The 57671-nt window shown below is 50.5% G+C and carries 54 protein-coding genes, 4 tRNA genes and 1 riboswitch (1 of these 59 running past the window's edge); of the genes, 39 read left to right on the forward strand and 19 right to left on the reverse strand.

Annotated features, from left to right (window positions below):
* The first annotated feature begins 336 nt into the window (after nt 1-336).
* The 5 genes from FHP88_RS07180 (at nt 337) to FHP88_RS07200 (ending at nt 5691) form a co-directional block, all read left to right on the forward strand.
* Nucleotides 337-1221, forward strand: coding sequence for an AEC family transporter (locus FHP88_RS07180; RefSeq protein ID WP_260843194.1), 885 nt, complete (start codon nt 337-339; stop codon nt 1219-1221).
* 93 nt (nt 1222-1314) lie between these two features.
* Nucleotides 1315-1575, forward strand: a complete 261-nt coding sequence (locus FHP88_RS07185; RefSeq protein ID WP_144358359.1) for a DUF5062 family protein — start codon at nt 1315-1317, stop codon at nt 1573-1575.
* A gap of 66 nt (nt 1576-1641) precedes the next feature.
* The gene (locus FHP88_RS07190) at nt 1642-2694 is read left to right on the forward strand and encodes an aldo/keto reductase (protein WP_144358360.1); all 1053 of its coding nucleotides are present in this window, start codon (nt 1642-1644) and stop codon (nt 2692-2694) included.
* 188 nt (nt 2695-2882) lie between these two features.
* Nucleotides 2883-5042, forward strand: a complete 2160-nt coding sequence (locus FHP88_RS07195; protein ID WP_144358361.1) for a YgiQ family radical SAM protein — start codon at nt 2883-2885, stop codon at nt 5040-5042.
* 193 nt (nt 5043-5235) lie between these two features.
* Entirely contained in the window at nt 5236-5691 is a 456-nt protein-coding gene (locus tag FHP88_RS07200) for a CreA family protein (protein WP_144358362.1), read from the forward strand.
* Nucleotides 5692-5814: 123 nt separating this feature from the next.
* Here FHP88_RS07200 and FHP88_RS07205 read toward each other — a convergent pair whose 3' ends face one another.
* The 3 genes from FHP88_RS07205 to FHP88_RS07215 all read right to left on the reverse strand — a co-directional run bounded on the left by FHP88_RS07205 (nt 5815) and on the right by FHP88_RS07215 (nt 8110).
* Nucleotides 5815-6399, reverse strand: coding sequence for a hypothetical protein (locus FHP88_RS07205; protein ID WP_144358363.1), 585 nt, complete (start codon nt 6397-6399; stop codon nt 5815-5817).
* 11 nt (nt 6400-6410) lie between these two features.
* On the reverse strand, nt 6411-7022 hold the full coding sequence (locus FHP88_RS07210) for a hypothetical protein (RefSeq protein WP_260843195.1): 612 nt from the start codon (nt 7020-7022) through the stop codon (nt 6411-6413).
* Between the two features lie 191 nt (nt 7023-7213).
* A complete protein-coding gene (locus FHP88_RS07215; RefSeq protein ID WP_144358364.1) occupies nt 7214-8110 on the reverse strand; it encodes a DUF2167 domain-containing protein in 897 nt (298 codons plus the stop codon).
* Nucleotides 8111-8249: 139 nt separating this feature from the next.
* Between FHP88_RS07215 and FHP88_RS07220 the strand changes: the two genes are divergently transcribed.
* On the forward strand, nt 8250-8489 hold the full coding sequence (locus FHP88_RS07220) for a type II toxin-antitoxin system ParD family antitoxin (RefSeq protein WP_144358365.1): 240 nt from the start codon (nt 8250-8252) through the stop codon (nt 8487-8489).
* A 94-nt stretch (nt 8490-8583) separates the two neighbouring features.
* The gene (locus tag FHP88_RS19485) at nt 8584-8781 is read left to right on the forward strand and encodes a type II toxin-antitoxin system RelE/ParE family toxin (protein WP_420492995.1); all 198 of its coding nucleotides are present in this window, start codon (nt 8584-8586) and stop codon (nt 8779-8781) included.
* 256 nt (nt 8782-9037) lie between these two features.
* Here FHP88_RS19485 and FHP88_RS07230 read toward each other — a convergent pair whose 3' ends face one another.
* Nucleotides 9038-9661 (reverse strand): class I SAM-dependent methyltransferase, encoded by a 624-nt coding sequence (locus FHP88_RS07230; protein ID WP_144358366.1) that lies wholly within the window; start codon nt 9659-9661, stop codon nt 9038-9040.
* A 178-nt stretch (nt 9662-9839) separates the two neighbouring features.
* Nucleotides 9840-11285, reverse strand: a complete 1446-nt coding sequence (locus tag FHP88_RS07235; RefSeq protein WP_144358367.1) for a helix-turn-helix domain-containing protein — start codon at nt 11283-11285, stop codon at nt 9840-9842.
* A gap of 223 nt (nt 11286-11508) precedes the next feature.
* On the opposite strand from FHP88_RS07235, the gene thrC reads away from it, so the two are divergent.
* The 5 genes from thrC to FHP88_RS07260 all read left to right on the forward strand — a co-directional run bounded on the left by thrC (nt 11509) and on the right by FHP88_RS07260 (nt 17284).
* Nucleotides 11509-12891, forward strand: a complete 1383-nt coding sequence (gene thrC, locus FHP88_RS07240) for a threonine synthase (RefSeq protein WP_144358368.1) — start codon at nt 11509-11511, stop codon at nt 12889-12891.
* Between the two features lie 96 nt (nt 12892-12987).
* Nucleotides 12988-14532: an alpha-isopropylmalate synthase regulatory domain-containing protein gene (locus FHP88_RS07245; RefSeq protein WP_144358369.1), complete on the forward strand. Its 1545-nt coding sequence runs from the start codon at nt 12988-12990 to the stop codon at nt 14530-14532.
* 67 nt (nt 14533-14599) lie between these two features.
* Nucleotides 14600-15658: a methyltransferase domain-containing protein gene (locus tag FHP88_RS07250; protein WP_144358370.1), complete on the forward strand. Its 1059-nt coding sequence runs from the start codon at nt 14600-14602 to the stop codon at nt 15656-15658.
* Between the two features lie 169 nt (nt 15659-15827).
* Nucleotides 15828-16298 carry a hypothetical protein gene (locus FHP88_RS07255; protein WP_144358371.1) on the forward strand — a complete coding sequence of 157 codons (471 nt, stop codon included), beginning with the start codon at nt 15828-15830 and terminating at the stop codon, nt 16296-16298.
* 125 nt (nt 16299-16423) lie between these two features.
* Nucleotides 16424-17284, forward strand: a complete 861-nt coding sequence (locus FHP88_RS07260) for an HDOD domain-containing protein (protein WP_144358372.1) — start codon at nt 16424-16426, stop codon at nt 17282-17284.
* A 54-nt stretch (nt 17285-17338) separates the two neighbouring features.
* Here the strand turns inward: FHP88_RS07260 and FHP88_RS07265 are convergent.
* A tRNA-Gly gene (locus FHP88_RS07265) sits at nt 17339-17414 on the reverse strand.
* Nucleotides 17415-17498: 84 nt separating this feature from the next.
* Nucleotides 17499-18296: a TSUP family transporter gene (locus tag FHP88_RS07270; protein WP_144358373.1), complete on the reverse strand. Its 798-nt coding sequence runs from the start codon at nt 18294-18296 to the stop codon at nt 17499-17501.
* A gap of 195 nt (nt 18297-18491) precedes the next feature.
* Between FHP88_RS07270 and FHP88_RS07275 the strand changes: the two genes are divergently transcribed.
* Nucleotides 18492-18974: an asparaginase gene (locus tag FHP88_RS07275; RefSeq protein ID WP_144358374.1), complete on the forward strand. Its 483-nt coding sequence runs from the start codon at nt 18492-18494 to the stop codon at nt 18972-18974.
* A gap of 9 nt (nt 18975-18983) precedes the next feature.
* On the opposite strand, the gene FHP88_RS07280 is transcribed toward FHP88_RS07275, so the two are convergent.
* The 5 genes from FHP88_RS07280 to phaZ form a co-directional block, all read right to left on the reverse strand.
* Nucleotides 18984-20126: a carboxylate-amine ligase gene (locus tag FHP88_RS07280; RefSeq protein ID WP_144358375.1), complete on the reverse strand. Its 1143-nt coding sequence runs from the start codon at nt 20124-20126 to the stop codon at nt 18984-18986.
* Between the two features lie 39 nt (nt 20127-20165).
* Nucleotides 20166-20966, reverse strand: coding sequence for an N-formylglutamate amidohydrolase (locus tag FHP88_RS07285; RefSeq protein ID WP_144358376.1), 801 nt, complete (start codon nt 20964-20966; stop codon nt 20166-20168).
* Between the two features lie 169 nt (nt 20967-21135).
* Nucleotides 21136-22188 (reverse strand): Glu/Leu/Phe/Val dehydrogenase dimerization domain-containing protein, encoded by a 1053-nt coding sequence (locus tag FHP88_RS07290; RefSeq protein WP_144358377.1) that lies wholly within the window; start codon nt 22186-22188, stop codon nt 21136-21138.
* Between the two features lie 30 nt (nt 22189-22218).
* A complete protein-coding gene (locus FHP88_RS07295) occupies nt 22219-25671 on the reverse strand; it encodes an indolepyruvate ferredoxin oxidoreductase family protein (protein WP_144358378.1) in 3453 nt (1150 codons plus the stop codon).
* Between the two features lie 517 nt (nt 25672-26188).
* Complete coding sequence (gene phaZ, locus FHP88_RS07300) at nt 26189-27358, reverse strand: polyhydroxyalkanoate depolymerase (RefSeq protein WP_144358379.1); 1170 nt, start codon at nt 27356-27358, stop codon at nt 26189-26191.
* Nucleotides 27359-27707: 349 nt separating this feature from the next.
* On the opposite strand from phaZ, the gene msrB reads away from it, so the two are divergent.
* The 7 genes from msrB to FHP88_RS07335 all read left to right on the forward strand — a co-directional run bounded on the left by msrB (nt 27708) and on the right by FHP88_RS07335 (nt 32854).
* Entirely contained in the window at nt 27708-28178 is a 471-nt protein-coding gene (msrB, locus tag FHP88_RS07305; RefSeq protein WP_144358380.1) for a peptide-methionine (R)-S-oxide reductase MsrB, read from the forward strand.
* Between the two features lie 212 nt (nt 28179-28390).
* Nucleotides 28391-29575: an O-succinylhomoserine sulfhydrylase gene (locus FHP88_RS07310; protein ID WP_144358381.1), complete on the forward strand. Its 1185-nt coding sequence runs from the start codon at nt 28391-28393 to the stop codon at nt 29573-29575.
* A gap of 3 nt (nt 29576-29578) precedes the next feature.
* Nucleotides 29579-30157, forward strand: a complete 579-nt coding sequence (locus tag FHP88_RS07315; protein ID WP_144358382.1) for a class I SAM-dependent methyltransferase — start codon at nt 29579-29581, stop codon at nt 30155-30157.
* A gap of 117 nt (nt 30158-30274) precedes the next feature.
* Nucleotides 30275-30694: a CBS domain-containing protein gene (locus FHP88_RS07320; RefSeq protein WP_144358383.1), complete on the forward strand. Its 420-nt coding sequence runs from the start codon at nt 30275-30277 to the stop codon at nt 30692-30694.
* 10 nt (nt 30695-30704) lie between these two features.
* Nucleotides 30705-30923 carry a DUF2835 domain-containing protein gene (locus FHP88_RS07325; protein ID WP_144358384.1) on the forward strand — a complete coding sequence of 73 codons (219 nt, stop codon included), beginning with the start codon at nt 30705-30707 and terminating at the stop codon, nt 30921-30923.
* The gene (locus FHP88_RS07330; RefSeq protein ID WP_144358385.1) at nt 30920-31822 is read left to right on the forward strand and encodes an FG-GAP repeat domain-containing protein; all 903 of its coding nucleotides are present in this window, start codon (nt 30920-30922) and stop codon (nt 31820-31822) included. Before FHP88_RS07325 ends, FHP88_RS07330 begins: the two co-directional genes overlap by 4 nt.
* A 24-nt stretch (nt 31823-31846) precedes the next feature.
* Entirely contained in the window at nt 31847-32854 is a 1008-nt protein-coding gene (locus FHP88_RS07335; RefSeq protein WP_144358386.1) for a WD40 repeat domain-containing protein, read from the forward strand.
* 122 nt (nt 32855-32976) lie between these two features.
* On the opposite strand, the gene FHP88_RS07340 is transcribed toward FHP88_RS07335, so the two are convergent.
* Nucleotides 32977-33052: transfer RNA gene (locus FHP88_RS07340), tRNA-Asn, on the reverse strand.
* 108 nt (nt 33053-33160) lie between these two features.
* Nucleotides 33161-33718, reverse strand: coding sequence for a GspH/FimT family protein (locus FHP88_RS07345; protein WP_144358387.1), 558 nt, complete (start codon nt 33716-33718; stop codon nt 33161-33163).
* Nucleotides 33719-33846: 128 nt separating this feature from the next.
* On the opposite strand from FHP88_RS07345, the gene uvrB reads away from it, so the two are divergent.
* The gene (gene uvrB, locus FHP88_RS07350; protein WP_144358388.1) at nt 33847-35853 is read left to right on the forward strand and encodes an excinuclease ABC subunit UvrB; all 2007 of its coding nucleotides are present in this window, start codon (nt 33847-33849) and stop codon (nt 35851-35853) included.
* A 6-nt stretch (nt 35854-35859) separates the two neighbouring features.
* Here the strand turns inward: uvrB and FHP88_RS07355 are convergent, their stop codons facing one another.
* From FHP88_RS07355 to FHP88_RS07375, 5 genes are all read right to left on the reverse strand, one after another.
* Nucleotides 35860-36618, reverse strand: a complete 759-nt coding sequence (locus tag FHP88_RS07355) for a phosphatase PAP2 family protein (RefSeq protein WP_144358389.1) — start codon at nt 36616-36618, stop codon at nt 35860-35862.
* A 68-nt stretch (nt 36619-36686) separates the two neighbouring features.
* Complete coding sequence (locus FHP88_RS07360) at nt 36687-37886, reverse strand: ABC transporter permease (RefSeq protein ID WP_144358390.1); 1200 nt, start codon at nt 37884-37886, stop codon at nt 36687-36689.
* Nucleotide 37887: 1 nt separating this feature from the next.
* The gene (locus tag FHP88_RS07365) at nt 37888-39093 is read right to left on the reverse strand and encodes an ABC transporter permease (protein WP_144358391.1); all 1206 of its coding nucleotides are present in this window, start codon (nt 39091-39093) and stop codon (nt 37888-37890) included.
* Nucleotides 39090-39788 carry an ABC transporter ATP-binding protein gene (locus FHP88_RS07370; RefSeq protein WP_144358392.1) on the reverse strand — a complete coding sequence of 233 codons (699 nt, stop codon included), beginning with the start codon at nt 39786-39788 and terminating at the stop codon, nt 39090-39092. Before FHP88_RS07370 ends, FHP88_RS07365 begins: the two co-directional genes overlap by 4 nt.
* The gene (locus tag FHP88_RS07375) at nt 39785-40942 is read right to left on the reverse strand and encodes an efflux RND transporter periplasmic adaptor subunit (RefSeq protein WP_260843196.1); all 1158 of its coding nucleotides are present in this window, start codon (nt 40940-40942) and stop codon (nt 39785-39787) included. The genes FHP88_RS07370 and FHP88_RS07375 overlap by 4 nt, the downstream gene beginning before the upstream one ends.
* Before the next feature lie 181 nt (nt 40943-41123).
* Here FHP88_RS07375 and FHP88_RS07380 point away from each other — a divergent pair.
* The 18 genes from FHP88_RS07380 to FHP88_RS07465 form a co-directional block, all read left to right on the forward strand.
* Nucleotides 41124-41200, forward strand: a tRNA-Val gene (locus FHP88_RS07380).
* 236 nt (nt 41201-41436) lie between these two features.
* Nucleotides 41437-43347 carry a threonine--tRNA ligase gene (gene thrS / locus FHP88_RS07385; RefSeq protein ID WP_144358394.1) on the forward strand — a complete coding sequence of 637 codons (1911 nt, stop codon included), beginning with the start codon at nt 41437-41439 and terminating at the stop codon, nt 43345-43347.
* A gap of 99 nt (nt 43348-43446) precedes the next feature.
* Nucleotides 43447-43938 (forward strand): translation initiation factor IF-3, encoded by a 492-nt coding sequence (gene infC, locus FHP88_RS07390; RefSeq protein ID WP_144358395.1) that lies wholly within the window; start codon nt 43447-43449, stop codon nt 43936-43938.
* A 109-nt stretch (nt 43939-44047) separates the two neighbouring features.
* Complete coding sequence (rpmI, locus tag FHP88_RS07395; protein WP_144358396.1) at nt 44048-44245, forward strand: 50S ribosomal protein L35; 198 nt, start codon at nt 44048-44050, stop codon at nt 44243-44245.
* Between the two features lie 20 nt (nt 44246-44265).
* Nucleotides 44266-44625: a 50S ribosomal protein L20 gene (rplT, locus tag FHP88_RS07400; RefSeq protein WP_144358397.1), complete on the forward strand. Its 360-nt coding sequence runs from the start codon at nt 44266-44268 to the stop codon at nt 44623-44625.
* Nucleotides 44626-44751: 126 nt separating this feature from the next.
* Nucleotides 44752-45783, forward strand: a complete 1032-nt coding sequence (gene pheS, locus FHP88_RS07405) for a phenylalanine--tRNA ligase subunit alpha (protein WP_144358398.1) — start codon at nt 44752-44754, stop codon at nt 45781-45783.
* An 84-nt stretch (nt 45784-45867) separates the two neighbouring features.
* Nucleotides 45868-48246, forward strand: a complete 2379-nt coding sequence (gene pheT / locus FHP88_RS07410) for a phenylalanine--tRNA ligase subunit beta (protein ID WP_144358399.1) — start codon at nt 45868-45870, stop codon at nt 48244-48246.
* A 3-nt stretch (nt 48247-48249) separates the two neighbouring features.
* The gene (gene ihfA, locus FHP88_RS07415) at nt 48250-48549 is read left to right on the forward strand and encodes an integration host factor subunit alpha (RefSeq protein WP_144358400.1); all 300 of its coding nucleotides are present in this window, start codon (nt 48250-48252) and stop codon (nt 48547-48549) included.
* Nucleotides 48530-48889, forward strand: a complete 360-nt coding sequence (locus FHP88_RS07420) for a MerR family transcriptional regulator (protein ID WP_144358401.1) — start codon at nt 48530-48532, stop codon at nt 48887-48889. Before ihfA ends, FHP88_RS07420 begins: the two co-directional genes overlap by 20 nt.
* Before the next feature lie 53 nt (nt 48890-48942).
* A tRNA-Pro gene (locus tag FHP88_RS07425) sits at nt 48943-49019 on the forward strand.
* Between the two features lie 183 nt (nt 49020-49202).
* Nucleotides 49203-50591 carry an aminodeoxychorismate synthase component I gene (gene pabB / locus FHP88_RS07430; RefSeq protein ID WP_144358402.1) on the forward strand — a complete coding sequence of 463 codons (1389 nt, stop codon included), beginning with the start codon at nt 49203-49205 and terminating at the stop codon, nt 50589-50591.
* Between the two features lie 64 nt (nt 50592-50655).
* The gene (locus FHP88_RS07435) at nt 50656-51498 is read left to right on the forward strand and encodes an energy transducer TonB (protein WP_144358403.1); all 843 of its coding nucleotides are present in this window, start codon (nt 50656-50658) and stop codon (nt 51496-51498) included.
* Between the two features lie 30 nt (nt 51499-51528).
* A riboswitch (cobalamin riboswitch) is annotated at nt 51529-51721 on the forward strand.
* Nucleotides 51722-51913: 192 nt separating this feature from the next.
* Nucleotides 51914-53755: a TonB-dependent receptor domain-containing protein gene (locus tag FHP88_RS07440; RefSeq protein ID WP_144358404.1), complete on the forward strand. Its 1842-nt coding sequence runs from the start codon at nt 51914-51916 to the stop codon at nt 53753-53755.
* A gap of 80 nt (nt 53756-53835) precedes the next feature.
* Nucleotides 53836-54660: an ABC transporter substrate-binding protein gene (locus tag FHP88_RS07445; protein ID WP_144358405.1), complete on the forward strand. Its 825-nt coding sequence runs from the start codon at nt 53836-53838 to the stop codon at nt 54658-54660.
* Complete coding sequence (locus tag FHP88_RS07450) at nt 54657-55664, forward strand: FecCD family ABC transporter permease (protein WP_144358406.1); 1008 nt, start codon at nt 54657-54659, stop codon at nt 55662-55664. The genes FHP88_RS07445 and FHP88_RS07450 overlap by 4 nt, the downstream gene beginning before the upstream one ends.
* Nucleotides 55661-56437: an ABC transporter ATP-binding protein gene (locus tag FHP88_RS07455; protein ID WP_144358407.1), complete on the forward strand. Its 777-nt coding sequence runs from the start codon at nt 55661-55663 to the stop codon at nt 56435-56437. The genes FHP88_RS07450 and FHP88_RS07455 overlap by 4 nt, the downstream gene beginning before the upstream one ends.
* A 31-nt stretch (nt 56438-56468) precedes the next feature.
* Nucleotides 56469-57188 carry a 16S rRNA (uracil(1498)-N(3))-methyltransferase gene (locus tag FHP88_RS07460; protein WP_144358408.1) on the forward strand — a complete coding sequence of 240 codons (720 nt, stop codon included), beginning with the start codon at nt 56469-56471 and terminating at the stop codon, nt 57186-57188.
* 104 nt (nt 57189-57292) lie between these two features.
* Nucleotides 57293-57671, forward strand: partial view of a LysE family translocator gene (locus FHP88_RS07465; protein ID WP_144358409.1) — the 5' portion only. 260 nt of this gene lie beyond the right edge of the window; the window shows 379 of its 639 coding nt (coding positions 1-379); the start codon lies at nt 57293-57295; its stop codon lies off the right edge, out of view.

The raw sequence follows: 57671 nt of genomic DNA on the forward strand, positions 1-57671 counted from the left end.
GGGTGGGTTAGCGTCTTTTGCGTAACCCACCAAGCGTTGCGCAGCAACACAAGTCGTTTGTTTAAGGTGTGCCTGACGGCACGGCTGGTGGGTTACGGCGCAAACAACGCGCCTAACCCGCCCTACATTGGACGCGATTCTGCTTAAGTAAGTGCCATTCGATGTTGGACCTTCTCGCGGCCCCTGATTGGGCTGCAATTCAGACCTGCTATATATAGGGTTATCGAAGCTGAGTAAATACCAGTCAATTTTCACCCGTTGTGCGGCTGGTTTTTCTGCTATCAACCATGGATACTAGCGGCCTAATTAATGGGTTGCGATCAGGTTAATCATTCAATGCAGCAGATATTCAGTATCATCTTCCCCATCTTTGCCATCGTACTGGTGGGTTATCTGTATGGCAGGCGACATGCGCCGGATATGGCGGCGGCCAATCAGCTCAATCTGGATATCTTTGTGCCAGCGCTCATCTTTCATGTGCTCTCCAAGAAGAGCTTTGAACTGGGTGCCTACCAGGAACTGGCGCTTGCAGCACTGATTATCGTGATGGGTTCAGGTGTCTTGGCTTGGGGTGTGGCCCGTCTGATGAAGTTTGAAACCAAGACCTTTGTGCCACCGATGATGTTTTCCAACTCGGGTAATATGGGATTGCCTTTGGCGCTGTTTGCCTTTGGTGAGGCGGCTCTCCCTGCTGCAGTAGTGTTATTCATTGTGGAGAATACGCTGCACTTCAGCGTCGGTATGAAGATGATGGACTCGCGCACTTCAATGCTGGGCATTCTGCGAATACCGATGGTGATTGCAACGATAGTCGGTATCGCCTTCAGTTTGACGGGATGGGTGCTGCCGGAGGTGTTATCCGTCTCGATCGAGATGGTAGGGCAGGTAGCAATCCCCTTGATGCTCTTTTCGTTAGGCGTGCGTCTGACGGGTATTGATCTGCGGGACTGGCGGATTGGTGTGGTCGGTGCCATCGTCTGCCCTGCAACGGGGTTGATCATCGCGCTGATGATCACTCCGTTTCTCGATCTTCCGCCGCTGCAATACGGACAACTGCTGATCTTTAGTGTGTTGCCGCCAGCGGTTCTTAATTTCATGATCGCAGAAAAATACAATCAAGAGCCACGGAAAGTGGCCTCGATTGTCATGATGGGTAATCTGGGCAGTGTGCTGATTATACCCCTGGCGCTGGCCTACATCCTTGCGCAGAATGGGGCGTGAGTAACAGTTAATTCATCTGTGTAAGAATAAATCTTTACTGTCGTGTACGCTGTTGATGTAACCTGAATAGAATCAGTCTGGGATGATGACAGTATGAAAAAGATCAAACATGAGAAAGAATTGCTTAAAGAAGCGCTCCGGGTTGGAATGATCTATGCGGAAAAACGGGGTGCCGCCGAGTTTGAAAAGACCGACTCCCAACAACTCAAAGTAGAGTTTGTTTATAAACTGCTGGTTCATGACAAGGTGATTCAGCCGCTTGCAAAAGATCAGCTCAGTGATTCCAGCATGCGTCATAAACTGGCGATCTGGATTTCGCATCAACTGCCAAAAGATCATCCTTTGAATCAATAGCGTAAAAGAGGGGTGTTTGGGTCAGTGGTCCGCATTAACCCTCTGTTCAAATAGCAGGTAATCGGTATGAAGTATTCTAAGCTTGGTAGCAGTGGTCTCTCTGTTTCACGAATTTGCCTGGGCACCATGACTTGGGGAACCCAGAACAGTCAGCAGGATGCCAACGAGCAGATCGAATATGCCCTGAGCCAGGGAATAAACTTTATGGATACGGCGGAGATGTATGCAGTACCTCCGACGGCCGAAACCTATGGTTCAACAGAAACAATCATCGGTCACTGGATAGCGGCCAACCCCTCTCGACGGGATGAGTTTATTCTCACCACCAAGATTGCTGGCAATGGCCTGAAATACATCCGACAAGGCGGAGATATTACAGGTGAGTCAATAATTTCGTCCGTCGATGCCTCCCTTAAACGACTACAGACTGACTATATCGATTTGTACCAGTTGCACTGGCCTAATCGTACCTCTCCGCATTTTGCCAAACATCATCCCGGTAAACTGAAGTTTACGGATGTTGATATAACGGCACAGTCTGCACAGATGTTGGAAATACTGCAGGCGCTGGATGAGTGTGTTAAAGCGGGGAAGATTCGCCACTTCGGACTTTCTGATGACACCCCGTGGGGTATAAACGAATATATCCGGCTCAGTGAAAAGCATAACTTGGTGAGAGTGACCTCGATTCAAAATGAGTTCAGCTTGCTGCACAGCAAAGATTGGCCCTATCTGATCGAGAACTGTGTTAACGCTGACATTGCCTATTTGCCCTGGTCGCCTCTAGCGGGTGGCGCATTAACGGGAAAATATATTGATGGTCTTCGCCCATCAGGTTCCCGCTGGAGTACACTGCAACGCAATGGCCTGTTCCGTGATACAGCGCAAACCAACGCCGCGATTAAGGCCTATGTGGAAGTCGCTGAAAAGCATGGCCTTACCCCCGCTCAGTTGGCTTTAGCCTGGTGTAATCAGGTAGATGGCGTCACTTCAACCATCATTGGTGCCACCTCAATGGATCAATTGCGGGAAGATATTTCTGCTTTCGAATTATCGCTCGGTGAATCTGTGTTGGAGGATATTGCTTCAGTACAGCAGCAATATCCGATGCCGTTTTAATCCCATTCGTTAAGATGAGGCTGGAGATTCCTCATTGTCACTGCCCCTTATAAAGCTTTGGCACTGCTAAAACGAGTGCATCTGCCGAAGTTTAACCCTGTATTTTATCAGGTCAAATGAACATCTGACTGCAAAGCAAGCGCTGACCCGGTATACTATTCCGTCAAGTTCTATTCGGGTTTATTTCCATGCAATCGGCTCCCAATCTTTTCTCTCATCGTCAGTTCTGGGCCAAGCGGTTCGGCACGGCTCCGGTTCTTCCCATGTCCAGGCAAGAGATGGATGCGCTTGGCTGGGATAGCTGTGATGTGATTTTGGTGACGGGCGATGCCTATGTCGATCACCCCAGTTTTGGTATGGCGTTGATTGGCCGGTTGCTGGAGTCTCACGGTTTTCGAGTCGGCATCATCGCACAACCTGACTGGCGTTCGACGGAAGATTTCCAGCGCCTTGGGAAGCCCAATCTCTATTTTGGTATTACCGCCGGTAATATGGATTCGATGGTCAACCGCTATACGTCTGATCGGAAGATTCGCTCCAATGATGCCTATACGCCGAATGGAGAGGGCGGAAAGCGACCCGACCGTTCCGTAGTCGTGTATGCCCAGCGAGCCCGTGAAGCGTTTAAAGGTGTGCCGATTATCATTGGTGGTATTGAGGCCAGTCTGCGCCGAATAGCGCACTACGATTACTGGTCGGATAAAGTACGTCGCTCCATTCTGCCTGATTCGAAAGCAGATCTGCTGATGTTTGGTAATGCCGAACGGGCGATTGTTGAAGTGACGCACCGGTTGGCACAAGGTGAACCGATCAGTGATATCACGGACGTTCGTGGTACCGGGTTTATGCGGCAGGGATTACCAGAAGGCTGGCTTGAAATCGACTCAAGCGAAGTGGACGAACCCGGAAAGATCGATCCCAAAATCTCGCCCTATCAGGAAGAACCTGCGTGTGAGACCACGCCGGATAGTACGCCGGCCAATGTGGTCACCTTTCATCATCGGCCCAAAAAAGCGGACCGTTCACATGCAGTGGTACGCATTCCCTCCTATGATCAGGTTCTGTCCGACCCGGTGTTATATGCCCATGCCTCCCGTGTCTTTCATTTGGAGACTAATCCGGGAAATGCCCGTGCCCTGATCCAGCAGCATGGCAAACGGGATGTCTGGCTTAATCCACCACCCATTCCGCTCGAAACTGACGAGATGGATCGACTCTACGAGTTTCCCTATACCCGTTCACCCCATCCCGCCTATGGTGATGCGAAGAATCCCGCCTGGGAGATGATCCGTTTCTCCATCCCCATCATGCGTGGCTGTTTTGGCGGTTGTACCTTCTGCTCGATTACTGAACATGAGGGGCGGATTATCCAGAATCGTTCCCATGAATCGGTTATACGTGAAATCGAGACTATCCGGGATACAGTGCCTGATTTCACGGGCACCATTTCTGATCTGGGTGGACCCACCTCCAACATGTATAAGATGCGTTGCGAGAGTGAAAAGATTGAATCCGCTTGTCGTCGACTCTCTTGCGTCTTTCCTGATGTCTGCAAACATATGCAGACCGATCACAGTTCATTGACCCAGCTCTATCGCAAGGCAAGGGCAGTAAAAGGCGTAAAGCGGGTGTTGATTGCCTCTGGTCTGCGTTATGACTTGGCGGTGCGCGATCCTGAGTACATCAAAGAGTTGGTGACCCATCATGTGGGTGGCTATCTGAAGATTGCCCCCGAGCATACCGAAGAGGGTCCACTGGACAAGATGATGAAACCGGGGATCGGTACCTATGACCGCTTCAAGAAGTTGTTTGAAAAATATTCCAAAGAGGCGGGGAAAGAGCAGTACCTGATTCCCTATTTCATCGCAGCGCATCCGGGTACGTCGGATAAGGATATGTTGCATCTTGCGCTCTGGTTGAAAGAGAACGGCTTCAGGCCGGATCAAGTGCAGGCGTTTCTACCGACACCGCTGGCCATTGCTTCGGCGATGTATCACACACAACGCAATCCACTGAAAAAGATCAAGCGGGATTCAGAGCAGGTTTCGATACCCAAGGGTGGACGACAACGTCGCATTCATAAAGCGTTTCTGCGTTATCACGATCCAGAAAACTGGCCGCTGTTACGAGAAGCCCTGAAGCAGATGGGTCGCGCTGATTTGATTGGAAACGGCAAGCGGCATCTGGTCCCAACCTGGCAACCTGCCGGTACAGGTGGTAAGGCAACATCTTCAGCCAAGGCAAAGGTGGGATCAGTAAAGCGTCCACAAAAGAGCAGGCCTTCGCAAGGTGTAAAAGCCAAGGCCAAATCACCCGCACGCAACAGATCAGGACAACGAAAAAAGTAGAGCCGATGTATTAGGTGATTGAGTTTCTGGTAGGTTGGGCTGAACGAAGTGATGCCCAACATAGTTAACCAAATTTTATGGCATTATGATGTCCGCTCAAACATCTAATCCCACATGCTCGCATGAAACCTGATGTAGTGAATAATAGCGTACACTTCGCATACTCTTTGAACTCTATACAAGCCAATATCCCATGCGCCCAATCATACTGTTTTTCTCACTCCTCATTGTCTCGTACACCGCCCATGCTGAAAGCATCGGCTGTGTATCAACGGTTTTTAAATTGATTGGCCCGAATGACAAGATCTGCATAGATTCATTCAACGACCCGGCGGTAGCGGGCGTAGTCTGTCATGTCAGTCGTGCCAAGACGGGTGGGGTCTCAGGAGCGATCGGGTTGGCGGAGGACACTTCGGATGCCTCGATCGCCTGTCGACAGATCGGACCCATCACCATCAAGCGAGAGATCAAGGATGGCGAGAGTGTCTTTAAAGAGAGTCGCTCCTGGCTCTTCAAAAAACTACAAGTTGTGCGTTTCTATGATAAGCCAAATAACACCCTCATTTATCTGACCTATTCTGATCGTGTTATCGAGGGTTCACCGAAGAATTCTATTTCAACAGTACCGATTATGCCGTGGGGAAAGTAATAAATTGGGGTAGGGTGGTTTGAGTGTGGCAATATTGTTGTAGGTTGGGCTGAGCGAAGTGATGCCCAACGTCTAGTCAAAGCCGTTGGGCTTCGTTGCACTCACCCCAACCTACGTGCCGTTTTAACGCGCCAGTACAGTCTGGAAATCTTTGTCGTCGAAAAGTTTTTCCACTAGTGCCTTATAGAGTGAACTGTATTGGTTCATTGCCTCTGGTATAGCAATGGCCCCTATAAAGGAAGATTCCCAACTGGAATCGACCGACAACGTTTTTTCAAAGACACGAGAGCCGGTTTTATCCACAGTAAAGATGGCGGCCAGTCTTGCTGTTCCCGTTCCTATTGCGGCATCTACATGGTTATCAGAAAGTTGTGCTTCGATTTGTATCGGAGACTTTTCATCATAAAGACCAGCTGCTTTCAGTTCTACAATGACTACCTCTCTAAGTTGTTGGGAAAAGCTTCCATCAGCACCATGAATAGATGAGCCGCGAAGTCCACCGACCGTTTTATCCAGCGTTGGATTGAGTTCTGGTGCAAGTCCAAATTTACCAACGTTAGAGGGTATCAGATTAGCTGTGCGGAGTTTTTCAACTGTACTTACACTTGCCGTTGGCGGTGGCATGGCAACGGTGGCACAACCCGTCAGGCTGATGCCTAATATCACAAGTATAGAAAGGTGAAATGCACGTAAGAAATCTAATTTCATTTATAATAACCTCACTTAAATTCGTCGTCGAGAGAGAGGTCGTTCAGGACATTGCTCACAATTTGCCGAGTCATCGATGTAACCGCTACTTCAATGTTCTCAGCTTTGGTGGAGTTAGCGGGTGCCGCAGCGTTACCCACTGTTGTATGAATGGCGTGGCGGGCCTTTTTTACAATAGCTTGTCCAGATGCGTTCGGTATATAGCGTGCAATACAGACGTAACCATCGGTAACTTGTGATCCGGCTAATCCAAATGTAAACCCGGCAACAAAACCTTTGCTGAAAGCATCATCGGTTACGGGAATATTGTTCAATGTGATGCTTAACAGGGCACCTCCAGTAACAGGCCCTTCTGAAACTTCACTAAACAGGCCACTTGACGTGATCTGGTCCATGACTTTCACTTTCAAGAAGTCGGTTGCCTGAGCGTTCGCGACGCCTTTAGTTTGAAATTCAAACAATGCCTGGACTGGCCGTAACGGATCGGGTTTTTTAAAGTCAGATGCGCTGATTTCTCTCGTTGAACCGTCCACATACATGTTTGCACAACCAGTCAAGATAAAGAGACTTAGTAAGACAGCACCACGACAGGCAAAAGAGCCAAGTTTCACTATAGTATTCATGTAAAATTTTCCCCGAGTATGTTGTTAATATCCACTTGTTATTTTCTTGATGTTATAGGTCATACCTGAAGGGTATGGCATGATATAAGAGTTGAACCATTTGATGGGTGTCCATTTTATTCTCTCCATTTTATTCTTAGTAATCGTCCATAGTGAAGTACCGAAGGCATGTAACGATTTTGAGGGGCCTGTTATGCTTTGTTTCTTTTGAAGAACTTTGAAACTAATGCTCCCAATCCAACGAATATAAATACCCCAAATTTCTTTAAAAAAATTAATGCGGCAGCAAAAAAACCGGCTTTTGCGGCCACTTTACCTGCCACCAAAGCTCCTAATCCGTACGCAGCAACTTCATCAATATCTGGATTAAAGTCTTCGTATCGAGAGCCATCATCAAATTCTGCTAAAGCTAAAACACCGTCAATTTGAGCGTCAATGGTGTCCTTCTGATCCATTCCTGCGATGAAATTCAGGATAAGTACGCCCTTTCTTCCTAATACCCGAATGTTGTAGTTAAGAGTGTTAGTAGTTTGTTCGCCAAATTTTACTTCTTTTGCCCAGTGAAGTTTATGTGAGTGCGCGTCATAAAATGGTTCGGATGCCCAACCTACAAGCTCTATTGGTTGGTAGCCTTGTTCAATCCTTAGTTTGCTTGCTTCTTTAGCTTCTTTCTTCATTTGAGCTAGTAGCTCGTGATAATCAATGTCTTCAGCATCTTTATCAGATACGTATCCATCTTCGATATATTCGATTGTTACTGCCCAAGAATTGTCATCAAATGGGGTGAATTTAGAAGGTAGGAGCATGCCGAGCGTTTCTGAGCCAGCGCCTGGTGGGTTTCCCCACAGCTTTACTAGAATCGTTTCAGAATCATTAGGGCTTAGATAATAGAACTCGTCTGGGACTTGTAGAGTGGCAACGTCATTAGGAAGTTTGATTTTTCCTTTTTGCGGGGTAGTAGAATCCCATGCTGTCTTCATTTCAAGTATTAATTGTTTTTGCTCAGGTGTAATAGATGATTGATCTGAATAAGAAGTTGGTGCTGAAAAAAGCGAGATGAAAATTAGTGCTAATCGTATGTATTTCATATCCTTAATATTCCTTTGTCCTTGAATTTTGTTTATGAATAACGCCGTAAGCCGCCGCGCGGCTTTATCGCATCGGCCTGCCTTTCCTTGTTATGGGGATTTCGGCAGCATATACCAATATTTGGTACAGGAGGCACTCATGGCTAGAAATACCAGCATTACACTAGGCCCCCACTTTGACGATTTTATAGCTGTACAGCTTGAGAATGGCCGATATGGCTCCGCAAGCGAGGTGGTGCATGCCAGACTGCGCCTGCTTGAGGAAACGGAGAGTAAACTTGAACGGCTTCGACGCCTCTTGGACGAAGGCGAGCAAAGCGGAATTGCGGACTACTCTCTCGAAAGTGTTATTGCTGAACTGGATAACGATGCTCACTAATGCGCCCATTTCTGCTCACCGTCACTGCCCGAAAAGACATTATTGATATTGGCCGCTTTACCCCTGAAAAGTGGGGAAAGCGGCAGCGGAATAAATACTCAAGCAGCTTGATGATGCCTTCAAGGTGCTTGCTCGTCAGCCTGAAATGGGTCGCGAGGCCGAAGATATAAAGCCAGGATACAAAAAGTTTAGCCAAGGCAGTCATATCATCTTTCACCGAGCAGGTACGGAATCCAAGATCGTTGTGATCCGAATTCTCCATAATAGTATGAATGTGGATCGATACCTCTAAAACCCATACAGTTGATCATGCGGCTTCTATGCTGCCATAAGTGAGAAATGCAGCATGCTCGCTCGGTTAATTGAATTATGCGACTTATTGCGCTACGCATTATGTATCCGGTGTTTATGTTTCAGCGACTTGGAGAGAGGACTATGAAATGAGGTTTTCAGCATCCTGCCAAGTGGATATTCTTTAACTTCTCAGTAGGTTATCAGAGAATTTAATGTGGATGAACTATTTTCTTTGAGCTTTTTTGAAATTGTATTCAGTTCGGGTGATAGCCAAACACAAAATAGTTGAACTGCTGTACAGCGCCTGAGGGCGTGGTGTGTGCTTCCTGCTCGACATGTTTTAGCTTGAACAGGGGGCCGAGTTCGATGGTGATGCGCTGTGCGTCGTACTGGACAATATCGAGATTGCTGCACTTTTTTGGGCCTTTTGGTGAGAAGGCGGCCAGGATGAGTGTGCCCTCTGGCGCAAGCGTGTTTTTAAGATTGCGGATATAGGCGTCCCGATCACGCGGTTCAGTGAGGAAGTGGAACACCGCTCGGTCATGCCAGAGTTGTACCGGATGATTGAGTTTGAAAGCGGTGGCATCTGCAACCAGCCACTCGACCTGTTCTGCGGCATCACCCAGACGCTGTTGAGTAATATCAAGCGCTGCTTGTGCAATATCTAACACGGTTATCTTTTGATATCCCGCATTCAGGAGATGGTCGATCAGTCGGGAAGCGCCACCGCCGACATCAATGATCGCTTGATCTTTGCTGATTCCGGAGTCCCTTATCAAGGCCAATGATCTTGTCGGTTCGGGTTGAAACCAGCTCACATCATCCGATGACTTGGTGCTGTAGATCTTTTCCCAGTGGGTTTTGCGGTCATGATTCATAGCGGCTTCTATAGGTTAAGTTCATCGCGGGATCTTTTTTACGGGGTCGGAGTCAGTCTGCTTTCTTTCGTTCACTATTACTAGGCTGATTAAGTATTCAATCTGATCCATGGGTTCGGACTGACTCCGACCCCCTTATGTTTTTTAGGCTGACTTTGACCTCTGCATGACTCTTTCGTCAACTCCCTTCTTCTTCTGAGCCTTCGAACGAGTAGGGGAAAGCGCTACGCGAATTTTCATCAATACTAATGCGGCGTGATAGCGGCGGGAAGGCCCGTTGTGGACAGTCGCGTCGTTCGCAGACCCGGCAGCTCACGCCGATGGGTTCGACGGCATCTGTGCTTTCCAGATCAAGACCGGTCGAGTAGATCAGTTTACTGGCGTGTTTTATTTCGCAGCCCAAGCCTATCGAAAATTTACGTTGCGGATGCAGATAGCTGGTGCCAGTCTCATGGACCGTTCTTGCCAGGCAGAGATAGGTTTTGCCATCCGGCATCCTGGCCAGCTGGCGCAGAATGGTTCCGGGCGATGAGAATGCCTCATGTACATTCCACAACGGACAGACGCCACCCAGTCGGGCAAAATGGAAACTGGTGGCGCTCTGGCGTTTGGAAATGTTGCCGGCCATGTCGACACGTACAAAATAGAAGGGCACGCCTTTGTCGCCCGGCCGCTGCATGGTGCTGAGACGGTGACACACCTGTTCAAAACTGGTGCCGTAGAGTCCGCTCAAGCAACCGATGTCATAACGCAGTCTTTTGGCGTTACTGAGGAACTGGGAGTAGGGCATGAGCAGAGCGCCGGCAAAGTAGTTTGCCAGACCCACTCGGCAGATGGCCTGGGCCTGAGAGCTGACGAGTTCTGCATCCTGCAACTCTTGCTCAATCAAGTCTGGGAATACCAGTAGGGCAATCTGATGGGCGATATGAAATGCGCGTCGTGCTGGTGAAGAGGGCTTGGATACATAAAGGATCTTGTTTTCTGCATCAAACTGTTTCTGTATCGAGCGTTTCTCTTCAAAGCTGTTCAGCTTCACCTTGATGTCATAGTTCTGTTTTAGGAAATCGGTCAGCCGTTGTTCCAGTTCATCGACGTTGAAGTCCTGTTTAATGAACAGGGATTCGGCGGCGTGATCCAAAGACTCAATGTGATTGTTGCGACGGTAGAAGAAGTCCCGTACCTCTTCATAGGGGAACTGCGCGCCATGTAGTGCCTTGATGCGCTCTTCGCCGGCAATGGATTCAGACAGGGTTTGATGATCCACCTGAAGTCGCTGGTAGGCGCGGAACAGCTGCAGGAAGCGATCGGCAAGCCGGGGAGAGGTGGAAACGACCTCGCGCAGTTCATGGATCGGTATGTCGGTGCCGCGGAAGAGGGGGTCGTTGAGCGACTCCCTGAGTTGATTGGCACGCCGATCTTCGTCTTCGGCCCAATCGGTAAAATCGATATTAAGCGCCAGTTCCAGCTTGGTCAGAATACGCTTGTTGAGCGGCCGAGCATCGTTCTCGATCTGATTCAGGTAACTGGGGGAGATGGCCATTTTCTCGGCCAGTGAGGCCTGTGTAAGACCTCTTCTGTCCCGTAGTTTTCTGATTCGACTACCCAGGTTGGTCAGCTTTGTCATCGAACTTGTACTCTCTGAATATGCTTATTTGCAAATATAGTTGCATAAAAATACATAACAAACAGGATCTTATGGTATAAATTGCTAATAGGCAATACGGCTTGTAAATATTTGCAGTAGATGGTTTTTGTTTGCCGGTTTGAATCTGAATCTGTGTGGAACACTGGTATACTGCAACGCTGTGAAATTTTTCAATGATATTTAGGATCGAGGGCGAGCAACAATGCGCTATGTGAGTACCCGTGGTGGCATCGAGCCGGTGAGCTTTTCTCAAGCAGTAATGATGGGCCTGGCGACCGACGGGGGTTTGCTGTTGCCTGAGTCTTTTCCTCAGATTGATGAGGCCACGCTTAAACAGTGGGCAGGGCTCTCTTTTATAGAGCTGGCTGTTGAGGTGATGTACCCCTTTGTGGGTGAAGATATTTCGCGCCAGGAGCTGGTTGATCTGGTCGAGCGCTCTTATGCCAGTTTTACTCACCCCGAGGTTACCCCGGTGGTGGAATTGGGCCCATTGAAGATTCTTGAGCTGTTTCATGGACCTACTGCGGCATTTAAAGATGTTGCATTGCAGTTTCTCGGTAATCTGTTTGAGCTGTTGTTGGAACGCAGTGGTGGTCGACTGAATATTCTTGGGGCGACCTCCGGCGATACCGGTTCAGCCGCGATTTACGGTGTGCGCGGTCAGGAGCGGATTGATATCTTTATTCTGCATCCGAAAGGTCGTGTTTCGCCTATTCAAGAGCGGCAGATGACTACGGTGCTGGATGCCAATGTGCATAACATTGCTATCACCGGTACCTTTGATGATGGGCAGCGGATTGTAAAAGCGCTGTTCAATGATCTTGAATTCAAAAGTGAATATACCCTGGGCGCTGTCAATTCGATTAACTGGGCGCGTATTCTGGCCCAGGTGGTCTACTACTTCTATGCTTGGGGACGGGTGAGTGGTGGTGACGTCAATCACCCTGTGACATTCTCTGTGCCGACCGGGAACTTTGGCGATATTTTTGCCGGCTATGTTGCCAAACGCATGGGGCTGCCGATTGAGCGCCTGATTCTCGCTACCAATCGCAACGATATTCTGAGTCGCTTCGTGAATAGCGGAGTCTATTCGACCGGCACCGTACATCCGACGATCAGTCCTTCCATGGATATCCAGATATCATCCAACTTTGAGCGTTATCTTTACTATTTGATGGATGAAAATCCTGCCGCGGTGAAGGCGCTGATGGAACAGATGAATAGTGAAGGCCGGTTGGAAGTACCCGAAGAGAAGCGGGTTGAGGTCAATCGCCTGTTCTATGCTGCCGCCGTGAGTGAAGAGGAGACGCAGTCGCAGATTCGTGAGACCTATGAACAGACCGGCTATATCCTGGATCCGCATACAGCGGTAGGCGTTCATGCTGCCAGGGCATTCCCGGGTGCAGTTTGTCTTGCAACAGCGCATCCCGCCAAGTTTGGTGCGGCGGTAAAAGAGGCTATTGGTGTAGAGTCTGAACCACCACCATCACTTCAGGGTTTGATGGAAAAAGAGGCCCGCTGTGCGGTGCTGGATGCAGACGCGGCCGTCATCAAAGCGTATATGAAGTCAACACTTGCCAATTAAAGCAAGGTTTTATAAATAAGTACCTTCAGATCGGCCGTTTGCCCGGCCGGTCTTTTTTTGCGGACAGTAACACCTGACAGACAAGCGAAGAGAGCCATGGCAAAAGAGCCCAGACAAATCAAGATAGTCGATACCACCCTGCGGGATGGCGAACAGACCCAGGGGGTTTCGTTCTCTCCTGAAGAGAAGTTGAATATTGCCAAGGCGCTACTGGAACTGCTCAAGGTAGATCGTATTGAGGTGGCCTCTGCGCGTATTTCTGAAGGTGAGAAAGCGGCTGTTGCAGAGATTATCAACTGGGCAAAAACCGTGGGTCTGGCAGACCGGGTTGAGGTGCTGGGATTTGTTGATTACAAGCGCAGTGTCGACTGGATCAGAGAGGCGGGCGGTCGCGTTATCAATCTGTTGGCCAAGGGTAGTGAGAATCATTGTGTTAACCAACTGAAAAAGACCCTGACGCAACATGTCGGTGATATCAAAAAGACCATCAACTATGCCCATAAGCAGGGTATGAAGGTCAATATCTATCTGGAAGATTGGTCCAATGGTTATCGGGATAATCCCGACTATGTCTATGATCTGATGTCACGTCTACAGGATCTGGATATCGAACATTTCATGCTGCCAGATACTTTGGGTGTGCTGACGCCGGATGAAGTGTTTAATGATCTGACGGACATGATCGCGCGCTTTCCTGACTGTCAGTTCGATTTCCACCCACACAACGATTATGGCCTGGGCACGGCCAATGCGGTGATGGCGGTGAAGGCCGGCGTCGCCTCGGTACACTGTACTTTGAACTGTCTGGGTGAGCGGGCGGGTAATGCGTCACTGGCCGAGGTTGCGGTTAATTTAAAAGATCAGATGGGTATCAAGCTATCCATTAAAGAGTCTCACCTGGTACTGCTCAGCCAGATGGTTGAGAACTTCTCTGGCAAGCGTGTGTCGGATAATGCACCCATTATTGGTGCCGATGTGTTCACTCAGACCAGCGGTATTCATGCCGACGGTGACAAGAAGGGTGGCCTGTATCAGACCAAGCTGACACCGGAGCGTTTCTCACGTCGCCGCAGTTATGCGCTGGGCAAGATGAGTGGCAAGGCATCGCTACAGAAAAACCTGGAGAAGATGGATATTTCGCTCTCTCCTGAAAATATGGAGAAGGTGCTGAAGCGGGTTGTGGAGCTGGGTGATGAGAAAAAGGCGATCACCTCGGATGATCTTCCCTTTATCATCGCCGAAGTGCTGGAGAGCAAGGATTACCACCATATAGAACTGATCAACTGTTCAATTACTTCAGGTCTTGATCTGGAGTCAACGGCCAGTATCCGGGTCATGATTGAGGGCGAAGAGATACGTTCGGCCGGGATAGGAAATGGCGGATTTGATGCGTTCATGAATGCCATTGGCAAGGTGTTAAAAAAATATGATGTGGTGTTACCCCGCCTGGTGGATTTTGAGGTACGTATTCCACGGGGTGGCAAGACCAATGCACTGACCGAGGCGACGATTGCCTGGGATGTAGAGGGTCGCAGCTACAACACCCGTGGTATTCATTCCAATCAGGTGTTTGCGGCGATCAGTGCCACCATGCGCATGTTGAATATCTTGTTGCATCGTAAAGAGAAAAAGCGGTCGTAGATCAATCTAAAATCTTCGCCCGGAATAGCCACGGGTGATTGAGCCAAAGGGATAATAAGAGGTTGTGATGAAAGAGTCAGTCAAAGAGTATTACGGTAAGATTCTGCAACACTCCAATGATCTTCAAACCAATGCTTGTTGCACGACCGATGCCAGCACACCGGATTTTCTCAAGAAGGCCATGGCCAACATCCATGATGAGGTTGCAGCCCGTTATTATGGTTGTGGACTTGTGCGTCCTGAAGTGTTGGAGGGAATGCGAATTCTTGATCTGGGCAGTGGCTCGGGTCGGGACTGTTACCTGTTGGCTCAATTGGTTGGCGAGAAGGGTTATGTACTCGGCGTCGATATGACCGATGAGCAGTTGGAAGTGGCCAATCGACATATCGAGTGGCATCGCGAACGTTTTGGCTTCGCCCGGTCCAATGTTGAATTCCGCAAGGGCTATATCGAGCAGCTCGATGAACTGGGGCTGGAAGAAGGCAGTTTCGATATTATTGTCTCCAACTGTGTGATCAACCTCTCTCCTGATAAGGAAGCGGTGCTGCGTGAGGCCTATCGCCTGCTGAAGCCCGGTGGTGAACTCTACTTTTCGGATGTCTATTCTGATCGACGCGTCCCGGCTGAATTGCTTAATGACCAAGTGCTTTATGGGGAGTGCCTCAGTGGTGCCCTTTACTGGAATGATTTTCAGAATCTGGCCAAGAAAGCGGGTTTTCTTGATCCTCGATTAGTGGAAGATCACCCGATTGCTATCGGTAATGATGCGATACACGCAAAGATTGGACATATTCACTTCTTCTCGGCGACCTACCGCTTGTTCAAACTGGAGGGGCTGGAGAGTCATTGCGAAGACTACGGGCAAGCCGTGATTTACAAGGGTGGTATCACCAACAATGCGCAACGGTTTGAGTTGGATAAGCACCACCTGATTGAAAAAGGGAAGATGTTTCCCGTTTGTGGCAATACTTACCGCATGCTAAATGAGACCCGTTTTGCCAAGTTCTTTGACTTCTTTGGCTCGCAGGACACGCACTTCGGCATCTTTGATGGATGTGGTACCAGCCTGCCCTTTGATGCAGATGTCGGAGGGTCTTCCGCCCCGCAAAACACGGGTTGCTGCTGAGATCGCTTTAATATTTATCCTGTAACCGGCAAGCGAACACCTCCAAAGCGGTATTAAACGTCCTTTGCCCAGCCCATTTACCCATTGGTGAGCTAAAATCATATCTAAAGATTAGAATTTGGCTGTCGATAAATCCTCAATAAGCCTGTATTCGTGTGGAGATCGCTAAATGGATAAAATGCGCAAACTGTTGGAATCTGTAGATGCCTGTGCAGACCGGCTGGAAGCATTGAATACCCGTTTTTCCAATCTCGCGAGTGACTCAACCCGTGAAAGCGTTGAGGCTTGGCGAAGGGTAAAAGAGCAGGTTGAATTTGATCAAACGGTCGAGAAAAAAGAGGTGGGTTCTGGGCCTGATGTGAAATCGATAGCGGTAGAGTTACTGGAAAAACAGGGCCATAGTCTCGAAGATGTCATTGATATCCTGATGAGTGATCATAATATCGAGGTCACTATAGACGGCTTGGCACAGACGATCGGAAAACAGGCCTATATTGCCGCCTTACGGAAAGATGCTAGCGATCTTTTGGGTAACGCCATTTCCTATGCTCAGATTGCCAGCCTTTGGAATGATCTTGATCGTCCAGCGTTTGGTGGGGAAAGCTGGACAGCTCGAAGTGTCTCAATCCTGGTAGAATAGAGTCCCGATGGGTCTATGATCACTGCTTTCTATACGAAGTATAGGAAGTGGGATCGGTTTGGCGAATTAATTGATAACTATCCCTATAATTAACGGGTTCTATTCCTACACTTTGTGGTTGCTGCATGAGTTCCAGTGACAATCCTAAATTCGATATGAAGGCCTTCGCCAATACACTGGTGGAGGATATCGAGAAAAATCGCATTCGTTTGCCAACGCTACCGGCCATCTCCCTCGAGGCCTTGTTGGTGGTCAACGATGCGGGTAGTTCGATGGCGGATGTTGCCAAAATCATCAGTAAAGATACCTCCATGGCTGCGCGGCTGGTTCGCTATGCGAACAGTCCGCTTTATCATGGTGTTACACCTGTCAGTAGCGTGAAGGCAGCCATTACGAGAATTGGCTTTGACGCAGTCAAAAACGCCATACTCAGCCTGGCAATGCGGGATGTATTCACTACCTCATTCCGGCCAATTCAGGACCGTATGGAAGCCCTGTGGCAGCATAGCGTAGATGTGGCGACCAGGGCGACTCAATTAGTGGCTCATTTTCCGCATCTTAATAAGGATGAGGCGATGCTGGCTGGACTTATCCATGACGTGGGAACTATCCCGATATTAATTAAGGCTACCGAGTATCCGGTATTGCTGGAAAAAGAGGGTAATCTGGATAAGGTGATTGATAAGCTCCACATGCCGGTAGGTAAATTTTTACTCTCCCGCTGGAATTTTGATCCTCAACTGGTGGAAGTCGCTTCAAGCCACGATAAGCTCGATCGGGTACCGAAAGGGGATCAAGTGGATTATGTTGATATCATCCAGGTGGCCAATATCCTCAGTCATCAGAGTTCATCGGAAAGTCGCTGGTCCGATCTGGATATCCGTAAAAATGCATCCTGTAAACGGGTGGGTATTGATCTGATACTCGGTCTTGGGGATATCGAGGATGATGAATCACACTCTCAATTCAGCACGATGTTAAGCTGAACAATGCAGATAAAAAAGGCCCGGAACCTTGAGGTTCCGGGCCTTTTTCGTATTTGGAGCGGGAAACGAGATTCGAACTCGCGACCCCAACCTTGGCAAGGTTGTGCTCTACCAGCTGAGCTATTCCCGCATCAATTGAAGGCCGGTATTCTATTGTTTATCTCCAGCATGTCAAGTCTTAAATGTGTAAAACCACCCTCGCATTTGGGCTGATTTACCCCGGCAGACCACTCCATTGAAGTAGCTCTGGATGGTTACTCAAAAACAGTTTTATGCTGATTAGAATTGAGACAATTACGATCATCGGCCTTACCAGATTGGCTCCGCGACGCAGTACTAAGCGTGCGCCAATCCTTGCGCCAATCAGTTGCCCAATGCCCATGGTAAGACCGATACTCCAAACTACATAGCCACTGATTGCAAAGAAGCAGAGAGAGGCAATATTGCTGGTAAGATTCAGAATCTTGGTATGTGCCGTCGCCTTGGTCAGACCATAACCGAGGAGACTGACAAACCCGATCGCAAAAAATGAGCCAGCACCTGGCCCAAAAAAACCATCGTAAAATCCAATGCCGAAGCCAATGCTCAATGAGAACAGCAGGCTAGAGATTCGCGCTGGATGCTGTTCATCGCTGATGCGGGGAGACAGTAAAAAGTAGAGTGCAATGGCAATCATTAGCAGCGGAATGATGCTTGCGAGATAGTCGGTACTGATATTTTGAACGGTGAGTGTGCCAAGCGCTGACCCTACGAAGGTACAGCCCACCATGAAACGGATCTCTTTGAGTGATACCAAGCCGTTATGGATGAAATAGAGGCTCGAAGAGAAGGTACCAAAAGATCCCTGCAATTTGTTGGTGGCCAGTGCTTGAATAGGGGGTAGGCCCGTGGCCAGGAGCACTGGAAGGGCAATCAGTCCACCGCCCCCGGCAATCGCATCGACCATGCCGGCAACCAGACCTGTTATGAACAGGAGTGTTAGAATATCAAGTGATAGCTGAAGTTCTGGCATGGTGGGAATCTAGTAAGAGTGCAATTGGGTCGTGTCAGCTGTTTCTGGCCTCCACGATACAGACTGCATGTTAGCTGAGATCGTGCAGCGGGCATATAGGTGTACCATTATCAGCATGTTTTTGAACGTTCACTTAATGGTTGAACATACCCAGTAAGCAGCTGGATCCACCCAATCCAAGAGGATAAAGAGCGCATGAAAATCAAAATTTATACAACCGGTGGTACGATTGACAAAATTTATTTTGATCAGAAGAGTGAATTCCAGGTAGGGGAGCCGCAGATTGCAGAGGTGCTGCGGGAGGCCAATATTACGTTTGAGTTTGAAGTTGAATCAATCATGCGTAAAGACAGTCTGGAGATGACGGATGCCGATCGTCAACTGATTGCGGAGAAGATTCGCAATGACTTGGCCGATCGAATCATTCTGACCCATGGTACCGATACCATGGTGGAAACTGCACGAGCCCTGGTTGGCATTCAGGGTAAGACCATCGTATTGACTGGCTCTATGCAGCCGGCACGATTACGTATCAGTGATGCCATATTCAATATTGGCTATGCGGTTGCTGCGGCACAGATGATGGGGCCGGGAATTTATGTGGCCATGAATGGCCAGGTGTTTGATCCATTACATGCGCGCAAGAATGTCGCCTGTCATCGGTTTGAAGTGATCTGATCGTTTAACTCAGTCACGCGCTTCTGTTCCAATGAGTGTCTCGTCGATCAGCAGATCCACCACGGCATGCAGGGCGGTTTCGTGATCCATCCCCTCTGCCAACGCCTGCTCATAGGCATGAACCTGACGATGGGCACTGGTCCCTTCCTGAATAATGGTGCGCATATGGTTCAGCTCACGCTCACAACCGAAGAACGCGGCATCTTCTTGCAGAAGTTCGAGAATCTCTTCAATCAGATCTGCAAAAGGGGCGATCTCTCCACGGCCAAAATCTAACAGTCCTTCATCAATGCCATAGCGGTGCGCACGCCAGCGATTTTCGTTTATCAGGAACAGGGTGTAGCGGCGCCAGCGTTGATTACTGCGTCTGAGACGATAGAGCATACGCAGCCAGCAGCGATAGAAGGCGGCTACGCAGAGGGCGTCATCCAGACGGGTACAGACATCAGAGATGCGCATCTCCAGTGTCGGGTAGCGGGTGCTGGGACGAATGTCCCACCATATCTTGGTGGCATCTTCAATGACGCCGGCCTTCACCAACACATCAATGTGGCGCTGGTATTCACCATAGCTGTCGAAATATTCTGGCAGCCCTGTTCTGGGCATACCGTCCCAAAGTGAGATGCGGTAGGATTTGAGACCGGTATTCCGTCCACGCCAGAAGGGGGATGATGTAGTGAGCGCAAGGATGTGGGGCAGAATATAGGCGGTCTGACCCAACAAGTCGATTCTCAGGTCATTATCTTCGATGCCCACATGAATATGCATGCCACTGATAACCAGTTGACGAACCACTTCCTGCAGATCATTGGCTAACTGGTCATAACGTTCTTTGTGGGTATGGGCCAGTTGACTAGGTCGACCGAACGGATGGGTCGAGACGGCCACGAGTGCAAGATTGTGTTTATTGGCAACACTGGAGACAGTTCTTCGCAGGTAGGCCAGATCATTCCTGGCCTCGTCCAGCGTATTACAGACTCGGGTGCCCACTTCAATCTGGCACTGGAGGAATTCAGGGGATACCTGACCTTGCAGTAGCGCCTCACATTCAGGCAACATGGTCGCTGGTGCATGGCTGATGAGGTCCCGAGTATCTTTATCGACGAGCATGTACTCCTCTTCGATTCCGATGCTGAATGTTGGCTCCTTCATCACTCCTCCTGATCGTGATTCATGATTATTATTGTTGTCTCATGCGAGATCAACCTTAGCGAGCACCTGTTTGAGATGTCTGTGAATCAGCCTTGCCCACTCTGCAACCCCTTCATCATGGCCAATCAAGTCTTGCCTAATCTCCAAGAGTACATGGGGGTAGCCGTTGTGTTCGCCGTGGATGTCCATAGTGTATCCCACAGGATTTCGCGCATGATAGGGTTCATTGTCGCCGACGCAGATATTTGGCTCTGCTCTTAAACTTTCTAATAACGGCGTTGATAGTCGCTGATCTCTATCCCACAGTACCCCGATGTGCCAAGGGCGTTGATACTCTTTGAATACTGGGGTAAAGCTATGAATTGCGCAGAGTACTGGTGTTTGACCGCGTGCTTGTATTGTTTGTAATAGGTGCTCAATCTGATTGTGATAGGGCCAGAAGAGGGCGTCTTCCCTGGTTTTTATCGCTTCAGGTGTGAGTGCGTGATTAGCGGGTATCTGAATAGTGTCACTGATCTCAGGAATGGAAGAGCCATCACCTGGATGACGGTTCAGGTCAATGACCAGTCGTGAGTAGTGAGCCAGCAGTGCTGTGGCATCGAAGCGCTCAGCCAGTAAGCGAGTCAGCTTTTCACAGCCGATATCGTACGCAACATGTTTACCAAATACGGATAAATCCAATCCAAGATGGTCAAGTGATTTAGGAACCCGATTGTTGGCGTGATCACATAAAAACAGAAGTGGTGAGGTGCTGTCTGGGTTTAGCGTTTCCCATGGCTCGGGTTCATCGCTGGAGATGAGAGACTGGGTGATCAGGTCATGGGGCAGACTCGGTATCATGATCAGTAAAAGTATCGTTTATGTGAGCTTAAATCTTTGTTGGATAGGGAAAATCAACATCATTCGACTACCAGTATATCCGAGGTGAGATTGATCCCGCCAGCAAGATTAGGATGAGCCTGCGAGGCGATATGGATTCCCCGCAGGCTGATTTAACTAACGTGGTCAATTAGCTGGCAAAGCGCTCTTCGGCCAATTGGTCAGCCAGTTCATATGTTGGCTTGTGTTGTGCCTCAGCGCGCATAAAGATCTCTTGCAGGGTTTCGCCTATGGCATCCACCTGTTGGATGATCTGAGCTTGCTGGACGTTACTGCGCTCATAACAGACGTCGATGACACCGCCGGCATTGATCACATAGTCGGGGGCGTAGAGAATCCCCTTGGCTGCCAGGGCCTCACCATGTCGCTTCTCGGCGAGTTGATTATTCGCTGCACCGGCAACAATCGTGGCCCGCAGGCGCGGAATGGTCTGGTCGTTGATGATGGCACCCAGTGCGCAGGGGGCAAACACATCAACCTCCTGATCATAGATGGCTTCATTGGCAACCGCCGTGACGCCCAGCTCTTCTACCATTCGGGTCACTGCGGCTTGATTGAGATCGGCGACCCAGATTTTCGCACCAGCATCATGCAGTTGTTTGGCGAGATGGTGACCGACGTTACCAATCCCTTGTATCGCCACTCGCACGCCATCCAGGTCTGTTCGGCCCAGGCGATGCTTGACGGCGGCTTGAATCCCTACAAAGGTACCTCGGGCTGTCATTGGCGAGGGGTCGCCACTGCGGCAGTTACCGACGGCATCACATTTTTCGGCGATTCCAGAGACATGCTTTGTCATCTCTCCCATCAACAGCATATCTGCTACGCTGGTGCCGGAATCCTCTGCAACAATATACCGTCCCCCCAGACGATCGACGGCTTCACCCATGGCCCGCATGAGTGCGGGTGTCTTATCACTGCCAGGATTGCCAATGATGACGGATTTACCGCCACCCAGCGGAAGATTAGCGATGGCGGATTTATACGTCATGCCTTTGGACAGGCGCAATACATCAATAAGTGCCGCTTCCTCATTGGCATAGGGATACATGCGACAGCCACCGAGAGCGGGTCCTCTGTGGGTATTGTGAATCGCGATAATGGCCTTCAAACCAGAGGCTTGATCGTGACAGAAGACTACCTGTTCATGATGATCGAATTCGTGATGTGTAAAGAGTTTCATGGTGTTGTCCTGGTATTAATTTTGTCGGGCTCAAGCCGCTTTGTTGTTGATGCTGGGTTGGGCAAGGAACTGCTTAAGCAGTGCATCCTTTTGCAGTGCGACCTGCTTAACAGCATCCTGCTTGATATGTCCAAAGCCACGAATCTGTTCAGGTAATCGGGCAATGGCAATCGCCCTCTCCACGTTCTCGTTGGTCAAATGGGTCAGCAGTATCTCCAGTGTCTGTTCGTATTCACTGATCAGACTACGTTCCAGTTTTCTGTCGGGATTATTTTTAAAGGGGTCAAGCCAGCTTCCACGAATAACTTTAAAGCGGCTGAGTAGCCCCATCAGTTTCATCATCCAGGCTCCAAAATGACGCTTTTGGTGTGCACCGGTCTCCGGATCGGTTTTGGCCATGAAAGGCGGATCGAAATGAAATTCCAGGTGATAGTTGCCTTCAAATTGATTGGCAATCTGTTCCTGAAAAGAGGGGTCACGATAGAGTCTGGCAACCTCGTATTCATCTTTGTAGGCCAGAAGTTTGGCGTAGTTCTGTGCTACAGCAGCGGTAAGCCCGGTTACTTGCAATGATTGTTCGCGTGCTCGAACACGCTCAACCAACTGGCTGTAACGTGATGCGTAGGCCTTATCCTGATAGGCCGTCAGATAGTCAGCTCGATGGGCGATTAACTGCTCCAGGGTTTTCGGTGGTGCAGTCAGGTTATTGTCGGGTGCGGCTAACTGGCGTACTGCATTAAGATCAACCGCAGCACGTCGCCCCCATAACAGGGCACGTAGATTGTCTTCAATCGACACTCCATTCAACTCAATGGCCTTTTTCAACGCTTCCAATGAGAGAGGGAGATAGCCTTTCTGCCAGGCGAATCCGACCATGAACAGGTTGGCGCCAATGGCATCACCTAACAGTGATTCGGCGAGTTTACTGGCATCAATAAAATGGGCTTCAGCGGTTGTGGCTGCGAGCTGGGATTCAAGAGCCGCGCCAGGGAAGGTGAGATCTTTCTGTTTGATGAAACCGGATGTCATTGTCTGGTGACTGTTTACCACGGCACGGGTGCGCTCCGGGTTCAACTTGGCCATTGCCTCAAATCCGGTGGCTACTGCCAGATCACATGCCAACAGGGTATCGGCTTGCCCAGCGGCAATTCGCATAGCGTTGATATCTTCTGGTGTCTTGGCGATACGAATGTGGCTGACAACGGCGCCGTATTTCTGTGCCAGTCCGGTCATGTCGAGTACTGTTACCCCGCGTTCATCAATGTGCGCGGCCATGCCTAACAGGGCACCTATAGTCACCACACCTGTGCCACCAATTCCGGTCAACAGGATGCTGTGTGGGTGTTCCAGGTCAGGAAGTTTCGGCAATGGGAGGTCGGGCCACGCCAGTCCATCCGGTTGATTGGCTGCTCGTTTTAACTGGCCGCCATGTACCGTTACGAAGCTGGGGCAGTAGCCTTTTATACAGCTCATATCCTTGTTGCAAGAGGATTGGTCAATGGCGCGCTTGCGACCAAGATCGGTCTCTACGGGGATCACAGAAAGACAATTGGATTGTGTGCTGCAGTCACCACAGTTTTCACACACGGCTGTATTGATGAAAGGGCGAATCTTGGGGTCTTCCAGTTTTCCACGTTTACGGCGCCGGCGTTTTTCAGCGGCGCAGGTTTGTTCATAGATCAGCACTGATACGCCGGGTGTTTTGCGCAACTCGCGTTGAATATTATCCAGCCGGTCACGGTGATCAATAGTAATCCCCTTGGCCAAATCAGATCGGTCCTGGTATTTATCGGGTGCATCGCTGACCAGTGCGATGCGTTGAACACCTTCGGCCTCGAGTTGGCGACTTAACTGCTGGACACTGAAAGGCCCGTCGACAGGTTGGCCACCCGTCATGGCGACGGCATCGTTATAGAGAATCTTGTAGGTAATATTTACACCGGCTGCCAAAGCTGCACGAATGGCCAGTACCCCAGAGTGAAAGTAAGTGCCTTCTCCCAGGTTGGCGAAGATATGCTTGGTTTTGGTAAAGGGGGCTTGACCAATCCAAGGGGCACCTTCACCTCCCATCTGTGTGAAGGTGTCCGTGCCTCGATCCATCCAGGTTGCCATGTAGTGACAGCCGATACCTCCAGTTGCACGGCTCCCTTCGGGGAGACGGGTTGAGGTGTTATGGGGACAGCCTGAACAGAAGTGCGGTACCCGGTCCAGGGTAATTCTTGGCAGTGCAAGTTGGACCTCCTTTTTCTCCAGAAAATGCAGGCGTTTTTCGATCTCTTCGCTCTGGAAAAAACGATGAATCCGGCGGGCAATTACCCGTGCAATAAGTGCAGGTGTTAATTCCCCCTTAGATGGGAGCAACCATTTGTTTGTTTCATCAAATTTGCCAATAACCCGTGGGCGTACATCTTCTTTCCAGTTATAAAGTTGCTCTTTGATCTGGTTTTCTATCAGGCCGCGTTTCTCTTCCACGACCAGGATTTCATCGAGTCCCTGAGCAAACTGGCGAACACCTTCACGTTCCAGGGGCCAGCTCATACCAACCTTATAAAGTCTGATGCCGATCTTGGCGGCGAGTGCTTTGGTAATGCCCAGATCTTCCAGGGCCTGCAACACATCCAGATAAGATTTTCCTGTTGTGGCGATGCCCAGGCAGGGTTGCGGACTGTCGATGACAATCTTGTTCAACTTGTTGACCCGAGCAAAAGCAAGTGCGGCATACAGTCGATGCTGATGTTGTAGCGCTTCCTGATCCAGTGGTGTGTGTGGCCAACGGATATTGAGACCGCCCTCGGGCATCACGACATCCGTAGGGATGGTGATCTTGATCCGTTCAGGATCAATGGATACAGAGGCTGAGGTGTCGACAGTTTCTGCAATGGTCTTGAGGGCAACCCAGCAACCTGAGTAGCGGGAGAGTGCCCAGCCGATCTGGCCGAAATCAAGGATCTCCTGTACGCCTGCTGGATTAAGTACCGGGATCATGGCATCCATGAAGGCGTACTCTGTCTGGTGTGGCAAAGTAGAGGATTTGCTGTTGTGATCATCGCCCGCGATTACCAGCACGCCACCGTGCGGTGATGTACCAGCGGCATTGGCGTGTTTAAAAACGTCACCAGAGCGATCAACACCGGGGCCTTTTCCGTACCACATGCTGTAGACGCCATCATACTCGGCACCTTCAAACAGGTTGAGCTGTTGGCTACCCCAGACGGCTGTTGCCGCGATGTCTTCATTCAATCCGGGCTGGAAGGTGATGCGGTGCTGGCTCAGGTATTTCTTTGCAGACCAGAGCTCTTTGTCGAAGCCCCCTAAGGGTGATCCGCGATAACCTGAGATAAACCCTGCTGTGTTTAAGCCTGCTTGCTGGTCACGCTGCTGTTGTAGCATCGGCAAGCGAACCAGGGCCTGAACACCTGTGAGATAGACTCGACCAGAGTCGAGGGTGTACTTGTCATCCAACTTGATTTCGGCAAGCGCCATGTGGGGATCTCCCTGGGCCTGATGTGGACAGTGTTGTCCATAAAAACTATCACCGATCGTCAGCAGAACGTACAGGGATTACCTGATGAACTCCGCCCGATTGATCGATGTATGAATCTGCGACTGGCAGCAAATAGCTAGCTGATCGATCTCGATCGGCTTTGGTGTGCCAGTGGCTGGGGATAACGATGTGATTGATGGGGTGGGGAGATCCACCTGTGGTGTGTAGTGTGTATCATTGTTTCATCCTCCAATGCGGGATTGCCGCGTTTGGTATGTGCCTGAAGCGTTGCTTCAGGCTGACCGAAAACCCTTTTGGGGTTTCAATTCAGTGCTTTCAAGGCCTTTGTGAGGCGTATTGGGCGCAGACAATAGGATAACTCTGTCGATGCGTCAAGTGACTCTTTAGTGTGAGCTGCTCGTTAATAAGAGGTTAATTGAGACCGAAATGTTCCCGCTATCGGCGGCTGCACAAACAATATACCAAAATTATAGGCCAACATTTCTGACGTGATAATCAAACAGCTGGATCTTTGGCGGCCTGTTGGATGAACTGTCGGATGCGTGGTGCAATCTCTTCTCTGAATCGCCGACCATTAAAAATACCATAGTGACCGACACTTTTTTGTGTGTAGTGCTCATGCAGTCGGGTATTGGGGGAGAGCCTGTGAGCGGCTTTGGTTTGACCTGGGCCTGTGATGTCGTCCAGTTCCCCTTCAATAGTCATTAAGGCCGTACGCTCTATCAATGCTGGTTTTATCAAGCGACCACCACACTCGAGAATGCCCTTCGGCAGATGATGTTCGAGAAAAACCTTCTCGATAGTTTCCAGATAAAAAGGCGCATCCAGATCCATCACCGCCAGGTACTCATCATAAAAGGCTTCATGCTGAGTGGCGCTGTCACCATCACCGGAGACCAGATGTTCAAAGTAGTCGTGATGGGCTGTCATGTGCCTATCCAGATTCATCGAGAGAAAGCCTGCAAGTTGTAGGAATCCTGGATAGACCGACCGACCTCTACCTCTGCGATTAAGTGGCACAGTATGGATGGTGTGTCGCTTGAACCAGTGAATATTTCGTTGACCGGCAAAGTCATTCACTTCGGTCGGGGTTTTCCGTGTATCCACGGGGCCACCCATCAGGACCATGCTCAAAGGGACCGGCTCCTGATCTTCGGACATCAGTGCCACAGCGGCGATAGCCGGGACGGACGGCTGACAGACCGCCATGAGATGGACATTGCCATTGAAGTAGCGAATGTACTCCTTCAGATATTCGACATAACTGTTGAGTGTGAAACGGCCATCTGAGAGTGGCACACTGCCGGCATCATGCCAGTCAGTGATGTATACATTATGATCGTTCATAAACTCACGAACCGTACCGCGCAGCAGGGTGGCGTAGTGACCTGACATGGGTGCCACCATGAGCAGATTTGGTTTGCTTGCGTCGGGTGTGCCGAAACGCAATAGATCGCCAAAGGGATTGCAGATGACCGTAGTCTCTTCCACGCCCAGATCAAAAGCAGGCCTTGAATAGGGACGGGTATAGCGTTCTAGCAGTCGACTGGCAGCATGCCACTGTTTCATCCATGGGATATCTTTTGTCAGAGTGGCATTCATGAATGCGTAGAAGTTGACTGAGCGGGCCCAGAATGTACCTAAGGCATGGAGATTATAAAGCATAAAGATGGCTCATTAGACTGCTTGAGAAGTGAGTTACAGTAACGGTAATAGTGCGGTGCAGCAACCTCTCAAGTGTTTTTTCAACCCATTATTTTATTCGCCGCAGTTATGAGGTGAATGGTAACAAATGTAACTGATTGAATTGTATGTAGATGTGGCTGTATGAATTATGGTCAATCAGTTCCGGGTCAGCTCAGATAACGTTCTTCGATCATTCACGAACAATTGTTAACAGGGTTATCCACACGATCTGTGGATAACTGCGAGAGGCCATAAGCGCTCTATTTATAAGGTTTATATCGGCGCTGTTTTAGGCTATAGATCCTTTTAATGCAGGAAGGAGGATATGATGAGTAATGATAGGCCCGTGAAGGTGAGCCGTTCATTTAAGCGGCCAGATGATGAGCAGTTACGCCGTGAGTTAACGGAGTTGCAATATCAAGTCACACAGCAGGAAGGGACTGAGCGACCTTTTCAGAATGAGTATTGGGATGAGAAACGTGTAGGACTTTATGTAGATGTGGTCAGTGGTGAACCATTGTTCTCATCCGTTGATAAGTTTGATTCGGGCACTGGCTGGCCAAGCTTTTTTCGTGTGGTCAACCCAGATCATATTGTTGAACGTAAAGACCGAAAATTGTTTATGACTCGTATCGAGGTACGCAGTCGTGAGGGTGACTCCCATCTAGGGCATCTGTTTGATGATGGTCCTGCGCCAACCGGACTGCGTTACTGCATCAACTCAGCGGCGCTTCGATTTATCCCCAAGGAGGCACTTGAGACAGAGGGGTATGGAGAGTACCTGAAGCTTTTTGAGTAGAATCATCATCGGATTGTAGTCCTCTGATCAGTGATATTTGCTTGACAATAGGATGCCGACAGACCTAGTCTTACCCGAAGCGCCGATTTATCTCAGATTGCGGGCGCTATAAAAATGCGGCTAAAGCGAGGAATACCTGCTTTGGCTGTGGTAAGCCAGGCGGGTTTTTTTGTGCCCGCAATGTCTTTTTATTCAAAAGAAGGTTTTCTTAAATGACTGAATCGTACGATGACTGGGGCATGGCAACCCGGGCGATCAGGGCGGGCCACAATCGAACGGGGGAGGGTGAGCATTCAGAACCGATCTTCACCACCTCCAGTTTTGTTTTTAATAGTGCTGCAGAAGCGGCGGCCCGTTTCAGTGGTGATGCGCCAGGGAACATCTATTCGCGTTTCACCAATCCTACCGTGGCCTGCTTTGAGGAGCGCTTGGCTGCGATGGAGGGGGGAGCATCCTGCGTGGCGACCTCTTCAGGCATGGCTGCGATCCTGGCGACCTGTATGGCACTGTTAAAGTCTGGAGATCACATCGTCTCTTCCCGCAGTATCTTTGGTACCACCAATGTGCTGTTTAATAAATTCATGGCGAAGATGGGCGTCACGACCAGTTATGTGGCGTTATCCAACTTGTCTGACTGGGAAGCGGCGATCCGTCCCGAGACGCGTATTCTCTATGCTGAAACACCCTCCAATCCCATTACCGAAGTGGGTGATATCGCGGCCCTGGCGGCTCTGGCCCATTCCCGTGGGTTGATTCTGGTAGTGGATAACTGTTTCTGTACACCGGCACTCCAACAGCCCCTGGCATTGGGTGCTGACATCGTCATTCACTCGGCGACCAAGTATCTGGATGGTCAGGGACGGTGTGTGGGTGGCGCAGTCGTTGGTGACAGTAAGTTGGTGGGTGAAGAGGTGTTCGGTTTCTTGCGCAGTGCTGGCGTCACCATGAGCCCGTTCAATGCCTGGGTATTTCTCAAAGGATTGGAGACGTTGCATCTTCGCATGAAGGCACACTCTGAAAATGCGCTGGCACTGGCGCTCTGGTTGGAGCAGCAAGAGGCCGTTGAACGAGTGCATTACCCTGGTCTCAAGAGTCACCCTCAATATGAACTCGCTGCGCGCCAGCAACAGAGTGCGGGTGGCATCGTCTCCTTTGTGGTGAAAGGCGGGCGCGAACAGGCCTGGAAAGTGATTGATTCAACCCGGATGTTGTCAATTACGGCCAACTTGGGGGACACCAAAACCACCATTACCCATCCTGCCTCGACTACCCACGGTCGTTTGACCGATGAAGAGAAGCAGGCGGCAGGTATCGAAGAGGGGCTGATTCGAATCGCTGTAGGCCTGGAAGCATTTGATGATATTCAGCGTGATCTCCAGTCAGGTTTGATAGGCTAATCAATGCAAGAGAAAGATCTGCTGGCCATGTGGAATCAGCGGCACACTGAGGCAGAGGGTCTGGGGCAGGTCGCCACGGTATTGGAGCAGAACAGTCATCTGATAGCGCCCCATTCAAGCGCACTGGATCTGGCCTGTGGCCGTGGCGCTAATGCGCTGTATTTGGCTCGCCTAGGTATGAAGGTCACCGCCTGGGACTTGTCTCCCGTGGCGATTGAACGACTCGATACGGCTGCCCACGCTGAAAATCTGATGCTGACGACAGCCGTGCGGGATGTCATAGCTATACCGCCGGAAACGGAATCTTTTGATCTGATTCTGGTCAGCTATTTTCTGGATCGGACGTTAGCTCCGGCCATTATTCGTGCTTTGAAGCCGGGGGGATTGCTCTTTTATCAAACCTATACTCAGGCCGCTGTCAGTGATGATGGGCCGAGTTCCAGTCGATTTCGACTGGCTGACAATGAACTGCTCAAGCTGTTTGACTCCCTCAAGGTCAGGGTTTATCGGGAGGAGGGTTTGCTGGGTGATACACAGCAGGGCTGGCGTGACCGGGCGATGTTGGTCGCAGAAAAGGTTTAAAAGGGGGCAGAAACTAGAGTTCGCTAGTCAGTTGGATAATAATGTCCGCTAATAACCTTGATTCAGTGATCATCTGTATTGATACCAAGATGATGCGTTACTCCGGGAGTAAGCGACATGAATGACAAAAGGCGCCGTGTTTCTGTACGGGACGTCATGAAGACAGAGTTCGGTCTCATTGAAGGCAGTGCAACAATCTATGAAGCACTGTTGTTGATGAAGAAGCTGCGAACATCTGTTCTGGTGGTGAATAAGCGTCATGATAGTGATGAGTACGGTCTGTTACTTGTCTCGGATATTGCGCGACAGGTAGTGGCATTGGATCGTTCTCCCAAACGGGTCAACGTGTACGAGGTAATGACCAAGCCGGCTGTTTATATTGAACCTGATATGGATATTCGCTACTGCTCACGGTTATTTGCCCGGTTTGACCTGGTGCGCGCGCTCGTCGTCGATGACAGGAAGATTATCGGGACCATCAGCCCCAATCTTCTGGTACTGGATGGCCTCTTTTTTGGTATCGAGCCAGAAGCGTGATTTCAGCGCAATGAAGCGCCACTGTTTTCAGCTCAATCTGAGTGCACAGGAGTATCTCCCTTACTATCGTGGTCAAGTCAGTGCGTTGATCGTGCAGGCCGATGATGGGCGAACGATCCAGCTGCCCGCAAACAGTCTGAGACCCTTTGTTACAGCCAGCGGTATCGCAGGACGTTTTGAGCTCACCCTGGATGACAACAATAAGCTGATCCACCTGAGACGGTTATGATGCTTCAATCCCGCTTAATTCCTTTACTGCTCATGCTCTGGTCTGTGTCGGCTTTTGCTATCGAGGTCCGCTACATTGATGCAACACAATCTACCCCATTAATCGATTACCACATGAATACGTCGCTTCCCGATGCCCTGCCCGATGGGGTCGTGATTGAGGGAGCGGGTGCTGTTAAACGTGCCTGGTTGGTGTTTCCGACTCGGCGCTATGATCATGCCATATTAGGTGATGACATCGAGGCCGCAGGTATACGTGTTGAGTTGGCCACTGGAGAGCAACTTACCTTTACACTACCAGAAGGATCGGTTTTTGAGGATCGCTACCCTCGTTTGGTCGATCTGGATAATGATGGTATTGAAGAGATTGTTCTAGTTCGGAGTTATCTTGATCGGGGTGCGGCGTTGGCAGTGCTGAAGATCAACAATGCGGGGATCGAGCTGTTGGCGGAATCAACCCCCATTGGGTTGGCGCATCGTTGGCTCAATCCTGTCGGCGCGGGGGATTTTGATCAGGATGGACAGCAGGAACTGGCCGTCGTGATTACACCGCATATTGGTGGTGTGTTGACCCTCTATAAAGTTGAAGGGAACCGACTGCAACCAATTTATCAAATGCCTGGCTTCTCTAATCATCGCATCGGGTCAAGGGAGTTGGGGCAATCGGCAATCGTGGATGTTAACGATGATGGTGTGCCTGATATGGCGGTGCCGGCCGTTGGTTTTCATGAGCTTCGACTCATTTCCATAATAAATGGAGCGTTGAAAGAGATAAATCGAGTAGCGCATAGTAGTCCTATCAGGACAGCACTGGAGGTGAGAGATCTTGACGGAGATGGTGATCAGGATCTCACCTACGGTCTTGCCGATGGCAGACAGGTTGAGTTATTGCTGCCATGAATAGCATGCAATGGAAGAAATCTAATGGCGTCAATCCGAGGGCTGGTTTGCCAGTGTAAGTATGCCGTACTCTTTCTGTTTAGCGCATTCCTGGCTGGCTGTGCTGGACTGGAACCGGCACAGCCCCCCGATCTGAATATCCCCTCTACCCATCTGTTCGGCGTTACCCGACTGGCATTTTCCCCTTCTGGTACGCTTATCGCATCTGGCGGTTTTAAAGGTGATCTGGCCATTTTGCAAGTTCCAGACGGAGCGCAGATTGGAAAGTTCCAGTGGCATCGGGATGCCGTGCGTGGTCTGATCTGGATCGATAAAGAGTACCTGCTCAGTGCTGGAGAAGAGGGGGCAATTGCTGTCACGCATATCACTTCCGGTAGCCTAAAAAGTAAGTTAGAGACCCATGCGGGGTTAACATCGTTGGCCTATCTTGCAGGCACTTCTCAGATTGTTGCAGGCTATACCGATGGTTCGCTAAAGACTTTCTCTTACCCCACATTTCAACCTATTCATACGATTCAATTGGGCGCAGAGGTGGTTGCCCTCGCAGTGGATCATATGGGTCGTAGGCTGGCCGTATCGACAGAGGATGAGCGTGTCTTGTTGTTCGATCAAAAGCTCAGCGAGGTCATGGCGTTGCAGCGACCATCGCGTAGGGCTCTGGAATTGCGATTCTCCCCGGATGACAGTGAATTGGTTGCGGGTGCCTGGTATCAGGTCTTTTACTGGGATCTGGTCAGTGGAAAAATCCGCGTTCAGGAGACAGAGCACTGGGGCGCTGTAACTTCACTGGATTATCATCCGAAGGGAGATCAATTGATTACCCTGGGACGTCATACGGATGCCAATCTGCGATTAGTTGATGCGGCTTCAGGTCATGTGCAGCGTCGGTTACAAGGGCATCGGCTCTGCGGTGCGGCGGTGCGCTTTAGCCCAGATGGTCGCTACGTCGCCAGTGGTAGTGATGATGAAAGTATCCGTTTTTATGATCTGACTAAACCCTATCTTCCACAACGGGTGGGGGATAACTGGTAAGCGTAATCCTGAGGTGGGCTGTCCATCTTAATAAAGATATAAAGATGCCCCAGAAAGGGGTGTGCAGTGGCTTTTCTTCCACATAAAAAAAGGGCTGCATTGCTGCAACCCTTTGTTTTGTATGGCTCCTCGGGACGGGCTCGAACCGCCGACCTAGTGATTAACAGTCACCCGCTCTACCAACTGAGCTACCGAGGAATGTATCGAGGCGCGTATACTAATCAGCTATTTCCGCGGGGTCAAGGGAACGGTGAAAAAATGTTCCAAATTGGTTGCCCTGAGCGTGGGTTGAGAACAATGCTATCTTCATGAACAATCAATCGGTGTTCCGTCAGGCTGTTTATCTGATAAGCGGGGCCGGCCAGTATTTGATACAATAACGGCCTTTGGAGTGACCGTTTGCTGTCGGTCGCAGAAACTGAGGGTTAGGTTGTAACCGGGTGTCATGCCAAGCCAGTTGAACAGGATTTTTTTGCGATTGCTGGTAGAGGTGATGGTTATTCTCTGATCCAGGCCTTCAAATACACGTACCACCTCATCATCAGAATCCGCATATTTGTTGCCATTTTTATCGGCAACCAGAATATAACCATCATTCCATCGAGTGGTGTTAAGGCAGGTGCTTCCATTGATACTGGGACAGAGGATTGTTTGACCTCCTCTGGCTATGGCTTCGCTACGGGCCAACTGGATATGTGAGACCAGTGTGTTGATGGCGCTTGCTCGCGCATTGTTCCCGATCAGACTACCCATGGCAGGTACAGCCATTGTCAGCGTTATTGCACCAATGGCCAATGTGATGAGCAGTTCGATCAGTGTGAGTCCTGCACATGAGGATGCAGGCTCAATTACATGAGATTTCACGATGACACTCCTTTGTCTGGTTGTGGCACAATTCCATTGCGCACGAGTAGGGTACGGCAGTCTGAAAGAGGTCTGAATAGGATTGATTCGAATCAGTCGTAGGAAATTTCCGATTATATGGATTTGATATGTCTAAGGCGTTCCACCTAGTTTCAGATTTCGAGCCAGCCGGTGATCAACCTGAGGCCATTCGTCGTCTGTTGGAGGGTCTTAAGGATGGGGAGGCCGGTTTGACACTGCTGGGGGTGACTGGATCAGGTAAGACCTTCACCATTGCCAATGTCATTCAGGAGTTACAGCGCCCCACACTTGTGCTGGTACATAACAAGACACTCGCTGCTCAGCTCTACGGTGAGATGAAGGAGTTTTTCCCCAATAATTCGGTTGAATATTTCGTCTCCTATTACGACTACTATCAACCAGAAGCCTATGTGCCATCCTCTGATACTTTCATTGAGAAAGATGCCTCTATCAATGAGCATATCGAGCAGATGCGTCTCTCGGCTACCAAGGCGTTGTTGGAGCGACCCGATACCATCATCGTAACGACGGTCTCCTGTATCTATGGTCTGGGTGACCCGCGCTCCTATCTGAGTATGGTGCTGCATCTGGTGCGTGGAGATGTCTTGGATCAGCGCGCGATTCTGCGTCGCCTCGCAGAACTCCAGTACAAACGTAATGATGTGGAGCTTCATCGCGCAACCTATCGGGTGAGGGGGGAGCTGATTGATATCTACCCGGCTGAATCGGACGGGGAGGCCGTTCGATTGGAACTGTTCGACGGAGAGGTAGAGTCCATAGCCCTGTTTGATCCTCTGACCGGGGAGGTCTTACGAAAAGTACCGCGCTACACCATCTATCCCAAATCCCACTATGTGACCCCTCGAGAGAAACTGCTGGAAGCGGTTGAATTGATCAAGGTGGAGCTGAAAGAGCGGTTGGAGCAGCTGTATGAGGCCAATAAACTGGTAGAGGCTCAGAGACTCGAACAACGTACACGTTTTGATATTGAGATGATCATGGAGTTGGGCTACTGCTCCGGCATCGAAAATTACTCGCGCTATCTTTCTGGACGCGAGGCTGGCGAAGCGCCACCCACCTTGTTCGACTATTTGCCTGAAAATGCCCTGCTGGTTGTGGATGAGAGTCATGTCTCGATTCCTCAGGTGGGTGGCATGTTCCGGGGAGATCGGTCACGCAAAGAGACCTTGGTTGAGTACGGCTTCAGATTGCCCTCAGCCTTGGATAATCGGCCCATGCGGTTTGAAGAGTTTGAGCAACGCGCCCCACAGACCATTTATGTCTCTGCGACACCCCGGGAGTACGAGCTGGAACATTCCGGCGCCGTGATTGAACAGGTGGTGCGTCCAACCGGCTTGATTGATCCAGAACTTGAGGTGCGCCCCGCGACGTCACAAGTGGATGACCTGCTTTCTGAAATCAATTTGCGTGTTGCCGTAAAAGAGCGTGTGCTGGTAACAACGCTGACCAAGAGGATGGCCGAGGATCTCACCGATTATCTGCATGATCATGGCATTCGTGTGCGCTATCTGCATTCGGATATCGACACGGTTGAACGTGTTGAGATCATTCGGGATCTTCGTCTTGGTGAGTTTGATGTGCTGGTGGGTATCAATCTTCTGCGCGAGGGATTGGACATGCCGGAGGTCTCGCTGGTGGCCATCCTGGATGCCGATAAAGAGGGGTTCTTACGCTCAATGGGTGCGTTGATACAGACCATCGGTCGTGCAGCACGCAATGTTAATGGCAAGGCGATTCTCTATGCTGATCGCATTACGGGCTCTATGCAACGTGCCATTGATGAAACGAATCGCCGGCGTGAGAAACAGGTTGCCCACAATCTTGAACACAACATAACCCCGCAGTCGATCATAAAATCAGTGACCGATATCATGGAAGGGGCGCGGCCTGGTGGGCCCATGTCAGCCAAACGATATGCCCGTGTAGCGGAAGAGGTGGCTGAATACAGTGCTATGACACCGAAGCAGATGGCGAAACGTATTCAGGACCTGGAGAAGCAGATGTATCAGCATGCCAAGGACCTGGAGTTTGAAGAGGCTGCCCGTATACGCGATCAGCTCAAATCACTACAGGATAAGGGTCTGCTTGCCTGACTATCGTTAAAAACGCGGGTTGCTACGCCAGCTTTGCGGCAAAATGAAACCGAGTATCCATTCGCCAAGTCGCTGAAGATAATAAGCAAGGGGTGTGCAGAGTATCCAGGCGACCATCAGCAGTACCAAAAGGCTGGAGCCCACGAGATTATCTGATAGCCAGTGTGCACCGGCCACCATGCGGGGAAGCAGGATCAAGGTACCAATCAAAGTGGCGGCTACACCCCAGCGCCAGTTAGCGAAGAACCAGATACAGCCTACCCATATAAAGGTGACGATGCCGTGATCACCCGGGAAGCTGCCATGCGAGGCGTCCTTTGCCTTAATGTGAGGTACCAGCTCACTCAGACGATAGACCGGTTCAAGCGTCAGTGAAGGACTGGCACGACTGACTGAGATGATCTCCTTGTAGAGATCCACCAGCCCACCATCCTGACTCAATAGAATCATGCTGGACATGATGCCAAACATGCTCAATCGACCAACTCGTTGCGCTTTTGCTCCAGAGAAGATGAAAAGGAAAAAGAAGGCAATCATGCCCAGTCCGGTGGTGACATCCGCAATCCGGGTATTGGCCGTGGCCCAGAAAACTTGCCAGCTTTCCGCTTGCTCCAGAAAACCATTCAAAAAATAGAAGAGTTGAGTGTCGAGTGCATCCCAGAGTACTCTGGTTGGCTCAAATAGCCAGCTTCCATAAATCAACAATGCGAACAGATGGCAGAGGAGAAAGGCGAGTGGGTACCAGATGCGCTGAGTCTGTTGCACAAGAAACTCCAAGATTGGAAAGAGAACGGTTTTTAGCTGCAATCGATGGGGAAGTCAACCAGACGCTATTACTCATCCCGTAATGCTTCGATCGGATCGAGCCTGGCTGCCCGCCAGGCGGGGGTCACCCCGGCTATCAGGCCTATAACGGCAGCAACGCCTTCCGCCGCCAGTACATAGCCCCATGAGGTATGGGTAGGCAGAGCGGGTATCGCGACATGAAGAAGCCAGGCCCCGCCTGCTCCGATGATCAATCCGGCAATCCCTCCCAGGCAGGCCAGCACCACGGCTTCACCAATGAAAAGCCAGAGGATCTGCTGTTTGCGTGCGCCGAGTGCGCGGAAGAGCCCCACTTCAGCACGGCGTTCGTTGACCGAGATTGTCATGATGGTCAGGATGCCGACACCGCCAACTAATAAAGAGATGCTGCCAAGAGCCCCCACTGCGAGGGTGAGTATGTTCAGTACCGATCCGAGAGTATCGAGCATCTGATCCTGTGTGGTGATGGTGAAATCTTCATTGCCATGGCGTTTAATCAGATGCTGTTTGATATTCTCCGCGATCACTGCACTGTCGAGGCCTTCTCTATAGAGCAGGTCAATCTCCATCAGGCCTTCCTGATCAAACAGTGCCATCGCCTTGTAGGTGGGGATATAGACCGCGTCATCAAGATCGAAGCCGAGGAGCTGACCCTTGGATTCCAAAACGCCGATCACCCGAAAACTCTCTCCGCCAATCCGTATGCGTTCACCCAGGGGATTTTCCTGTTTGAACAGTTCGTCTCGAACCTTGCTGCCCAGGACAACGAATGAACGAGAAAAACGGGGATCATCATCCGGGAGGAAGCGACCCAGGGCGGGTTTCATTTTCCATACCTGTGGGACGTACTGATTGACACCATAGATATAGGTGCGGCGCGAGCGCTGGTTAAACTCGATCGCCGCATTTCCCTGGGCCAGGGGAACCACCGCCTGTATATGGGGTAGTCGTGCGAGGGTCTCTGCGTCCTCCAGGCTCAGTGGTCTAACGCTGTTAACCAGGGCGCCGGAGATGCCGAAAGTCTCCGATTTGCCGGGGTTTATGGCGATTATATTGGTACCAAACTGGGTAAACTCGGAGAGTACAAATTTATTAATGCCTTCTCCGATGGAGGTCAGCAGCACGACGGCCGCAATACCAACGGCAATGCCCAAAGCGGTCAACAGGCTGCGAGTGCGGTGAAAGCTGACCGAACCGAGCGCTAGTTTAATGAAGTCACGGGTGAGCATGTTAACGACCCGCCAACGCAACGATTGGATCCAGTCGTGCAGCGCGCCTTGCTGGCAGAATGCCAAACAGAAGACCGGTAATCAGCGAGATCCCCAGAGCGGATGCCAGAGACCAGAGCGGGATAATGAGTGGAAACTCGGGATACAGTTGTCCCATTACCCAGATGCTGCTGTAGGCAATAATGATACCGATGGCCGCACCAGCGGCGGAGAGAAGACCGGCTTCGATCAGAAATAGCCGCATGATCTCTTCCCGTTTTCCACCGATTGCTTTGATCAGTCCGATCTCTGCGGTGCGCTGTGACACCGCAACCAGCATCACATTCATGATCAAGATACCGGCAACCGCCAGACTGATGGAGGCGATGCCGGCAACCGTATAGGTGAGTGAACGGAAGATGCCATCGAAGGTAGAGAGGAGGGCATCTTGAGTGATAACAGTAATATCTTCTTCGTTATCATGGCGCTTCTTGATGATATCGATAACGGCTTGTTTGGCCCGCGGAACAGATTCACGGCCTTCGGCTTGAACCAGTATTCTGAATAATCCTTCCGTATTAAACAGGCTTTGAGCCGATGCCACAGGGATAACAGCAATGTCACCAATATCCATACCGAGTGACTCACCCAGCGGCTTGAGTATGCCAATCACTCGAAATCGACGGTCGTGAATGCGTATCCACTCGCCGAGCGCCCTTTTATTACCAAAGAGCTCTTTTTTTAGTTTGTCTCCGATTACTGTAATGGCACTCTCTCGGGTGGGGTCAGCCTCGGGGAGGAATTTGCCTCTGGCCAACTCCAGATTGCGTACCGGCATCAGGGCGGCGGTAGAACCCATCACGGTGATGTCCCGCTCAAGTTGTCGGTAAGAGATAGGTGCAGCTCCGAGTGCGAGGGGAGCAATCAACTGTATGGCGCTGCTGCGTTCAAGGGCCAAGGCATCGTCCAGAGTCAGATCTCTGGCCGTTCCGCCGATTAGGGGTGGTGAATCACCTGTTGTTTCGATTTTTCCTGGGATGACGATGATTAAATGTGAGCCCAGGCTGGAAAACTCATTGGCCACATAGCGTCTGGCCCCTTCCCCCAGCGCCGTTAGTATAATGACCGATGCAACGCCAATCGCCATCGCTAGCAGCATTAACCAAGTGCGGCTGCGAGCGCCGGTCAATGCCTGTATGCCAAAGCTGAAGGCATCCGCCAGTTTCATGGTGTTGTTCCACCGGGTGAGGATCGGGGGATTTCGCCTACAATAGCACCATCGACCATACGGATGGTCCTGGAGGCTCGGCTGCCAATTTCCGGATCGTGCGTCACAACCACCAGCGTTATTCCCTGTTGATTCAGCGCTTCCAATGTCTGGATAACCTCATCACCCGAATGTTTATCCAGGTTCCCTGTGGGCTCATCTGCCAGCAGTAGCGCCGGTTGCATAATGGTTGCACGGGCGATGGCGACGCGCTGGCGTTGACCTCCGGAGAGTTGATCGGGCCGATGCTTGGCTCGATCGCTTAATCCCATCAACTCCAACGCCTTGGCTACGCGTTCCGCACGTTCACCCGGCTCAATGCCTGCCAGGATCAGGGGTAGCTCCACGTTTTGTGCCGCATTGAGTCGCGGTATCAAATGAAAGGACTGAAATACAAAACCGATATGATCCCGTCTTGCCACGGCCTGATCGGTCTCATTGAGTGTGGTTGTGTCGGTCTCATCGAGAAAATAGTGACCGCTATCGGGTTGATCCAATAGTCCCAATATATTCAGCAAGGTTGATTTGCCCGAACCGGATGGGCCCATGATGGAGATATAGTCACCCGTGGCGAGATCGAGCGTGACATCCCTCAGGGCATGGACCGTCTCATCGCCCACTTCAAAACTACGGTTGATCTGTTCCAGGCGGATCACTTTTCCTTGTCCATTTTTTCTTTAGCCAGTGCGCCATCCTCCAGACCCTCGACGTCTACCGAAGTGACCACGCGTTCTCCGAGCTTCAGACCTGATACAACCTCGGTGTGATCCCAGTTACTCAGGCCTACCTCAATCTCTCGCTTTTCAATGGTTCCAGTATCTTTCAGCAGTACATATACCTGGTTCTCTTCAATCACGGCTTCGGTTGGTATTCGCAGGGCATTTTCTTTGGTCTCCAGTATGATCTCGACATCGGCTGAGTAGCCTGCCAGCAGTTGTTTGATGTCATCAGCGTGACTGAACTCAACCTCTACATCGACTGTTCGCGCCTGCTTTTCGCGATCAAGGACATAAGCGGCTATTCGCCTGACGGTCCCAGGGAAATTACGCTTATCAAAGGCATCCAGCGTCACTCTGGCTGGCTGGCCAATCTTGATTTTAGACGCATCCACCTCATCGATGGGAGCTTCCATATAGAAACAGCTGTTATCGATCAGGTCTACAGCGGGTGGAGTGGCGATGCCGGGAGGTGAAGGGGTGACATACTCATTCAGCTCGCCATTGATTTCGGCCACGATGCCATCAAAGGGCGCAAATAGCTGGGTACGCTCTAGATAGCTGCGGTTCACTTCAACTCTGTCGGCGGCCACCCTGGAAGAGGCGTTTGCAGATTCGCAGTCAGCCTTTCTTGCCTCGGCTTCTGTGGAGAGCTTGTCAATGGCCTCCTCGGAGACAAGCCCCTTTTTATGCAGACGTTGTAGCCGATCGGCCTCACGCCGGGAAACTTCCGCCTGAAGGCAGGCGGCTCGGGCATTTGCAATGGCTACTCGTGCCTCTGCCTCGCTCAGTTTGATCTGAGCCATAAGATCTTTGTTCCAGAGCTGTAGCAGTAACTGGCCCTGCTTGACCTGGTCGCCTTCGTGAATGTCCAGTTGTGCAATCTGTCCACCTGTCCCAGGCGAGAGCTTGGCTCGTCTGCAAGCTTGGACAGTGCCGGCTCTTGTGTTGGAGACGTTTTTTTCAACGAGTCCAGTCTCAGCACTGGATAGCGTAACGGATAAAGGCTTAGGGCGATTTAAATACCAGGTTGCACTGATAGCGATGGCAACAATCAGAATGATGATAAAGAGTGATTTCGATTTTACAGCCACATTCATTTCCTTGTTTGAAACCAGAAGGCAGGGATTTTGTGTCTTTTTTCCTTCCCATTACTCTATATATGCCTGCACTGTGGGCAAAATCAATCCTTATATTGTTGGCAATGATGCTGAAAATTACCTTTTTGCGCTTGCACAGCAGGTCTTTCAGCGTGTATTATTCGCGCTCTTTTACAGGCGCGTAGCTCAGTTGGTTAGAGCACTACCTTGACATGGTAGGGGTCGTTGGTTCGAATCCGATCGCGCCTACCAACACCTAAAAAAGCCTCCGTAAATTCGGGGGCTTTTTTATTTACAACCCTTGGGGATTTGACTAATCGGCATCCCCGGGTTTTAAGTATCGGGCTAAATGTCTACAATGGCACCAGTTTGATACCCAGTTGACCGTGCAGCATGCTTCCCGAAGTTAAAGATGCGGTAGTGGATCTTGATGATCTGTTTTATTCATGTGGCCTCTCGTATGGGTCACCACTGAGAGAGAGAAAATAATGCCCGTTATTACCCTCCCTGATGGCTCCCAGCGGAGCTTCGACAACCCCGTTTCAGTTTATGATGTGGCCGCATCGATTGGTCCTGGACTTGCCAAGGCTTCTCTTGCTGGACGCGTTAATGATCAATTGGTCGATACCTCGTTTATTATTGAACAGGATGCACAGCTTGCGCTTATAACCGAGCGTGATGAAGATGGTCTCGATGTGATTCGTCACTCAACGGCGCATCTGCTGGCGCAAGCAGTGAAGCAGCTATTCCCGTCAGCGCAGGTCACCATCGGGCCTACCATCGAAAATGGTTTTTACTACGACTTCTCTTATGAGCGCCCGTTTACACCGGATGATCTGAAGGCGATTGAAGAGAAGATGAAGGAGTTGGTCAAGCAGGATATACTCGTCAGTCGTTCGGTTATGTCCCGGGATGAAGCTGTCAAGTTCTTCAAGGATATGGGGGAACTGTACAAAGCAGAGATCATCGAGTCGATCCCGGCTAATGAAGACCTCTCTCTCTATACCCAGGGTGAGTTCACTGATCTCTGTCGTGGACCTCACGTGCCCAGCACCGGACATCTAAAGGCCTTCAAGCTGATGAAACTGGCAGGTGCCTACTGGCGCGGTAACTCGGATAACGAGATGCTGCAGCGGGTTTATGGTACGGCCTGGAAGGATAAGAAAGAGCTGAAGGCCTATCTGCATCGGCTGGAAGAGGCTGAGAAGCGCGATCATCGTAAACTGGGGAAGGCTCAAGACCTGTTCCATATTCAGGAAGAGGCCCCGGGCATGGTGTTTTGGCACCCGAATGGCTGGACCATCTACCGTGAAGTAGAGCAGTACATACGCAACAAGATCAAAAAAGCCGGATACCAGGAGATTCGTACTCCGCAGATCGTTGATCGGTCGCTGTGGGAAAAATCGGGTCACTGGGATAAGTACCGGGCCGATATGTTCACCACGCATTCAGAAGAGCGGGACTTTGCCATCAAGCCTATGAACTGCCCGTGCCATGTCCAGGTGTTCAATCAGGGATTAAAGAGCTACCGTGAACTGCCACTGCGCTTGGCGGAGTTTGGTTCCTGCCATCGCAACGAGGCAAGCGGTACGTTGCATGGTCTGATGCGGGTACGCAACTTCGTACAGGATGATGCGCATATCTTCTGTACAGAAGACCAGATACAAGGTGAGGTGTCGGCCTTTGTCGATCTGCTGTTTGAGGTCTATGCCGATTTTGGCTTTACCGATGTCATGATCGCCCTCTCAACCCGCCCTGAAAAACGGGTCGGTAGTGATGCGGTGTGGGATAAGGCCGAAAAATCGTTGGAAGAAGCCCTCAACGCAAAGGGGCTGGATTGGCAGTTGCAGCCGGGTGAAGGAGCTTTCTACGGACCTAAGATTGATTTCTCGCTGCGGGACTGCCTGGGGCGGGTTTGGCAGTGTGGCACCATGCAGGTCGATTTTTCCATGCCTGGCAGACTGGATGCCAGTTACATTGCCGATGATAATAGTCGTCAGGTTCCTGTGATGCTGCACCGGGCAATCCTCGGTTCGCTTGAGCGATTTATCGGTATTTTGATCGAAGAGTCGGCTGGCGCCTTGCCTCTCTGGTTGGCGCCAAAACAGGCCGTGGTCATGGATATTACCGACCGCCAGGCCGATTATGTGAAAAAAGTGGCGGAAATCTTAGAAAATCAGGGCTTCCGGACACAAATAGACTTGAGAAACGAGAAGATCGGCTTTAAAATTCGCGAGCATACATTGGCGAAGGTCCCTTACCTGTTGGTAGTGGGCGATCGCGAGATGGAAGAGGGAACAGTGGCCGTCCGCACCCGCAGCGGCGAAGATCTTGGTAGCATGAGCATCGAGACCTTTGCGGCGCGTATGAGCGAAGAGATAAGCCGCCGTTCAAATTAAAAGCTTACCAGTTGAAAGCACCGGTTATCGGTGCTTTTGCATTGGTAGGCTTTGGTCGTTTGGAGGAACTGAGTTATCGCCGCACCAAAAAGAAATCGGATGAACGATGAGATCGATGTCCGTGAAGTAAGACTGATCGGCGCCGATGGCGAACAGATTGGGGTAGTTTCCATTGCAGAGGCAATGGCTGTCGCCGCTGAAACGGGGCAGGATCTGGTTGAGATTCAGCCAAATGCTGAGCCACCTGTTTGTCGGGTGATGGATTACGGCAAGTTCATCTTCGAATCGAAGAAACAGAAGTCTGCGGCGAAAAAGAAGCAGAAGCAGGCTCAGGTAAAAGAGATTAAATTCAGACCAGGGACGGGCGTGGGGGATTATCAGGTAAAACTACGCAACCTGATACGTTTCCTGAAAGACGGGGATAAGACCAAGGTAACCATGCGGTTCCGCGGTCGTGAGCATGCTCATCGAGAGCTGGGTCTGGAGTTGTTGCAACGTGTTGAGACAGATCTGTCTGAATACGGCGAAGTTGAGCAGCAGCCTCAGATGGAAGGCCGGCAGATGATCATGGTTCTGCGTCCCAAAAAGTAAGTATCTTAAAATCTAAAGATCCAAGGATCGAGATTGGTTGTTTTCCCGGGTTGAACAGACCTGATGATGGTAACCCCGGTCGGCGGATTAAATAGCGGAGTTATATGTAATGCCAAAGATTAAGACTAATCGTGGCGCGGCCAAGCGGTTCAAGGTAACCGGTTCCGGCGCCATCAAGCGTGGTCAGTCTCACCGTCGTCATATCCTGACGAAGAAGAGCACCAAGCGTAAGCGTCAGTTGCGTTGTCCATCGCAGCTACACAAAGCCGACGTTGCAGTAGCACGTCGTATGATCCCTTACGCCTGATTCTTTAGGAGACTGAACCAATGCCTCGCGTAAAACGTGGTGTACAAGCACACGCCCGACATAAAAAAGTGCTTAAAGCGGCTAAAGGTTACTACGGTGCCCGCAGCAAGATTTATCGTGTAGCAAAACAGGCCGTCATCAAGGCGGGTCAATATGCCTATCGTGATCGTCGCCAGAAAAAGCGTCAATTTCGTGCACTCTGGATTGCCCGTATCAATGCCGGTGCCCGCAACAATGGTCTCTCTTACAGCCGTATGATTAATGGCCTCAAGAAAGCGAACATTGAGATTGATCGTAAGATGCTGGCTGATCTGGCCATCTTTGACAAGCCGGCGTTTAGCGCCCTGGCAGAACAGGCTAAGGCCAGTCTCTCCAGCTGAAAGCTTGTCATTGCGTCTGCAGTAAACCGACGCAAATGAGTGACAACGACAGGGGAAAGGCCATTGGTCTTTCCCCTTTTGTTTTTATGCAGTATTAACGAACTGATCCCAGATGAGGACCCTTTAATGGATTCTGAATCCAATCTTGAGCTCTCTCAACTTGTTGAAGAAGCAACTGGCCTGATAGCGGCAGCCGAACAATTGGCAGCACTGGATGAGCTCCGTGTACGTTATCTTGGTAAGAGTGGTTTGCTCACGGCTCAACTGAAGCAGCTGGGGAAACTTCCCGCAGAGGAGCGTCCACAGGCAGGGCAGGCCATCAATAAGGCCAAGCAGGCGCTTCAAGAGATTATCGAGAACCGAAAGAGCGAGCTTTCACAGCGCGCGCTGATGGCTCGCCTAAGTTCAGAGCGTATCGATGTGACCTTGCCTGGCCGGGGTTTGGGGCAGGGTGGTCTGCATCCGGTTACCCGAACTTTGGAGCGTATTGAAGAGCTGTTCACTCGCTCTGGATTTGCCATTGAGGAAGGGCCGGAGATCGAAGATGACTACCACAACTTCGAGGCGCTCAATATCCCGGCCCATCACCCGGCGCGTGCCATGCATGACACCTTCTACTTTGATGCCCATCTGCTACTGCGGACTCACACTTCGCCGGTGCAGATACGCACCATGAAGAATGCCGGGCCACCGCTGAAGATTATTGCCCCAGGGCGGGTTTATCGTTGTGACTCGGATCTGACCCATACCCCGATGTTCCATCAGGTTGAGGGGCTGTTAGTGGATGAAGGGGTCTCATTCGCCGATCTGAAAGGCGTGCTCTATGATTTTCTACAAAATTTCTTTGAGCGGGATCTGAAGATCCGTTTCCGGCCTTCCTATTTCCCCTTCACTGAACCCTCTGCTGAGGTGGACATCGAGTGTGTGATGTGTGGCGGCGATGGCTGTCGGGTTTGCAGTCATACCGGTTGGCTGGAGGTGCTGGGGTGCGGCATGGTGCATCCGGAAGTATTCCGTCATGTGGGCATAGACAGTGAAAAATATACGGGCTATGCGTTCGGTATGGGGGTTGAAAGATTGACTATGTTACGCTATGGAGTCAATGACTTACGGCTCTTTTTTGAGAATGATTTGAGGTTTCTTAAGCAGTTTGCCTAACCGATGCCTGGTGAACTAGAACCGAACATTGAACAACGATTTTCAGAGTACGCAGTGTGCTCGATTAGGATTGGATAAGAGATTATGAAATTCAGTGAAGCCTGGTTACGTGAATGGGTGAATCCCTCCGTCAATACCACTGAACTGGCCGATCAGCTCAGTATGGCGGGTCTGGAAGTGGACTCCGTGGAGCCGGTTGCAGGTGAATTTGAGGGCGTGGTAGTAGGCGAGGTCCTGACGCGGGAACAGCATCCTGATGCAGACAAGCTCAGCCTGTGCACGGTCAATGTGGGCGCTGCAGAGACACTGCAGATTGTCTGTGGTGCACCGAACGTTGCGGCTGGACTGAAAGTGCCTGTTGCGGTCATCGGTGCTGTGTTGCCGGGGAATTTCAAGATCAAGCGGGCCAAGCTTCGGGGTGTTGAATCCCAAGGAATGATCTGCTCAGCTTCTGAACTTGGATTGGCGGCCTCATCTGAGGGTATTTTACCGTTGGCTGAGGATGCGCCAGTTGGTACGGATTTCCGGGAGTATCTGTCGCTCAATGACCAATCGATTGATGTCGATCTGACCCCCGATCGGGGCGATTGCCTCGGTTTAGCGGGCATTGCGCGAGAAGTAGGGGTTATAAACCGTTCTCCTGTCACGCCTCCTAAGATGGCGCCGGTGCCAGCCGTGATTCAGGATCAGTTTCCTGTTGCATTGGAGGCTCCAAATGCCTGTCCGCGTTATCTCTGCAGGATCGTAAGAAACATAAATCCTGCTGCCGAGACGCCCCTGTGGATGCAGGAGCGGTTACGCAGAAGTGATCTGCGCTCAATCAGTCCAGTAGTGGATGTCACCAACTATGTGATGATGGAATTGGGTCAGCCCATGCATGGGTTTGATCTGGCTGAACTTGATGGCGGTATACGGGTGCGTATGGCCGACGAAGGTGAGCCGTTGGTACTGCTGGACGGTCAAACGGTCACCCTACGCAATGATACGCTGGTCATCGCGGACCACAGCAAGGTTGTTGCCGTGGCGGGGATTATGGGGGGTGAGCACTCCGGTGTGGGTGAGCAAACCAAGGATATCCTGCTGGAGAGCGCCTTTTTTACGCCTATGGCTATTAGCGGTAAGGCGCGCAGCTATGGCCTGCATACAGATTCCTCTCATCGCTTTGAGCGCGGCGTTGATCCAGAGTTACAGCGCCAGGCAATTGAGCGCGCAACACAACTGTTGCTTGATATTGTGGGTGGAGAGCCCGGTCCTGTCGTAGAGGCGCTAGAAGCGTCTCATATTGATCCGCGTCCTGAAATCCTGCTCCGCCGTACACGTGTTGCCATGGTGCTTGGACTGGAGATAGAGGATGAGATCATTGCCGATATTCTGGTTCGCCTGGAAATGAAGGTTGAGACGGTTGCAGAAGGCTGGAAAGTGACGGCTCCCAGCTGTCGGTTTGATATCAGCATCGAAGAAGATCTGATAGAGGAAGTCGGTAGAATCTACGGCTACACGCGTATCCCAACAAAGCGCACAGCGGCAGCTACCGTGATGCAAACCGAGGCTGAAGTTACCTTCAATCTACAGCGGGCAAAGCGTCTGCTGGTCGATCGAGATTATCAGGAAGCAATCACCTATAGCTTCATCAGTCGTGAGATGCATGACCTGATTGATCCGGGTCATGTGCCGGTGGTGTTGGCGAATCCGATATCCTCCGATATGTCGATCATGCGTACCACGCTTTGGCCGGGTCTGTTGCAGACGGCAATATATAACCAATCGCGCCAGCAAATGCGCGTTAGAATCTTTGAGTCAGGTCTTAGGTTTGTAAAGCAAGATGATGAAATAAAACAAGAAATGATGCTTTCTTGCTTGATTTCAGGTACGGTAACACCTGAAGGGTGGAGTGACTCAGCCCGCGAAGCGGATTTCTTTGATATCAAGGCCGATTTAGAGGCGATTTTTGCACTGACAGGCTGCCCTGATGACTTTGATTTTGTTCAGGCATCACATCCCTCGCTTCACCCGGGACAGACGGCCGAGATTACCCGTGCGGGTCAATCGATTGGTTGGATTGGTAAGCTTCACCCTGAACTGGAAGCGAAACTGGATCTCACGACAGGTGTCTATCTGTTTGAGATTCGGATAAATGAGTTGCTGGAAGGGCGATTGCCGGCATTTAAGCCGCTTTCCAAGTACCCGTCAATTCGTCGTGATATTGCGATTGTGGTGGATGAGAGTGTTAGATTTAGTGATATTCGTCAGGCAATTAGAGGTTCGGCACCTGAAATCTTAAGAGAAATATTGATTTTCGACGTCTATACTGGAGAAAAGGTAGACTCAGGACGAAAAAGTCTCGCTTTGGGCTTGATTTTACAGGAAAGTTCCCACACTCTTACCGATGAAAAAGTGGAAAGCGTAATGGCGCAGGTGATCTCCACGCTAAAAGAGCATTACAACGCACAACTGAGAGATTGAATTATGGCTTTGACCAAGGCGGATATTGCCGAAAAACTTTTTGATGAGCTGGGCCTTAACAAGCGTGAGGCCAAAGAGATGGTTGAAATGTTTTTTGAGAAAGTGCGCATTTCACTTCAGGAAGGTTCACAGGTTAAGTTGTCTGGATTTGGTAATTTTGATCTTCGTGAAAAGAAAGAACGGCCAGGGCGTAACCCTAAGACGGGAGAAGAGATACCTATCTCAGCTCGTCGTGTCGTAACATTTCGTCCCGGTCAAAAATTGAAGGCGAGGGTGGAAGCTTATGCTGGAAGCGAGCAGTAATACTGCAGATCTGCCGGCCATACCCGGCAAGCGCTACTTCACCATTGGTGAGGTGAGTGAGCTATGTGGCGTAAAACCCCATGTTCTTCGCTACTGGGAGCAGGAGTTTTCTCAGCTCAAGCCGATCAAACGACGCGGAAATCGTCGCTATTATCAGCGCCACGATGTACTGATGATTCGTCAGATTCGCAGCCTCTTATACGATCAGGGCTTTACTATTGGTGGAGCCAGACAGCAGCTTTCTGGTGAAGGCGCAAAAGAGGATCAGGACCAGAGCCATCAGATCGCCAGGCAGCTTCGGACCGAACTGGAAGAGGTGCTACAGATACTGAAACGCTGATTTTGTCAGCATTGACAATGAGGTGCATACCGCCTAGTATGCGCGCTCAGTTTCGGGCGGTGGCGCAGTCTGGTAGCGTGCTTGTCTGGGGGACAAGTGGTCGCAGGTTCAAATCCTGTCCGCCCGACCAAACGAAAAAAGAGGATTATCCGAAAGGGTGGTCCTCTTTTTTGTTTTCAGGGGAAGATGACCATGAGAAATTGGTCTGGGTGCAGGGACGCGGTTTTGAGAAACCTGACTGATTGGTGAGTGCTATACTCTGCCACGCTAAAAGTCTTTGGCCTCAATTTATGCAAGCAGACAATCCCAGACAATGACCGATCTACCCCTGCGTATGCAGGCGCTTCCCTATATTGCCGATAGTAGTCGACTTTTTGCCTCACTTGCGGCGCGGCCTTGGGCCGTGTTTCTCGATAGTGGCCGTTCGATGGCTACTCAAGGGCGCTATGATCTACTTGCCTCTGATCCAATGATTACCCTGGTGACTCAAGGTCGGCAAACCCTCATAAAAGACGCTGAAGGCCGCGGTGTGCATGCAGACGAAGACCCGCTGACAGTGTTGCAGTCTTATCTCAGACACTATCGGCAGAATTCTCCGACTGATCTGCCCTTTTATGGTGGGGCTCTGGGTTACTTTTCGTATGATCTTGGTCGTCACTTCGAACGGTTGCCTCTACTAAGCCATGATGAAGATTGTTTGCCGGAGATGGCCGTAGGCATCTATGACTGGGTGGTAGTGGTTGATCACGCGGAGCAAGCCAGCTGGCTGGTTGGTGCCGGATTTGATTCGGCTACTGACGAGAAGTGGTCTGATCTTGTTGCGTTATTTTCCCCCGTTGATCCTCCATGCGACAAGTCAGCTCCGTTATCAGTGATAAGTGAAATAGAATCCAATATGCCCCCCCGGCAGTACGCAGAGGCATTCCAGAAGGTGCAACGCTTTATTCGGGAGGGTGATTGCTATCAAGTCAACCTGGCCCAGCGCTTCAGCGTGAAAGTCAAGGGCTCACCCTGGTCGGCCTACAAGCAATTGCGTGAACTAAATCCAGCTCCATTTTCGGCCTATTTGAATACGCCGGTGGTGCAGATTTTATCTTCCTCTCCTGAGCGGTTTCTAAAGGTTGAAAACGGAGCAGTAGAAACCTCACCTATTAAAGGAACCATGCCCCGTAGTGACGATACCGAGCTGGACCAGCAACAGCGATGGCGCTTGTTAAGCAGCGAAAAGGATCGGGCGGAGAATCTGATGATTGTCGATCTGCTGCGCAACGATCTGAGTAAGGCCTGTGCCCTAGGCAGTGTTACTGTGCCCAAACTATTCGATGTAGAGAGTTATGCCACCGTGCACCATCTGGTCTCTACAATCCGGGGGCAACTTGCAAATGACAAAGATGCCGTCGATCTTCTTCGGGGTTGTTTTCCCGGTGGCTCCATCACCGGTGCGCCCAAGTTGCGGGCAATGGAGATTATTGAGTTGCTGGAGCCCGATAGACGGGGTGTCTATTGCGGCTCAATCGGCTATATCGGTTTTAATGGCAATATGGATACCAATATTGCGATACGTACAATGATACATATTGATGGTACGATGCGGCTTTGGGCGGGTGGAGGTATCGTCGCGGATTCAGTCATGGAGACCGAGTATGCGGAGACCTTTCACAAGGCGAAGGCCATGTTACAACTGCTTCAGCCAGAGTGCTGAGGAACTCTTTTTTCAAGTAGGGGATGGATTATCACTACTTCAGATTGATTCGTAGAAGCCACAGATGTCTATACGTATTGCCAGTATTCTATTTTCGATACTGGCCCATGGAACAGCATTTATCTATTTAGACAGTTTTATCTCGCTCGACAAACCCACAGGGGTTGAAACGGGACAGGGGATGAAAGTCACCCTTGTGCGCGCCGAAAAAAAAATTCCGAGTATGCAACCTCAACATTCTATAGCGTTGCCTGATACACCCGTAAAGAGTGAGCAGAAGCCACTAGAATACAAGGAAGTGGTCGCAGATTCTGTCGCTGTGTCCAGCGAAATTAAACAAATCTCAACCCTGGACGTTGACCAGATAAATGCACGTAGTCCCACGAGTGCGGGTAAGTTCAATTCCGTAGAGGAAAAAGTACCATCAACAAAAAAGAGGAAGCTCATCAAGCCCAGGCCAGTAAAAGCGCTGCCACCACCTGCGCAGATTGTAGCTCCTCAATTACCCAGCAAGGCCGCACCCCTGGTAGTGGCAACAGTAGCTCCGGAGAGTAATAGCGTCTGGGTTGAATCAAGGACGCTGGTACCATCCAGCGATCAATCTGATCAGCTACCGGCTATCGAACAGACTTATACCCAGGCCTTGGCTGAAGCCATAGAGAGGAATAAGCACTATCCCTTGCGGGCTAGAAAAAAAGGCCAGCAGGGTGAGGTGACGGTCCGCTTCACAATTCTAAAAGATGGCTCTATCTCTCAGGTCCAGATTAGCAGCAGTTCCCACTTTTCTGTCCTCGATCGTGCCGCATCAAAGGCAGTCGAAAGCCTGAGCCGATTCCGTCCTATCCCTGATCAACTAAAGCGTGATCGCTGGGATTTTCAAGTCCCGGTACGTTTTGCGGTGAATTAAAAGCCCTTGTGCATTTTTGATCTTGCATTAAAATAGCCGACTCTGATGGGTGCCCCTCGTGGGTTAAAAGGGAACAAGGTGAGTCATCCAGACAACTCCTTGACTGTCCTCGCAACTGTAAGCAAGTAGTCCGGTCTCAACAAGCCACTGACAACCTGTCGGGAAGGCGACACCGGGTGATGATCTGCAAGTCAGGAAACCTGCCTCTCACGCGTCGCAATTCTATTGAACGGGGTATTCTGTAGAGCGGTCATCCGTTAGCTGGCGCATTCAAGCAGGCTGGAAAAGCCTGTACTTGTATGCAGTCCTGTTGTAGCCGAATCATCTTCGGTCCCTGCAGCATAAACAAGTCTCACTTTTCCGTCCTGCATTTAAAAAATGCCTCGCCCATAAATGGGCAACGGAGAGACCTGTAATGAAGTTCATTCGTTTTGATCAATCGACTCAACCCCTGCTGTTTCTGACCACGCTGTTTACGGTTCCTGTTACCACGGCGCTGGCGGCCACCTCGCTGGATACTATTAATATAACGGCTAATCGTATGGCCCAGACCATTGATGAGACGCTGGCCGCTGTCACCGTTCTAACGCGTGATGATATTCAGAAAAGCCAGGCCAAGAATATTACCCAACTGCTAGACGGTACTCAGGGCTTGACTATGAGTAACAACGGTGGATTGGGGAAGGCGACGGGAATTCGACTACGCGGTACAGATTCTAAACAGGTGTTGGTATTAATCGATGGAGTTCGGATTGGGTCGGCTACGCTAGGTACTGTCGCCTTTCAGGATATTCCTCTATCCCAGATCGAGAGGATTGAGGTGGTGCGTGGCCCTCGCTCACAACTGTATGGTGCGGATGCGGTTGGTGGTGTAATACATATTTTTACCCGCCAGGGACGACAAGGTACGCGTGTTAGCGGGGATGTAGAATATGGCTCTCATAATACAAAGCGTGTTGGTCTTGGCGTATCAGGCGCGGATGGCAGTTTCGATTACAGTCTTCAACTCTCGCATTTAAATACAGACGGGTTTAATGCGCTGAAAAACAACAACCCTGACAAGGATGGTTATGAGAATCGTGCTTTCTCAGGAAGTGTAGGCTATCTTTTTGATAATGGTGTAAAGCTCAATCTTAATGTATTGCGGTCAGAAGGTGAGAATGAATATGACAGTGCCTGGGGGCCAGGCAATCTTTATACAGCGGATTCACTCCAGCAGTCGGTCAGTGGAAAACTGACATTCTCACCTAATGAAATCTGGGATGTAACATTGTTGTTGGGTGAGACGCGAGACCAGAGTACCAACAACACTAACGGTGCCTTCACTTCATATTTCAATACCAAGCGCCGCCAGCTCTCCTGGCAAAATGATCTGGAATTAGGTGAAGAAAGTCTTTTAACCTTTGGTCTGGACTTCACGCGTGATGCTGTAGAAGGCAGCAGCAACTACAGTGTGAATGAGCGGGATAATAAGGCCCTGTTTGCGCAGTATCAGCGCGAGTTTGGTAAAAACAGTATTGTGCTGGGACTTCGTCACGATGATAGTGAATCGTATGGTAGCTATAACACCGGCAATATTGCCTTTGGCAGAGATCTGACCGATATGCTGAGAGTGATCGCTTCTTACGGTACGGGTTTTAGGGCGCCTACCTTTAATGATCTCTATTACCAGGATCCCTGGGGCTCCAATGGTAACCCCAACCTGACCCCGGAAGAGTCAAACAGCTTCGAGCTGGCGTTCAAGGGAAAACAGTCCTGGGGCAATTGGAACATCAACCTGTTCCGCACAGATATTGATGGTCTGATCGATTGGGTTGAGATTGCGCCATTTACATACCAGCCACAAAATATCAGCCAAGCCAGAATAGATGGTTTAGAGACGGGGCTTGATACGGAGTTGGTTGGATGGACGGTTGCTGCAAACCTCACGTTACTTGATCCACGCGATAAAACGACGGATAAGTTCTTAATAGACAGAAGCCAACGCACACTGCGTATTGATGTCGATCGTACTTTTGGTGACACAGAGCTGGGTGCCACGTTCAATGCTCGAAGCCGAAGTTATAGTAATATCAGCAATACACTCATGGCGGATGGATTCGGAACCCTTGATCTTCGAGCGGCTCATCATCTGAGCAGCGACTGGACATTGCGTGGTCAGATTCGAAATCTTTTTGATCGGGATTATGAAACTATCCGTACCTATAATACGGGCGGACGCGAGTTCTTTGTCTCTGTACACTATGAACCCAAGTAACTGAAGCAGAGACATGCTCATTCATTGTTAATGAGTGAGCATGTTTCAAATTAAATGGAAGCGTGGGTGAGTCAATTTAAATGAAAAAAACACTGCTCACTTTTCTCTTGTTACTGATAGTTTACCCCGTGGTCTGGGGTTCCGATAAACCCGCCCGCATAGTCTCCATCAATCTCTGCACTGATCAGCTTTTATTGTTGCTGGCTGATCCTGGGCAGATCACCTCAGTCAGTTTTTTGGCTTTAGAACCTACGAGCTCCTACATGGCTCGGCAGGCGGCACAGTATCCAGTCAACTATGCCAAGGCTGAAGAGTTGATTGATCTCCAGCCGGATCTGATATTGGCGGGTGCCTATACCGATCGCGCACTGATTTTACTGTTAAGAAAACTGGGTTACCGGGTTGAAACCTTTCCGCTCTCGTCGAGCATTGATGACATACGCGATAACATTCGCCTTATGGCTAAATTGATTGATCGCGAATCAGAAGGGGAGATGTTGGTGTCTGAGATGAACCGCCGGCTTGAGAAGATCAGTCGTGCCCACCCCAAGCGAAAACCGCGCGGTGCGTTCTATCAACCGAATGGTTACACCGGTGGACGAGGCACACTACAGCACAGTGCCCTTGAACTGGCGGGTTGGAAAAATATTGCAGACGAAGAGGGTGTGGTTGGTTATGGCGCCATTGATCTGGAGCGCTTGATACGCTCCCAGCCTGAACAGCTGTTTACCTCATCCTATGCACCAGGTACTCAGTCGCGTGGCCAACAACTATTGAAACATCCCGTACTCAGGCAAATTACTCAGGGCAGGGAGCCGGTAGAGATCGACTACAAATACTGGATCTGCGGCGGTCCAATGATTGCCGATGCAGTAGAGATTCTACACCGGAGTCTTCCTCAATGAGATCTGTTGAATTGATACATCAGAGGATGTTGATCGTTATTCTTGTAATTGTGATGGTCTGTCTGTTTGTTGTCTCGCTGTTTATCGGTTCAAATCCACTCCCGGTTATCCAGGCAGCCAGAGAGAGCCTGCTGGATACACCGACAGTCATTGGGCTGATCTTTGGTGAAATTCGTTTACCCCGAGCACTCATTGCACTCTTCACAGGGGCAACGCTGGGCTTATGTGGTGCAGCCATGCAGGGGCTGCTACGCAACCCTCTGGCCAGTCCCGGCCTGATTGGCAGCTCCAGTGGTGCCGCATTGGGTGCGGTATCCATGCTCTATTTTGGTTTCGGTGTTGTCATGCCTCTCGCTGTTCCACTGGGTGGGGTGGCGGGCGCGCTACTGGCAACCTTTATGGTCTATCTGATGGCCGGTCGTGAGGGCGGGACATTGACCTTGATTCTAGCGGGTGTGGCAATCAATGCACTTGCCCTGGCACTGATTTCACTGTTACTCAATCTGGCGCCCAGTCCCTATGCAGTCAGGGAGATTGTCCTCTGGATGATGGGTTCCATCGCCAATCACAGCATGACAGATCTCTGGACACTGTTACCTGGCGTGTTACTGGGTTGGCTGATGTTGTTTGGCACTGGCCGTTCGCTGGATGCCTTGACGCTGGGGGCAGAGACCGCCAGCACCATGGGCATTTCACTGTCCAGATTGCGCTGGCGCATCTTTCTGGCCGTCGCGTTATCCGTAGGCTCGGCAGTGGCTATCACCGGCTCTATCGGCTTTATCGGGCTGGTGGTACCCCATCTGTTACGACCGCTGGTGGGTTTTCAGCCATCCCGCCTATTACTCACCAGTGCCCTCGGTGGAGCATCACTGTTGCTGGCAGCTGATATCTCTACACGTCTGTTTCCGGCGGGTACAGATATCAAGGTGGGTGTGCTTACCTCTCTCGTTGGAGCACCTTTCTTCCTCTATCTGATCATCAAGAGTCGGCGGTATCAGCTATGAACAGATTACAGGGCTCACAGCTTGTTGTTTCACTGGGTGGCGCGGCTATTCTCAAAGGTGTTGACTTCAAGCTTAATGCGGGTGAAATGCTGGGGCTGGTCGGACCGAATGGTGCAGGCAAGACCACGCTGTTGCGAGTGCTTGCCGGTCTACAGAAGCCCGATGGGGGCAATCTGTTGTGGAACGCGGGTGATTATTTTTCGCTCACAGCAAGAGAGCGGGCCCGGCGTCTCTCCTATTTGGCACAGAGTGGAACAGCGCACTGGCCAATGAGTGTGGAGCGACTGGTGGCTTTGGGCCGCTTGCCACACCTCTCTGATTGGCAGAAACCTGGCGAGACCGATGAAGCACTGATCGAGCAAGTCATGGAAGAGACTGATCTGAGTGATTTCAATACGCGCCAGTTCAACACCCTCTCTGGTGGGGAACGATCCCGTGTATTGTTGGCGAGAGCGCTGGTCGCTGAGCCTGAGGTGTTGTTGGCTGACGAGCCAGTGGCCGCACTGGACTTGGCACATCAGATAGAGGTGATGTCACTGCTACAGCGTTATTGTGAGCGCGGCGGATCTGCGGTGGTGGTGTTGCATGATCTACGTCTGGCCGCTCATTACTGTCATCGGATCATGCTGTTGGTCGATGGTAAAACATTAGCGGAAGGATCACCTGAAGCGGTTCTGACTGAGCAGCACATGCGTACCGCCTTTGGTGTTCAGGTCAGCCCGGAGGTGGGTGCTATTAGGGATACTTTAAAACTTCCCTGGGTCAGGGCATGATGCTTTTTTATCACCCTAGCGCTAACATGCCATGAATCTGTTACTCATTACTGAAAGCGACTTAGTGCAGCCTGACCGGGCGATCATCAGGGATAGTCGCTTGCGCCATATGCTCGAAGTCCATCGATCCAAGGTGGGTGATCAGGTGCGAGTAGGGCTGTTGAATGAGTTTATGGGCAGCGCAGTGATCTTGTCACTCAGTCAGTCAGAAGCAGAACTTCAATTGACATTGACCGAACAGCCGCCCGTACCGCTGCCGGTTACATTGGTTCTGGCCCTGCCTCGACCGAAGATGCTGCGGCGCTGTCTCCGAATGGTGGCGGAGTTGGGTATAAAAAGGTTGATCCTGCTGAATAGCTTTCGCGTTGAGAAGAGTTATTGGCAGACACCCCTGCTCTCAGAAACACAAATTAATGAAGCCCTGATTGCGGGTCTTGAGCAGGTCAAAGATACGCGTTTGCCTCTGGTTACTCTGCACAAACGCTTTAAGCCCTTTGTGGAGGATGAATTGCCTAGCCTGTTAAAAGGGCAGCTTGGTCTGGTGGCCCACCCTTATTCGGTAACGGATAGTCCTATTGTGTTGCCGATAGATCGACCGGCGGTGATCTGTATCGGTCCGGAAGGCGGTTTCATACCCTATGAAGTGGATAAACTGATGCAGGCGGGTTGCCTGCCCCTGGATCTCGGTGATCGCATCTACCGGGTTGAAACGGTATTGCCGTTACTGGCGGGGCGGCTTTACAGTAGCTAAGTGAAGAAGGGGTGTTACCGGTGTTCCTATTTTTTACCGATTCGAATGTGATAGAATACGCTTTCATTTGAAAGTAACTAACATGCTGAATTATATGTAAATATATGTACTTCGATTCCTATCTTTGGGCTTTTCTGATCGCCATAACCCTGCTCACGGTTTCACCGGGCGTGGATACGTTACTGGTTATTCGCAATACCGTCCGGGGAGGGTTCCGCGATGGTGTCCTGACGAGTTTTGCCATCTGTCTTGGATTGTTTGTCCATGCGGCCGTATCTGCAGGGGGTATCTCTCTTATCCTCATGCAGTCGGCATGGATGTTTACCCTGCTCAAAGTGGCGGGTGCCTGTTATCTGGTCTGGTTAGGGGCGAAGAGTCTTTATTCTGCCTATCGTGGCCAGAGTGGATTGAAACTGGAGACAGGAAAAATAAAACATCGACACGTATCGGCATGGGTGTCACTGCGCGAGGGATTTCTGTCTA

The sequence above is a fragment of the Sedimenticola selenatireducens genome (assembly GCF_007625115.1).
Lineage (GTDB): Bacteria > Pseudomonadota > Gammaproteobacteria > Chromatiales > Chromatiaceae > Sedimenticola > Sedimenticola selenatireducens_A.

Excerpts from the sequence above, each read along its gene's own strand:
- FHP88_RS07180 (WP_260843194.1), top strand. The coding sequence starts at position 337 with ATGCAGCAGATATTCAGTATCATCTTCCCCATCTTTGCCATCGTACTG.
- FHP88_RS07185 (WP_144358359.1), top strand. The coding sequence starts at position 1,315 with ATGAAAAAGATCAAACATGAGAAAGAATTGCTTAAAGAAGCGCTCCGG.
- FHP88_RS07190 (WP_144358360.1), top strand. The coding sequence starts at position 1,642 with ATGAAGTATTCTAAGCTTGGTAGCAGTGGTCTCTCTGTTTCACGAATT.
- FHP88_RS07195 (WP_144358361.1), top strand. The coding sequence starts at position 2,883 with ATGCAATCGGCTCCCAATCTTTTCTCTCATCGTCAGTTCTGGGCCAAG.
- FHP88_RS07200 (WP_144358362.1), top strand. The coding sequence starts at position 5,236 with ATGCGCCCAATCATACTGTTTTTCTCACTCCTCATTGTCTCGTACACC.
- FHP88_RS07205 (WP_144358363.1), bottom strand. The coding sequence starts at position 6,399 with ATGAAATTAGATTTCTTACGTGCATTTCACCTTTCTATACTTGTGATA.
- FHP88_RS07210 (WP_260843195.1), bottom strand. The coding sequence starts at position 7,022 with ATGAATACTATAGTGAAACTTGGCTCTTTTGCCTGTCGTGGTGCTGTC.
- FHP88_RS07215 (WP_144358364.1), bottom strand. The coding sequence starts at position 8,110 with ATGAAATACATACGATTAGCACTAATTTTCATCTCGCTTTTTTCAGCA.
- FHP88_RS07220 (WP_144358365.1), top strand. The coding sequence starts at position 8,250 with ATGGCTAGAAATACCAGCATTACACTAGGCCCCCACTTTGACGATTTT.
- FHP88_RS07230 (WP_144358366.1), bottom strand. The coding sequence starts at position 9,661 with ATGAATCATGACCGCAAAACCCACTGGGAAAAGATCTACAGCACCAAG.
- FHP88_RS07235 (WP_144358367.1), bottom strand. The coding sequence starts at position 11,285 with ATGACAAAGCTGACCAACCTGGGTAGTCGAATCAGAAAACTACGGGAC.
- thrC (WP_144358368.1), top strand. The coding sequence starts at position 11,509 with ATGCGCTATGTGAGTACCCGTGGTGGCATCGAGCCGGTGAGCTTTTCT.
- FHP88_RS07245 (WP_144358369.1), top strand. The coding sequence starts at position 12,988 with ATGGCAAAAGAGCCCAGACAAATCAAGATAGTCGATACCACCCTGCGG.
- FHP88_RS07250 (WP_144358370.1), top strand. The coding sequence starts at position 14,600 with ATGAAAGAGTCAGTCAAAGAGTATTACGGTAAGATTCTGCAACACTCC.
- FHP88_RS07255 (WP_144358371.1), top strand. The coding sequence starts at position 15,828 with ATGGATAAAATGCGCAAACTGTTGGAATCTGTAGATGCCTGTGCAGAC.
- FHP88_RS07260 (WP_144358372.1), top strand. The coding sequence starts at position 16,424 with ATGAGTTCCAGTGACAATCCTAAATTCGATATGAAGGCCTTCGCCAAT.
- FHP88_RS07270 (WP_144358373.1), bottom strand. The coding sequence starts at position 18,296 with ATGCCAGAACTTCAGCTATCACTTGATATTCTAACACTCCTGTTCATA.
- FHP88_RS07275 (WP_144358374.1), top strand. The coding sequence starts at position 18,492 with ATGAAAATCAAAATTTATACAACCGGTGGTACGATTGACAAAATTTAT.
- FHP88_RS07280 (WP_144358375.1), bottom strand. The coding sequence starts at position 20,126 with ATGAAGGAGCCAACATTCAGCATCGGAATCGAAGAGGAGTACATGCTC.
- FHP88_RS07285 (WP_144358376.1), bottom strand. The coding sequence starts at position 20,966 with ATGATACCGAGTCTGCCCCATGACCTGATCACCCAGTCTCTCATCTCC.
- FHP88_RS07290 (WP_144358377.1), bottom strand. The coding sequence starts at position 22,188 with ATGAAACTCTTTACACATCACGAATTCGATCATCATGAACAGGTAGTC.
- FHP88_RS07295 (WP_144358378.1), bottom strand. The coding sequence starts at position 25,671 with ATGGCGCTTGCCGAAATCAAGTTGGATGACAAGTACACCCTCGACTCT.
- phaZ (WP_144358379.1), bottom strand. The coding sequence starts at position 27,358 with ATGCTTTATAATCTCCATGCCTTAGGTACATTCTGGGCCCGCTCAGTC.
- msrB (WP_144358380.1), top strand. The coding sequence starts at position 27,708 with ATGAGTAATGATAGGCCCGTGAAGGTGAGCCGTTCATTTAAGCGGCCA.
- FHP88_RS07310 (WP_144358381.1), top strand. The coding sequence starts at position 28,391 with ATGACTGAATCGTACGATGACTGGGGCATGGCAACCCGGGCGATCAGG.
- FHP88_RS07315 (WP_144358382.1), top strand. The coding sequence starts at position 29,579 with ATGCAAGAGAAAGATCTGCTGGCCATGTGGAATCAGCGGCACACTGAG.
- FHP88_RS07320 (WP_144358383.1), top strand. The coding sequence starts at position 30,275 with ATGAATGACAAAAGGCGCCGTGTTTCTGTACGGGACGTCATGAAGACA.
- FHP88_RS07325 (WP_144358384.1), top strand. The coding sequence starts at position 30,705 with ATGAAGCGCCACTGTTTTCAGCTCAATCTGAGTGCACAGGAGTATCTC.
- FHP88_RS07330 (WP_144358385.1), top strand. The coding sequence starts at position 30,920 with ATGATGCTTCAATCCCGCTTAATTCCTTTACTGCTCATGCTCTGGTCT.
- FHP88_RS07335 (WP_144358386.1), top strand. The coding sequence starts at position 31,847 with ATGGCGTCAATCCGAGGGCTGGTTTGCCAGTGTAAGTATGCCGTACTC.
- uvrB (WP_144358388.1), top strand. The coding sequence starts at position 33,847 with ATGTCTAAGGCGTTCCACCTAGTTTCAGATTTCGAGCCAGCCGGTGAT.
- FHP88_RS07360 (WP_144358390.1), bottom strand. The coding sequence starts at position 37,886 with ATGCTCACCCGTGACTTCATTAAACTAGCGCTCGGTTCGGTCAGCTTT.
- FHP88_RS07365 (WP_144358391.1), bottom strand. The coding sequence starts at position 39,093 with ATGAAACTGGCGGATGCCTTCAGCTTTGGCATACAGGCATTGACCGGC.
- thrS (WP_144358394.1), top strand. The coding sequence starts at position 41,437 with ATGCCCGTTATTACCCTCCCTGATGGCTCCCAGCGGAGCTTCGACAAC.
- infC (WP_144358395.1), top strand. The coding sequence starts at position 43,447 with ATGAACGATGAGATCGATGTCCGTGAAGTAAGACTGATCGGCGCCGAT.
- rpmI (WP_144358396.1), top strand. The coding sequence starts at position 44,048 with ATGCCAAAGATTAAGACTAATCGTGGCGCGGCCAAGCGGTTCAAGGTA.
- rplT (WP_144358397.1), top strand. The coding sequence starts at position 44,266 with ATGCCTCGCGTAAAACGTGGTGTACAAGCACACGCCCGACATAAAAAA.
- pheS (WP_144358398.1), top strand. The coding sequence starts at position 44,752 with ATGGATTCTGAATCCAATCTTGAGCTCTCTCAACTTGTTGAAGAAGCA.
- pheT (WP_144358399.1), top strand. The coding sequence starts at position 45,868 with ATGAAATTCAGTGAAGCCTGGTTACGTGAATGGGTGAATCCCTCCGTC.
- ihfA (WP_144358400.1), top strand. The coding sequence starts at position 48,250 with ATGGCTTTGACCAAGGCGGATATTGCCGAAAAACTTTTTGATGAGCTG.
- FHP88_RS07420 (WP_144358401.1), top strand. The coding sequence starts at position 48,530 with ATGCTGGAAGCGAGCAGTAATACTGCAGATCTGCCGGCCATACCCGGC.
- pabB (WP_144358402.1), top strand. The coding sequence starts at position 49,203 with ATGACCGATCTACCCCTGCGTATGCAGGCGCTTCCCTATATTGCCGAT.
- FHP88_RS07435 (WP_144358403.1), top strand. The coding sequence starts at position 50,656 with ATGTCTATACGTATTGCCAGTATTCTATTTTCGATACTGGCCCATGGA.
- FHP88_RS07440 (WP_144358404.1), top strand. The coding sequence starts at position 51,914 with ATGAAGTTCATTCGTTTTGATCAATCGACTCAACCCCTGCTGTTTCTG.
- FHP88_RS07445 (WP_144358405.1), top strand. The coding sequence starts at position 53,836 with ATGAAAAAAACACTGCTCACTTTTCTCTTGTTACTGATAGTTTACCCC.
- FHP88_RS07450 (WP_144358406.1), top strand. The coding sequence starts at position 54,657 with ATGAGATCTGTTGAATTGATACATCAGAGGATGTTGATCGTTATTCTT.
- FHP88_RS07455 (WP_144358407.1), top strand. The coding sequence starts at position 55,661 with ATGAACAGATTACAGGGCTCACAGCTTGTTGTTTCACTGGGTGGCGCG.
- FHP88_RS07460 (WP_144358408.1), top strand. The coding sequence starts at position 56,469 with ATGAATCTGTTACTCATTACTGAAAGCGACTTAGTGCAGCCTGACCGG.